Origin of the sequence: Saccharothrix sp. CCNWYY140, assembly GCF_037401995.1 — a bacterium.
In the GTDB taxonomy this organism is placed as follows: Bacteria; Actinomycetota; Actinomycetes; order Mycobacteriales; family Pseudonocardiaceae; genus Actinosynnema.
The window spans coordinates 1-57,196 of record NZ_JBBEGC010000028.1; the positions used below are offsets into that span (position 1 = coordinate 1).

Sequence of the window (57,196 nt, forward strand, 5' to 3'; positions counted from 1 at the left end):
TGGCTGCACCCGACCCAAAGCGTGGTAGCCCTTCGGGCAGGCCATACGGTGGGGGAACCGAGGCCCTCCACTTGTAGCTAGGGCTACCGCGCGCTGCGCGCGCCGAAGGTGGGGGTGGGGTGGTTGGGGGTGGTGCGGCTGCCTCGTGAGGGGTGGTCCGGGGTGAGAACTGCTCGGTCCTGTTACGGCGAGGCGCGTTGCCGGTGGCACTTGGTGTGCTTAGGCTGCGCCCAGGCAGAGGACTAAGGATCGGGAAGGCGATGTCGACACCGGAGCACGCGGGCCAGGCGTGGGGTTCCCCACCGCCGCCGCCCACGCCGAAGTCCGGTGTGCCGCGCGCGTCCGTGGAGTTGAGCCTCGCGCCGCATGCCGCGCCGGCGGACGAGGATGCCGCCGAGCAGGCGGTGGGTGACATAGGGCCCACGGGACGGCCGTTGCGGTACGTGCCCGAGCCGCCGTTGATCGCGCACCACGGGCCGGCGAAGATCCTGGCCATCTGCAACCAGAAGGGTGGGGTCGGCAAGACGACCTCCACGATCAACCTCGGGGCCGCGTTGACCGAGTACGGGCGGCGGGTGCTGCTCGTGGACTTCGACCCGCAGGGGGCGTTGTCGGTCGGGCTCGGCGTGCACCCGCACCAGCTCGACCAGACCATCTACAACGTGATCATGGAACGGGACGTGACCGTCCGGGACGTGATCATGCGGACGCCGGTCGAGGGCATGGACCTGTTGCCCTCCAACATCGACCTGTCGGCGGCGGAGATCCAGTTGGTGTCCGAGGTCGGGCGCGAGCACACCCTGGTGCGGACGTTGCGGCCCGTGATCGACCACTACGACTACGTGCTGGTGGACTGCCAGCCCTCGCTCGGCTTGCTCACGGTCAACGCCCTCGCGGCGGCGGACGGCGTCCTCATCCCGCTGGAGTGCGAGTTCTTCAGCCTGCGCGGGGTCGCCCTGTTGATAGACACGATCGAGAAGGTCAGGGAGCGGTTGAACCCGAAGCTGGAGATCACCGGCATACTCGCCACCATGTACGACCCGCGCACCCTGCACTCCCGCGAGGTGATGGCGCGCGTGGTGGAGGCGTTCGGCGACGTTGTGTTCGACACGGTGATCAACCGCACGGTCCGGTTCCCCGAGACGACCGTCGCCGGCGAGCCGATCACCAGGTGGGCACCCCGCTCGGCGGGCGCCAAGGCCTACCGCGCGCTGGCGCGCGAGGTGATCGCCCGGTGACCCGACGCCCATCACTGCCGGGCGCGTCCGAGCTGTTCCGCCTGACCACCCCCGCGGTGGACGTGCCGGAGCAGTCCGCCGCACCCGAGCCCGCGCCGCGCCGGGGCACCGGTCGGCAGAAGCACTCGACCAAGATCACCGTCTACGTGTCCGACGAGGAGCTCCTGGCGTTGGAGCACGCGCGGCTGGCGCTGCGCGGCGAGCACGGCCTGGCCGTGGACCGGGGTCGGGTGGTGCGCGAGGCCATCGCGATAGTGCTGGACGACCTCGAGGAGCACGGCGGCGACTCGCTGCTGGTGCGCAGGTTGCGCGAGCGGTGACCGGGGACGTTTCCGCCGAGGAGGTCCCCGATGGTCGTTTCAAGGTCAGGCTGACGAACTTCGAGGGGCCGTTCGACCTGCTCCTCCAGCTGATCTCGCAGCACACGCTCGACGTCACCGAGGTGGCGTTGCACCAGGTCACCGACGACTTCATCGCCCACATCCGGGCCTTGGGCGACCAGTGGGACCTGGATGAGACGACCGAGTTCCTGGTCATCGCGGCGACCCTGCTCGACCTGAAGGCCGCCCGCCTGCTGCCGCAGGGCGACGTCGAGGACGAAGAGGACCTGGCGCTGCTGGAGGCGCGGGACCTGCTGTTCGCGCGGCTGTTGCAGTACCGGGCGTACAAGCAGGTCGCGGCCCTGTTCGCCGAGCTGGAGCAGGGCGCGTACCGGCGCTACCCGCGGTCGGTGGCGCTGGAGGTGCGGTACGAGGGGCTGCTGCCCGAGGTCATGCTGGGCGTGGACGCGCGCCGGTTCGCCGAGATCGCCGCCGTGGTGTTCCGGCCGAAGCCGCCGCGCACGGTGTCCACCTCGCACGTCCACCAGCACCGGATCTCGGTGCGCGAGCACGCGTCCCTGCTGCGCGAGTTCCTGGCCGCGCGGGGGACGGCGACGTTCGCCGAGATCGTGGCGGAGTGCACGGAGACCATCGAGGTGGTGGCGCGGTTCCTGGCGCTGCTGGAGCTGTACCGGGAGAAGGCCCTGGCGTTCGAACAGCCCGACCCGCTCGGTGAGCTGCGCGTCACGTGGGTCGGGGGGACCATCGAACAAGCCGCGGCGCAAGCCCGTGACGAGGACGAGGACGAGGAGTACGGGTGACCGAGCCCGAACTTGACCAACCCGAGCCTGAGCAGCAGGAACTCGCCGCCGAGCCGATCGAGGACTCCGGGTTGCCGGACCTGTCCGACGACCGGGAGTTCGAGGGCGCGTTGGAGTCGGTGTTGTTGGTGGTGGACACGCCGATCGACGAGAAGCAGCTCGCCGGGGTGTTCGAGCAGCCCGTGAAGCGCGTCACCCTGGCCCTCAAAACCCTCTCCGCGCGGTACACCGAGCAGGGCAGTGGCATCGACCTGCGTAGAATCGGGGACGGCTGGCGGTTCTACACCAGGGACCGCTTCGCGCCATTCGTGGAGAAGTTGCTGCTGGACGGCCAGCGGGCCAAGTTGACCCGGGCCGCCCTGGAGACGCTCGCCGTCATCGCCTACCGGCAGCCGGTCACCCGGGCCAGGATCGCGGCGGTGCGCGGGGTCAACGTCGACGGCGTCATCCGCACGCTGGTCGCGCGCGGGCTCATCGCCGAGACCGGCACGGACTCCGACACGGGTGGCATCCTTTACCGCACGACCGAACTGTTCCTGGAGCGGTTGGGGCTGTCGTCGCTGGACGACCTGCCGCCGATCGCTCCCCTCCTGCCCGAAGTGGATGCGATCGACGATGTCTGACCAGGGACCCGAAGGGATTCGGCTCCAGAAGGTGCTCGCCAAGGCGGGTATCGCCTCGCGACGGGTGGCCGAGGAGCTCATCGAGCTGGGCCGCGTCCAGGTGGACGGCGAGGTCGTGCGCGAGCAGGGCCGCCGCATCGACCCGGAGACGGCCATCGTGCACGTGGACGGGGTGCGCGTGGTCCTCAAGGACGACGTGATCACGCTCGTGCTGAACAAGCCGCGCGGCGTGCTGTCGACCATGCACGACGAGCAGCACCGCCCGTGCGTCGGCGACTACCTCGCCAACCGCAAGGAGCGGCTGTTCCACGTCGGCCGGCTCGACGCCGACACCGAGGGCCTGCTGCTGCTGACCAACGACGGCGACCTGGCCCACCGGCTGATGCACCCCTCCTACGGCGTGCCCAAGACCTACCTGGCCGAGGTGCCGGGCCCGGTGGCCAAGGACGTCGGCAAGCGGTTGCGCGCGGGCATCGAGCTGGAGGACGGGCCGGTCAAGGTCGACTCGTTCAAGCTGGTGTCGTCCGCGCCGGGGCGTGCCCTGGTGCAGGTGGTCCTGCACGAAGGGCGCAAGCACATCGTGCGCCGGCTGCTGGAAGCGGTCGGCTACCCGGTGCAGAGCCTGGTGCGCACGGCGGTCGGCGAGGTCCAGCTGGGCAACCAGCGGCCCGGGTCGATGCGCGTGCTCAACCGGCAAGAGGTCGGCTCCCTGTACAAGGCGGTCGGCCTGTAGGAGGGGCGCTCGACGGTCCTCCCCCCTGAAGTCCCGTCGAACGCCCCGGCCCCCACAACTACGGCACCCGGGTTGTTCAGTGTCAGGACGTGGACGCTGAACAGCGTTCTCTGAACAATCGGCCCCCTGGCGGAGGGGGAGCGATGGCCAGAGCGGAGAGCCCGTTACCGGCGGGCGAACTGGGGGCGTTCGCGGCGGACCTGCGTGCGCTGCGGCTCAAGGCGGGCAACCCGACCTACCGGCGGCTGGCGCGGGACGCGCACTACTCGGCGGCGGCGTTGTCCGAGGCGGCCAACGGGCGGCGGCTGCCCAGCCTCGCGGTGGCGGTGGCCTACGTGCGGGCGTGCGGGGGAGACGTCGTCGAGTGGGAGGCGCGCTGGCGCGCCCTGGCCGAGCGGCGACCGGCCGAGGTCGACGACGGGACGCCGCCCTACGCGGGGCTGGCGCCGTTCCAGGTCGGTGACGCGGACCGGTTCTTCGGCCGGGACGACCTGGTCCGCGAGCTGACCGGGCTGGTGGCGCGGCGGCGGTTCGTCGGGGTGTTCGGCGCGTCCGGGTCGGGCAAGTCGTCGGTGCTGCGCGCCGGGCTGGTGGCCCGCTCGGAGGGACCCGCCGTGGTGTTCACGCCCGGCGCGCGGCCGGTGCAGGAGCTGGCCGTGCGGCTCGCGGCGGTGACCGGCAAGTCCGCGCCCGCGTTGGCCCGCGAGTTCGCGGCCTACCCGGAGAACCTGCACCTTCGGGTCCGGCAGACCCTGATCGGCGGGGACGACGACCTGCTGCTGGTCGTGGACCAGTTCGAAGAAGTCTTCACGCTGTGCGCGGACGACGTCGAGCGGTCCGCGTTCCTCGCCGCCCTCACCACCGCCGCGACCACCGGGTCCAGCCGGACCCGGGTCGTGCTGGGCGTCCGCGCCGACTTCCTCGGCCACTGCGGGCGGCACCCCGAGCTGGTGGACGCGTTGCGCGGCGGGCACGTGCTGGTCGGGCCGATGACCGCCGACCAGCTGCGGGAAGCCATCGTCGCGCCGGCGCTGGCCGTGGGCTGCAAGGCGGAGACCGCGCTGGTCACGAGGTTGGTCGCGGACGCCGCGGGCCAGCCCGCCGCGCTGCCGCTGGTGTCGCACGCCCTGCTGGAGACGTGGCGGCGGCGGCGCGGGGTGGCGTTGACGCTGTCCGGCTACGAGGAGGCGGGCGGCGTCGAGCACTCGATCGCGCGCAGCGCCGAGCACGTCTACCTCGGCATGTCCGACGCGGACCGCGCGGTGGCCAAGCGGGTGTTCCTGCGGCTGATCGCCGTGGGCGACGACACCGCCGACACCAAGCGCCGGGTGGCGCGCGACGAGGTCGACCACCCGGAGGTGCTGTCCGCGCTGGCCGACGCCCGGCTGGTCGTGCTCGACCGGGACACCGTGGAGGTGGCCCACGAAGCCCTGATCCGCCGCTGGCCCCGGCTGCGCGACTGGATCGCCGAGGACCGCGCCGGCCTGCGCGTGCAGCGGATGCTCACCGAGGCGGCGCGCGGCTGGGAGTCGCTGGACCGCGACCCCGGCGCGCTGTTCCGGGGGACGCGCCTGGCCCTGGCCCGGGAGTGGGCCGCCGGCGGGGCGGAGCTGACCGCCGCCGAACGCGGGTTCCTGGACGCGAGCACCGCCGCGCAGGAGGCGTCGACCGCCGCCGAGGCCCGCCGGACGCGTCGGCTGCGGCGGTTGGTGGCCGTGCTGGGCGTGCTGCTGGTGCTGGCCGGGGTGTCGACCGTCCGGGCGGTTCGGGCGGAGCTGTCGGCGACCGAGCAGCGCAACATCGCGCTGGCCCGCAAGGTCGTCAACGAGGCCGAGGCGCTGCGCGACGCGAACCCGGCGCTGGCGTTGCGGCTGACCCTGGCGGCGCACCGCCTGGCGCCGCTGCCCGAGACGCGCGACGCGCTGCTCCAGGCGTTCGGCACGCCCTACTCGACGCGGCTGGACGGGGTGCGGGACATCGCGGTCAGCCCGCACCGGCCCGTCGTGGCCGTCGTGGACGGGGCCACCCGGCGGGACGCCCACCTGTACGACGTGTCCGATCCCCGACGCCCGGTGTGGCGGGGCGTGGTGGACCGGCAGCCGGGCGGGGTGGACGCGCTGGCGTTCAGCACGAACGGGAAAGCCCTGGCCACGGTCGGTGCGACCAGCGCCGTGGTGTGGGACACCGAGGACGAGTCCCGCCCCCGGCCGGCGGTGACGCTGGACGTGGGACCTTCGCCGGTCGCCGTCGCGCTGTCCCCCGACGGCCGCTACCTCGCCGTCGGGTACCCGCAGCGGGGGCCGCGCGTGTGGGACCTGTCCGACCCCGCGCACCCGCCGCTCGTGGCGGACCTGGAAGGGAGCGCGTCGCGGTCCCTGGCCTTCCTGACCGACCAGGTGCTGGTGGTGGCCGAAGGGTCCGGGGCGCGGGCGTGGTCGGTGCCCGGCGGCAGCCCGGTCGACTTCGCCGGCCGCGACGGCCGGGTGAACGCGGTCGCCGTCGCCGACGACGGGCGGCTGGTCGCCGTGGCGGGCACGGACCGCGTGGTCGACCTGTGGGACCTGGCCGACCCGGCGCGACCGGTCCGGTTGGCGGCGGTCGAGCACGCGGACTCCGTGACCGCGGTGGCGTTGGGCACGGGCGGCCGGCTGCTGGCGACCACCGGGGCCGACCGCGTGGCGCGGCTGTGGGACCTCGCGGACCGGGCTGCCCCGGTCGAGGTGGCGGTGCCGGCGGGACAGGCGGGGCACGCGGTCGGCCTGCCCGGCGGCGGTCGGGCGGTGGTCACCGGCGCGGCCGACGGCACCGCCCGGCTGGTCGACCTGACCGACCTGCCCGTCGTGCAGCCGACCCAGATCCGGGCACTGCACCTGGGCCGCGACCGCGACCTGGCCGCGACGGTGGACGTCGCCGGCGTGCTGCGCCTGGTGGACATCGCGCCGCCGCGCGGCACCCGCACGGCGTGGCCGCTGACCCGCCACCCCGGCCGGGTGCGGGCGGCGGCGTTGAGCGCCGACGGGGAGCACGTCCTCACCCTGGGCGAGGACCGGCGGCTGCGGTTGTGGCGCACCGCCAACCCGGCGGACCCCGAGCCGGCCGGCGAGGTCACCGGGAACGTGTCGGTCAAGTCCGGGCACCTGGCCGTGCGGAGCACGGGCGGCGCGACCGCGCTGTTCGACCCGGAGTCCTCGGGAGTGGTGTTCACGCCGTCGGTGGTCCACGGCCGGACCGGGGGAGAAGGGGTCTCGCTGACGGCGTTCAGCCCGGACGGCAAGCGCGTGGCCATCACGCCGGCCGGCGGGAACCCCCGCGAGTGGGAGACCGCCGACCCGTCCCGCCTGCCGGTGGAGTGGTCGGAGGTCTACCAGCTCCGGCCGGCGCCCCAATCGGCGGTCGTCGGCACCGAGGGCAACCGGGTCGCCGTCGAGGCCAACGGCGACGCGGTGCTGTGGCGGCCGGGCCGCGGCCCGGTGGAGTTGGCGTCGGACGCGCGGTCGGTGGCGGCGAGCGGCGACCTGGTGGCGGTGGCCGGCGCGGACGGGAAGGTGCGGCTGTTCGACGTGTCCGACCGTGACGCGCCACGGGCGGTGGGGGTGCTGCGCGCGCACGTGGGGGCGGTGGCGGAGGTGCGGTTCGCGCGGGACGGGCGCACGCTGGTGACGGCGGGCGGGGCGGAGGTCCGGTTCTGGGAGACCGACCCGGAGCGGGTGGTCGAGCGGATCTGCGCCGCCGGGGAACCGGTGGGCGAGCAGGAGTGGGCGCGGTACTTCCCGGGCGTGCCCTATTCGCCACCGTGCCCTTAGCAGGTGTCTTCCCCGCCGCGTGGCATGGGTGGCCGCCCGTGGCGCCGGGTGGTTCGTGACAGTGATTTCCCGTGCACTCATTGTCGCGACGGGGGAGGAGTCTCTAGATTGAGCCGGGTTGGCTGGGGTTGATCAACTGCAAGCAACTGGAAGTAGGCGTTGCGCGTGCGTGCGCTCTCCCGAGGGCTGCTCGGTGTGGCCGGGCTCCTCGTCGTCTGGGAGCTGTTCGGCCGGTCGCGGCTGGTTCCCGCGGAATACCTCCCACCGCCGTCCGTGGTGGGAGTGGAGTTAATCAAGCTGTTGGGGGACGAGGGTTTCCTGCGCGACGTCATCGCGACCGTCCTCGCCCTGCTCATCGCGGTGGGACTGTCCATCGCGATCGCCGTCCCCCTGGGACTCGTGCTGGGCAGCGTCCCGGCCGTGCGGCACGCCACGCGGGCCGTCATCGAGTTCCTCCGGCCGATCCCGTCGGTGGCGCTGATCCCGCTGGCGATCCTGCTGCTGGGCATCGGGCCGGAAATGAAGATCACGCTCGCCGTGTACGCGGCGGTGTGGCCGATCCTGTTCAACACCATCTACGCGCTCGACGAACTGGACCCCCTGCTCGTCGAAACCGCCAAGGTGTTCGGGACCGGGCGCGTGCGGGTGTTGTTCTCCGTGGCGCTGCCCAGCGCGTTGCCGTTCGTGCTCACCGGCATCCGGTTGGCCGCGACGACCAGCCTCGTCGTGCTGGTCAGCGTGGAGTTGCTGGCGGGCGGTTCGGGCGGGCTCGGGCAGTTCATCATGGAGGCGCGCAGCGGTTCCGGGCGCATGGACCTGGTGCTCGCCGGCACCGTGGTCGCGGGTGTGATCGGGTTCCTGCTCAACGAGGGGCTGGAACGCGCGCAGCGCCGGTGGGTCTCCTGGAGCACGGTCACCGGAGGACGGTCATGACCCGGTTCTTGCAGCGGTGGGCCGTGTTCATCGGGCTGGTCCTGGTGTGGGAGCTGGCGACCTGGTTCGCCGACGACCCGTTCTTCCCGCGTCCCACCCGGATCGCGGAAGCGGCGCACACCCTGTGGTTCTCGGGGCCGGTGCTGTTCACCGACGCCGTGTACGAGCACGTGCTCCCGAGCATCGGCAGGTTGCTGGCCGGTTGGGGTATCGCCGCCCTGATCGGCATCGCGCTCGGCGTCGCGCTCGGCCGCTCCGACGCGGCCATGCAGTTCGCCGGTCCGCTGCTGACGTTCATGCGCTCGATCCCGCCGCCCGCGCTGGTGCCGGTGTTCCTGCTCGTGTTCAACGTCGGCACCCAGATGCAGTTGGCCACGATCGTGTTCGGCGTGCTGTGGCCGATCCTGCTCAACAGCGTCGACGGCGCCCGCAGCGTCGACGCGACCAAGTACGAGACCTCGGCGGTGTTCCGCATCCCCAAGGCGCAGTGGATCCTCGGTGTCGTCCTGCCGGCCGCCGCACCGAAGATCTTCGCCGGTCTCCGGGTCAGCCTGTCGCTGTCCCTGGTGCTCATGGTCGTCTCCGAACTGGTCGGCACCGACAACGGGATCGGGTCGCAACTCCTCGTCGCACAACGGGAGTTCGACTTCCCCGACATGTGGGCCGGGATCGTCCTCTTGGGAGTCCTCGGCTACGCCCTCAACACCGTGCTCCTCGCCTTCGAACGCCGGGCCCTGGCCTGGCAGCCCAAGGCTTCCGAGGGGCGCACCCCCGCGACGGTGGAGGAATGACATGACCGCGATGCTCTCCGTGGCCGAACTCGGCCACACCTACCAGGCCAAGGACGGCGCGCACACCGCGATCGACGACCTGACGTTCACCGTCGGCGCCGGTGAGCTGGTGTGCGTGGTCGGTCCGTCCGGCTGCGGCAAGTCCACGCTGCTGCGCACCATCTCCGGCCTGATCCGCCCCTCCCGCGGCGAGATCAGCCTGCACGGCGACGAGGTCCGCGGCGTGCCCGACGACCTGGCCGTGGTGTTCCAGGACTACAGCCGCTCGCTGTTCCCGTGGCTGTCGGTGCAGAAGAACGTGGAGTTCCCGCTGAAGCGGTCCTTGGGGCGCGCGGAACGGCGTGCGCGGGCGGCGGAGGCGTTGGAGTGGGTCGGGTTGTCCGGTGCTTTGCGGAAGTACCCGTGGCAGCTGTCGGGCGGCATGCAGCAGCGGGTGGCGATCGCGCGGGCGCTGGCCTACCGGCCGGCGTTGCTGCTGATGGACGAGCCGTTCGCGTCGGTGGACGCGCAGACCCGGTTCGAGCTGGAGGACCTGCTGCTGAAGGTGAAGGCCGAGCACGACACGACCGTGCTGGTGGTCACCCACGACATCGACGAGAGCGTGTACCTCGGGGACCGGATCCTCGTGCTGTCGTCCTCGCCTGCGTCCGTGGTGGCGGATCTGCGGGTGGACTTGCCTGCGGTGCGGGACCAGATCACCACGCGCGAGTCCGAGGCGTTCGTCGCGTTGCGGGCGGAGGTGGCGCGGTTGCTCAACGTCGGGAAGACGTCGGAGGAGGTGCGTGCGCGGCGGGCGGCGAACGAGGAGCAGGCTGCCAAGTGGGCGGAGGCGGAGCGGGCGGAGGCTTCCCGCGTGGACGCTTCCGACCGCGCGTCGGCCAACTGACGGCGCTTCCCGGGGCTGGGCTTGCGTGGCCTGGCTGTGGTGGCTGGCTGTGGTGGCTGGCTTGTGGTGGCTGGCTTGTGGTGGCCGGCCGCTGGCGGCTGCGCTGGCTGCGGTGGCCTGTGAGCGGCTAGCTGTGGGCGGCTGGCGACTGCGCTGGCCGGCTTTTGGTGGCCTGTGGGCGGCTGCGGTGGCGTGCGCGTAGTGGTTCGTGAGAGGGAGATCGGGCGGTTCCCATTGGGGCCGGCAGCGTCGCCGGCCCGCTGGGGATCGCCCGTTCGTCGTCGCGTAGGCGAATTGTCCGGTGGGGCAACGGGAATTCCGCGACGGGCGATTCGACGTCGGCCGGCCGTGGTGCCGCGTGGGTCGAGGGTCGCCCGTCTTTCGGCGTGCGGTGGGGCCGTCTTTCGGCGTGCGGTGGGGCCGTCTTTCCGCGTGCGATCGGGCCGTCTTTCGGCGTGTGGTGGGCCGGCCGCCGGCCCCCGATTTCCATTGTCCCACGGGGGTACGACATTCCGGCCCGCGCGCCCCCTGGGGATCATTCTCCCACCGCGGACCGACACATCACCCCGGAATCACGGGCCGACGTAGTTTTGCGCGAAATAACCCGCCGACGAGCCCGAAGCGATGAGGTGCTCCAACCTGGCCTGCCCCAACCGGCTCAGGAAGGGTTCCGGCGAGCGGTGGATCATGAAGACCATCCACTGCGAGAACTCCTGTGCACGCCACACCCGGCGCAGGCACACTTCGGAGTACGACCGCAGCCCCGTGTCGTCCCCCGTTCGGGTGTACTCCATCAGTGCACCCGCCAGGACCTCCGCGTCGTGCAGCGCCAGGTTCATGCCCTTGGCCCCGACTGGGGTGATGATGTGCGCCGCGTCGCCCAGCAGGTACAGGTTGCCGTGGTTCATCGGTTCGACCACGTAGCTGCGCATGTCCAGGATGCGCTTCTCGGTGATGCGACCTTCCGTCAACTTCCAGTCCGAGTCGCGCAACGCCAACCGCTTGTGCAACTCCGCCCACACGCGCTCGTCGGGCCAGTTGTCCACGGTGTCGTCGACCGGGACCTGGAGGTAGTAGCGGGAAACCGTCGAACTGCGCAGCATGTGCCCGGCGAAACCGTCGGGGTGCAGGGCGTAAATCACCTTGTGCGTCGACGGCGGCGCCTCGGCCAGGATGGACAGCCACTCGATGCCGTGCTGGTGCGAGAACTCCTGGACCGCGCCCTGCGGGATGCTGCGCCGCGTCACGCCGTGGAAGCCGTCCGCGCCGGCGATGAACGAGCAGTCCAGGCGCTCGACGGCGCCATCGGCCGAGGTCCAGGTCAGGTGCGGCTCGGACGTCTCGATGTCGTGCAGCTCCACGTCGGTCACCGAGAACCGGACGTCGCCGCCGCTGTCGAGGAACGCGCCCAGGAGGTCCTTCACGACCTCCTGCTGCGGGTAGACGTAGTGGGTCTGCCCGTCGTAGAGCGCGGCGTAGTCCACCTCGTGGGCTTGCCCGTTGACGCGGAATTCGCACGCCCCGTGGCGATCCGCCTCTCGGAGCAACCTGTCGGCCAACCCGTGCTCGTCCAGCATCCGGACCGCCCGGTGCTCGATGACGCCCGCGCGCGGCCTGGTTTCGATGTGCTCGCGGGTGCCCCTTTCCAGCACCACGCAGGGGATTCCGCCCTGGCGCAGCAAGTTGGCCAAGGTCAGGCCGGCCGGCCCGGCGCCCACGATTCCCACCGGACGGAGGTTGCTCTGTCCGGCCCATTCCCGATCAAGCTCACTCACCGAGCACTCCAACCTCTGGACAGCCTGTGCAAAGATGCTCACCGAAGGTAGTGGATCAGCCTTCGAGTGTCGGTCGACTGGGGTCTTGCCGAACCACCAAAGTCACTTTGAGTGGTTCCGCGAGGGCCACGGTCGCCCGTGCATCCTGCCCCCGCAATGTCGCCACTCCAACAGGAGATGCCCCCCATGACTCGAAGAGTCGGCCTCTCGGCACGAAGGATCATCGCCGGTCTGTCCGCGCTTGCGATGCTCGCGGTGGTCTCCGGCTGTGGTCTGCTCGGCGGTTCCGAGGAGAAACCCGCCGACGCCGCACCGGGCAAGGTCGAAAAGACCAAGATCAAGCTTGGTCTGCTCCCGATCCTCGACGTCGCGTCGGTCCACGTCGCGATGAAGAGGGGTTACTTCGCGGAGGAAGGCCTCGAGGTCGAGCCGGTCACGATCCAGGGTGGCGCCGCGGCCATCCCGGGTCTGATCAGCGGTGACCTCGACATCACCTTCGGCAACTGGGTCTCGTTCTTCACCGCGCAGAGCAAGGACGCGGCCAAGGCCGTCGACGGCCTGAAGCTGATCAACGACGGCTACCAGGCCAAGCCCGAGATGTTCCTGATCCTGACCGGACCGGACTCGGCCATCAAGTCGCCGAAGGACCTCGCGGGCAAGACCATCGCGATCAACACGTTCAAGAACATCGCCGAGCTGACCGCGAAGGCGACCCTGGAGGCCAACGACGTCGACCCCAAGTCGGTGACCTTCAAGGAGTTCGCGTTCCCGGACATGCAGGCCGCGCTCCAGAACAAGACCGTGGACGCCGCGTTCATGGTCGAGCCGTTCATCAGCAAGGCGCAGCGCTCGATCGGCGCGATCACCGTCCTGGACGCCGCGTCCGGCCCGACCGACAACATCCCGGTCGCGGGCTACGGCACCACGGGCAAGTTCGCCAAGGAGAACCCCAACACCGTCGCCGCCTTCCAGCGCGCGATGGCCAAGGGGCAGCGCGACGCCGCCGACCGCCCCACGGTGGAGCCGCTGCTGGTGGAGTACGCCAAGGTCGACAAGGAGACCGCCAGCCTGGTCCACTTCGGCGAGTTCCCGACCACCCTGGACGCCACGCGCCTCCAGCGGGTCGCGACCCTGATGAAGACCTACGGCTTGCTGGAGAACGACTTCGACGTCAAGCCGATGCTGGTCACTTCGGGCTCGGGTAGTTGATCCACCGGGAGGGGGAGCCCGACCGCGCGAACGGCTCCCCCTCCCGGTGTTTCCCGGTCGGGTCCATGCGGTGAAAAAACCGTGAACCCGGGTTAGCGTTCGTTTAGTCCGTCTCGCATGGGTCTGCGGGACAATGGTTGATTTGCAAAATACCGCGTTCCTCGTCCGAACGGCGGTATGACTCCCGGCGGTTTTCCACCAAGATCCACCGGGTTTGTAGGGATGTGTAGACAACTGGCTGGGGGGCTGGGGAGTGTGCTGACGGTGCGCGGTCACGACGACCACGCCTCCGGGAGAGAACCGGAGCGGATCCAACTCGACGAGGGCGCCGCGACAGCCGGCCCGCCCGATTCGGGGCCGAGCACAGGTACCGCGCCGTCCGCCGACCGGGGCATCTCCCGGTGGCGCCTGCGCAACTGGAGGCTGCGCAGCAAGCTCGCCGTGGTGCTCCTGGTGCCCGCGCTGAGCACGCTCGCCCTCGCGGGCCTGCGGCTCAACACCCAGCTCGACGACGTCGAGCTGTACGGCAAGGCCCAGCGGGAACTCCAACTGTCCGCGCAGGCCGCCGCGGTGGCCGACGCGTTGCAGCTGGAACGCGACGCCGCGGTGTGGTTCGTCGCGGGCGGCCGGGCCGACAACAGCGCCGAGCTGGTCACGCGATCGGCCAAGGTGGACACCGAGGTCGGCAAGTACCGCGAGGTCGCGGCGGCCACCACGGGCATCGAGGACAGCGTGCGGGAGGCGTTCCAGAAGTCCCTCCAGGCGCTGGACGGCCTGCCCTCGCTGCGCAACACCACGCTGACCACCCGGTACCCCGACATCTCGGTGGCCAGCGCCTACACGCAGGTGCTCAGCGCGCTCGCCCAGGTCCACCGCGCGACCGCGAGCAGCCTGAGCAACGAGACCATCACGCCGCTGTCCGGCGCGAACCAGGCGCTCTACGCCGCCAAGGAACAGCTGTTCCAGCAGAACGCGATCCTGCTGTCCACCGCGAAGCGCACGGAGTTCGCGCCCGGCCAGGTCAACGCGCTGCGCGCGGCCCAGTCCCGGTTGGACGCCGCGCTCACCGACTTCGCCGTCACCGCGAGCCAGCCCAACCGCCAGCGGTACTCCGACGTCGTGTCCGGCGCCGCGGTGGACGCCCGCAGCCGGCTGGTCCAGCTCGCGCTGGTGCAGCAGGAGGAAGCGGGCGAGGTGTCCATCTCGGACGCCGAGGTCATGCGCGTCGGCGAGGAGACCGCCGCGCTGATCCGGGCGGTCGCGCTGGACATCGAGCAGCAGGCCGACGCGGAGGCCGTCCGGCTCACCGAGGCCGCCCGTGCCGCCGCATGGCGCGACGCGGCCCTGGTCGCCGTCGCCCTGCTGGTCGCGTTCGCCCTCATGGCCTTCGTCGCCCGCTCGATGCTGACGCCGCTGCGCATGCTGCGCCGCTCCGCGATGGACGTGGCCCGCAACCGGCTGCCCGAGGCGATCAAGCGCATCCGCTCGCACCGCGACCCGGAGCGCGCCGCCGAGGAAGCCCTGGTGCCGGTGCCGATCCACACCACCGAGGAGGTCGGCCAGGTGGCGCGGGCGTTCGACGCGGTGCAGCGCGAGGCGATCCGCCTCGCCGTCGAGCAGGTGGCGCTGCGCGCGAACGTCAACGACATGTTCATCAACCTGTCCCGCCGCTCGCAGGCGCTGGTGGAACGCCAGATCACCGTCATCGACCGGCTGGAGCAGGACGAGCAGGACCCCGACCAGCTGGCCTCGCTGTTCGAGCTGGACCACCTGGCCACCCAGATGCGCCGCAACAGCGAGAACCTCCTGGTGCTCTCCGGCACCACGGTCAACCGCCGGGTCACCCGGCCGGTCCCGATCTCCGAGGTGCTCGGCGCGGCCGTGTCCGAGGTCGAGAAGTACGCCCGCATCCAGATCGCGCCCGCGCCGGAGCTCAAGGTGCAGGGCCGCGTGGTCAACGACCTCGCGCACCTCATCGCCGAGCTGCTGGACAACGCGACCGCGTTCTCCAAGCCCAGCACCAAGGTGACCGTGCGGGCCATAGAGACCCGGCGCGGCGAAGTGTCCATCCGCATCCACGACCGCGGTGTCGGCATGCAGGAGCAGGACATCATCGAGGCCAACACCAAGCTCGCCGACCCGCCCGAGGTCGACGTGTCGGTGGCCCGCGAGATGGGCCTGTACGTGGTCGGCCAGCTGGCCAAGCGGCACGAGATCCGGGTGACGCTGAGCAACAACGACGACATAGAGGGTGGTGTCACCGCGCAGGTCGTCCTGCCGGTGTCGTTGCTGCACCGCGGCCCCGAGCCGGTCGCGCCGCGGCCCGCTCTGCCGCCGCGCCAGGCCGACCTGTCCGCCGAGGACAGCGGTGTCGGCGTGCTGGCGGGCGTGCCGAAGTGGACGCCCGACCAGTTCGGCGCCGACCGGCCCACCCCCGACCGGCACGCGCAGCCCACCGAGGTGACGCCCGCGCCGTTCCCGCAGCCGGTGGCCACCCCCGCCGCCGACGACAGCTTCTTCCAGGTCGAGCAGTCACCCGCGACGGACCTGTTCACCTCCACCGTCGCCGAGACGCAGCCGCCCAAGCCCGGCGCGCCCGACTACACCTACCCCGGTGTGTCGAGCCCGCCCAAGTCGCTGCCGCCCGCGGTCGAGGAGGAGGACGACGCCTCCACCCAGCGGCTGCCGATCTACGAGGACGTGCTGTCCCGCTGGTTCCAGGGCACCGAGGCGTCGGAGGCGCACGTGCGCGGTGAGCTGCCGCCGGAGACCGAGTCCGAGAAGACGATGTTCGCCGACCGCGTCGACCTGGTCGGCTCGGACGAGAGCCCTTCCGAGCGCACGATGTTCGCCGACCGCGCGGACCTGGTCGGCGACGACAAGCCGGAGAAGGTGGAGCGGGTCAGCCCGCAGCCCACCGCCGCCGGCCTGCCCAAGCGCGCGCCCGCGCCGTCCCCCGTGCCCGCGGCGAGCACCCCCGCCGACGGCTGGGGACCCGCCGACAACGGCTGGTCGGCGGCGAGCAACGTGCTCAAGTCCAGCGTCGAGGACACCACCAGCGCCGGGCTGCCCAAGCGCACCCCGAAGGCGCGCCTCATGCCCGGCTCGCTCAGCGCGCCGTCGTCGCGGGGCACCGCCCCCGCGGCCACCACCAACGGCAACGGCGCCGCGCCCTCCGCCACCGCGACCGCCGTCGTCACCGCGCCGCCGCGCCGGTCCGCCGACCGGCTGCGGCAGCGGTTCGCCACCTACCAGCGCGGTGTGCAGATGGGCCGCGAGTCCGCTGACGACAACGGCATGCCCTGGGAGGGCTTGTCGTTCGACAACGCAGACAACAAGGAGCAGAAGTGACCACCGCAGCCGAAGAACTGGACAACTTCAGTTGGCTGGTCGACGACTTCGTGAACCGGGTCGCGGGCGTGGCGCACGCGATCGTGGTGTCCGCGGACGGCCTGCTGCTCGCGTCCTCGGAGCGCCTGCCGCTGGACCGGGCCGAGCAGTTGGCCGCCGTCGCCTCCGGCCTGGTCAGCCTCAACCTCGGGGCGGCGCGCTGCTTCGAGGCCGGTGACGTCAAGCAGACCGTGGTGGAGATGGAGCGGGGCTACCTGTTCCTGATGTCGATCAGCGACGGTTCGTGCCTGGCCGTGCTGGCCGCGCCCAACTGCGACATCGGCCTCATCGGCTACGCGATGACCCGCCTGGTCGAGCGGGTGGGCGTCCAGCTCACCCCGGAGATCCGGTCCCAGCTGCACGTCGCCATGCGTGGTTAGTCACCCTCCGGTCCTAGGGAAAGTGGAAGCAACATGAGCGGCGGACGTAGCCTGTCGGTCACGTCGACCAAGATCGTGGTCGCCGGCGGGTTCGGCGTCGGGAAGACGACGTTCGTCGGTTCGGTGTCGGAGATCGTCCCGCTCACCACCGAAGCGGTGATGACCGAGGCGAGCGTCGGCGTGGACGACCTGACGAACACGCCGAACAAGATGACCACCACGGTGGCGATGGACTTCGGCCGCGTGTCCCTGGACCAGGACCTGATCCTGTACCTGTTCGGCACGCCCGGTCAGCACCGGTTCTGGTTCATGTGGGACGACCTGGTGCGCGGCGCGATCGGGGCGGTGGTCCTGGTGGACACCCGCCGGCTGTCCGACGCGTTCGCCTCGATCGACTTCTTCGAGGACCGGGAACTGCCGTACGTGGTGGGGGTGAACTGCTTCGACGGCCTCCTGCACCACCGCATCGAGGACATCCGCGAGGCGCTCACGATCGACCCGTCGATCCCGATCGTGCCCTGCGACGCCCGCAACCGGCAGTCGACCAAGCAGACCTTGATCACGCTGGTGCAGCACGCGATGCGCCAGCCGACCTTCGCCTGACCCACTCCGCACACTGTGAAGGCCTCGCCCCACTCGGGCGGGGCCTTCACGTTGTCGGGGCGACTGCTCGTCGGGGTGTGCGCGACATCCGCGGGATGCCCGCTGCCTGCGAAGACACGTGCTCGACGGGTTCCGGGACCGATCGGCGTTCAGAGGACAGTCGGAGATCATCACGGTCGCACGGCCGCGTCCGCGCCCGGCAGATCGCTGATCACCAGCGCGCCCGTCGCCCGGACCAGCGGCACCACCAGCTCCACCGCCCGCCGGGCCAGCGGCTCGTCCGGCGGCGCGGGCAGCTCCACGCCGTGCAGGACGTGCCGCTCCACCAACGCCAGTTCCGGCAGGCCGCACGAGAAACCGTGCAGCAGGCGGCGGACGCCCATGTCGGCCAACGTGGTCAGGTTGTCCTCCACCACGTCCAGCCCGCCGGGCAGCGCACGGCAGTCCAGGCTCAGCCACAACCGTTGCGGGGCAAGGGAAGAGCGGTCCAGCGCGGTGCGCACGACGGCCGCCAGGTCCGGGTCGCGGGACTGGTCCGAGGACAGCCGCACGACCACCGGCGCGCCCTCGACCGCCGCGAACGCGCACGCCTCCTCCAGCAGCCACTCGCCCAGGTGCCCGCTCAACCCCAGCGCGTCGGCGAACTCCAGGCACTCCTCGTGCCCCACCACGCCGAACTCCGCCTCGTCCCAGCGCAACCGGGCCGCGTGCGCGATCGGGTCGCCCGAGGGCCGGGCCACCGGCCGGTAGTCGATCGCGATCTCGCCGAATTCCAACGCGCCTGGCATCGTCGCGATCAGCGAAAGGCGCTTGCGGTCGCGTGCGTCCTCACCGGCGTCGTAGATGCCCCACTGGCCCTTGCCGCCGCTTTCCGCGCGCCGCAACGTGCTGTGCGCCTGGCGCAGCAACGCCATCGCGTCCACGCCCCGGGCGCTGGTCCGCACGAAACCCATGCCCGCCGTCACCGCGACCCCGTGGCCGGACAGCTGCACCGGCTCGGCCAACGCCTCGTCGATGGCCGCCGCGAGCGCGGAAATGCTTGGTGTGTCAGGGGAATCTTCGATGAGCACGACGAACTCGTCACCGCCGATGCGTGCCACCGTCGCCTTCTCGTCCGCCACGACGGTGGTCAGCCGGCCCGCGACGACCTTGAGCAGCTCGTCACCCGCCTCGTAGCCGATGCCGTCGTTGACGATCGCGACGCTGTCGACGTCGAGGTAGCACAGGGTGATCGAGCCCGGCTTGCCCAGCACCTCCTCCAGCTTGGGCAGGAAGCTCTGCCGGTTGGGCAGCCCGGTCAGCACGTCGTGCAACGCCTGGTGGCGCAGGTAGTCGCGCAGCACGCGCTGTTCGGTGACGTCCTCGATCACGGCGACCCGGTACCGGGGCTGCCCGTCCGCGTCGCGCACGGTCGACAGGGCGACGTTCGTCCACATCGGATCGCCGTTGGGGCCGGTGAACTGCTGCTCGAACCGGACCTCGTCGATGGCCGTCCACGCCGCCCGCAGCGCCGCGAGGTCACCCGGCGCGAACACGTGCTCCGCGTCGGCGCCCGACGCGCCGGTGGCCTCGTCGGCGGTGTCGGGGGCGTGCCGCAGCATCCGCACCAGCGCGGGGTTCACCTCCACCACCGCGCCGTCCCCGTCGAAGATCGCGATGCCCACGGCGGAGGAGACGAACACCTGGCGGAACCGGGCCTCGCTGTCGTGCAGGTCGTGCTGCGCCTGCTCCAGCGCGGCCAGCAGCGAGGTGCGGACCTCCTCCTGCTCGGTGAAGACCTGCCGGCGCAGGGCGTTCGCGTACCCGGCGGCGACGCCGGCCAGCGCGGTCGCGGCCCGGTCCGGGTCGCCGGTCAGCGCGGGCAGGGCTCCGGCGAGCACCTCGACGGTGCGGCGCAGGCTGTCCTGGCCGGTGAACCGCGCTCGGACCAGCCACTCGCCGACCTCGTCGGCGCGCGTGCCGTCGGCCAGGACGTCGAGCCAGTCGGTGAGGTGCGCTCGGATCTGCTTGCGGGACAACGGGGCGTAGGCGCTGTCGATCAGGACCTGCGTCCACCGCGCCACGACGTCCGCGCGCGTCGGTGCCGCCCCGGAGGGCGGATCCGGGGCGTCGTCGTGTCGTGGGTTGTCGCTCATGGTGGGGGTGGCGGCTGCGGCGGGCGATCGCGAAGATCAGGTCGGCAAATCTTGCGGACCGCGACCGCGCCGCGTCAAGGCTTGCGGCCGACGACCGCGTACAGGTTGGCGCGACCCGGGTCCTCGGGCACGTCCTCGGGGGATTCCGGCCGCCACTCCGGGGTGAAGACCAGGCCCGGTTCGACGACGTCGAAGCCGTCCACCATCGCCAGCACCTGCTCGCGGGTGCGCGGCGTGATCGGTTCGGCGGTGTGCTGGAAGATGTCCGCGCCCGCCGCCATCTCCCGCGGCATCCGGTCGGGCGTGAAGTGCGAGAGCGCGAGGTAGCTGCCCGGCGCGAGGGCGTCGCGGTAGCGGGCGATGATGCCCCACGGGTCGTCTTCGTCGGGGATGAACTGCATGACGCCCACGGCGAGCAGGCCGACGGGGGCGGAGAAGTCGAGCAGTTCCCGGGCCGCGTCGATCACGGCTTCGGGCTCGCGCAGGTCTGCCTGGACGGCGAGGGCGCGCGGGTTGTCGGCCAGCAGCAGCTCGGAGTGCTTGATGGCGACGGGTTCGATGTCGACGTAGACGACCCGGCAGTCCGGGTCGGCTTGCTGCGCGACCTCGTGGACGTTGCCGACGGTCGGGATGCCCGAGCCGAGGTCGAGGAACTGCGTGATGCCCGCGTCGACCAGGGCGAGGACGGCGCGGCGCAGGTAGGAGCGGTTGAGCCGGGCCATGTCCCGGACCGGCAGCACCCGGATGAGCGCCTCGGCGGTGTACCGGTCGGCCTCGAAGTTGTGGCCGCCACCCAGCAGGTAGTCGTAGATGCGAGCCGAGCTCGGGAGCTCGACGTCGATCCCTTCCGGTGTCCAGCTCACCCGGTCGACCACCGCGCACCTCTTTCACCGTGAGGAGATCGAAGACCGCACGAGCTTAGCGACGAGCCGCACAGGACCGAACAGTTCCCCAGTCCGGATTCACTCGGACGTGGCACGCCGCGCCCGTTCGGGTGATCTTGGGGTGGTGGTCCGGTGACGATCTCGTGGTTGCCCCGCCGCGCGATCGGACGCCGCACGGCGGGGCTAGACGCAGACCCAATCGGTCACCACGGACGTGCCGTCGGCCTCGATGCGCAACCGCACCGGGCCGGGCGGCGGCGGACCGAGCAGGAAGAACCCCAACTCGTCCAACTCGGCCTCCTCCACGGGCCCGCGGGCGGTCAGCAGCTCGACCCGACCGGGCCGCGCCGGCAGGACCTGCCCCGCCACCCCGGCCTCGGTGACCTCCACCTGCACCGAGATCCCCTCGGCGTCGAACACCAGCTGCCGAGCGGTGACCGCCGCCCGTGCGCGTTCCGCGAGCTGCCCGTCGAGGATGGAGTCGTAGCTGGTCAACAGCATCAGCTCGGCGTCGACCGTGCGCCACGTGTAGGCCGCCCGCGCCGCCTCGGCGAACCCGTCCGGCACGTCCCGCGCCTCCGCGAGGGCCTCCCGGAGCTCCGCCAACAGAACCTCGTCGCTCTCCCACCCGAAACCCCCACCCGTCACCACGCACACCTCCTCCGACAACTCACCAGCCACCACTCAGTCCTGCCCCCACCCGACCCCGCCCGCGCCCGCAGACCCACACGATCCGCTCGCGCCAGCCGCGCCAGGTGATCCACTCCTGCCCGCCGGCCCGAAAGCCTCAGGCACCCCCGCGAACACCGCCGATCCCGCGACCCCGGGCCGCCCCGGCGACTCCGGAGTCGGCCGCCCGCATCCCCGCCGTCCCCGACCCCGACCCCGACCCCGACCCCGCCGAGCCTCCCGCGCCTCGGCCCGTCGAGCCCGCCGAGCTGCCCGATCGCGCCGGGTTTGCCGAGCCCGCCGAAGTGCCCGAACCCGCCGAAGTGCCCGATCGCGCCGGGTTGCCGGAGCCTGCCGAACCACCCGATCTCGCCGGGTTGCCGGAGCGCGCCGAGGTGTCCGAGCCGGTCGGGCGGGGGTCCAGGAAGCGGACGACCGCCGGGGTCTTGCGGAGCTTGTCGAGGCAGCGGATGCGGGTGGGGCCGATGCTGCCGACCGGCATCGCGAGTTGTTCGCTGACCTTCGCGTAGCTGGGGGGTGGGTCGGTCATGAGCCTCGCCAGGAGTTCGCGGCACTGCTCGGACAGCAGGCGGAAGCCGTCGCGCAGGGCTTGGCGGCGTTGGGCCGCCTCGATCTCCTCGTCCAGGTCCGCCACGACGTCCACCGAGCCCGCCTGCTCCTCGTCGGCCACGGGGTCGAAGGGCTGGGTGCGCTGCTGGAGGCGCAGCATCCGCAGGCACTCGTTGCGCGTGGTCGTGGAAATCCAGCCGGGGAGTGCTTCCGGGTCCCGCAGCCTGCCGATCTGCTCCACCAGGCGCAGCCAGAGGGTCTGGTTGACGTCCGCCGCATCCGCCGGGCGCAGCCGGTGCTTGTAGATCACCGCCAGCACCAGCGGCGTGTACCGGTCGACGATCTCGTTCCAGGCACGCTGGTCGCCCTCGGCCGCCGCGTCCACCAGCGCGGCGATCGGGGATGCAGGGGTCACGTCCCCTCCCGGGCTCGGGTCTCCTCGTCGCTTCCACACACTACGGAGTGCGCAAGCCCCCGGCAGATACGCCGAACCCCGGTCGGGTCCGAACCCAGCCCCCTCCCGGCGCCCGCGCTCCTCATCCTTCCGGGACGCGCGAGTCGGCGATTGGTCGCGGATCCTGTATGTCACCTGGTCGAGTGATTCCGGGAAACCGCTCTGACCAGGTCATACAGGCCACCCTAGTCGACCAGGACGCCGTAGCCGGGGAAGAACTCGGCACCTGTGAGCAACTTGTCCCGGGCCGCCACGGCCGACAAACCGGAGGCCGTCATCGTCTCGGCGATCCGGCCGGCCACGTGCGGAGCCGCGAAGGACGTGCCCAGCCAGTACGCGAAGCGGTCGTAGACGTCCACGACCGGGTCGCCGGGCAGCGCCCACCTGCCCTTGAGGTACGTGCTGGTCCGGTTGCCCACCGCGCAGCAGTCGATCCAGTGCCCGAAGTTCGAGTAGCACGCCGGCGCGCGCGTGCCGTCCCGCTCCTGGGCCACCGCCGCCACCGCCGTCACCCGGCTCAGCGCCGCCGGCCACGACGGCCGGTTCGTGCCCTGGTTCCCGGCCGACGCGACCACGACCACCGACGACGGCAGCTTCGCGATCGCCCGGCGGACCGGCTCGGAGGCCACGTCGTCCTGCGTGAAGCACCCCATCGAGATGTTCACGACGTGCACCCGCTCGTCGAACGACCCCAGCGCCGCGAAGAACTGCTCCTCGGTGCCCAGGCCGGACGGGTCCAGCGCCCGCTCCGGGTCGAACCGCACGCCGGGTGCGGCCTGCCGCAGCACGCCCGCCACGAACGTCCCGTGCCCACCCTCCAGGGCGAACACGTCCTCGTGCGAGTAAGCGGCGTCTACCTCGTCGGCCCGGGGCAGGAACGCGTCGGCCAGCCACAGCGGGTGGTCGGTCGCGGCGGAGGCCGAGATGCCCGTGTCCACGACACCGACGACGACGCCCTTGCCGCGGCCCTCGCTGCCCTTCGGCGGGTCGGCCAGCGGCGGCGCGACCTTCGGGGGCTGGCCGGGGTTGCCGTGCATGTTGCCGCCGTGGCCCACCAGCACGTGGTGCGGCTGCACGAACGGCACCCGCTCGCCGGGCCACTGCGCCGGGTCGCGCAGCAGGCGCACGATGTCGGGGATGTCGTCGGGGTTGCGCGGCAGCACGAGCCGCGACATGCCGGCGAAGTCCTTGCCGCGATCGACGGCGAAGTTGTTGCGCTGGAGCTTCTCGATCACCCGGACGACGTCCTCGGGGATCGTGAGCAGCTCCCGCGCGACGAAGACGAACTCGCGCCCGCGCTCGGCGTGCACCCGGAAGTCCTTGTGCTGCCTGATCGATTCTGCGAAAGCCCGTTGGTACAGCTCGGGTCTGTTCGACGGCTCGGACACGGCGGCCTCACAACACGGCGACGGGCTTGATCAAGGCTTGATCAAGCTACCACAGCGTTCCGGGTAATAAGGTGGCTTCCGTGGCCGGGGTTTCCGCCGCCGCTGCGCTGGAAGCCCGGCAACGGGACCCGCACGCGGCACTCGCGATGGGCCGTTCGGCGTTGCGCGCCGCGCGTGCCGTCGGCGACGCCGAGGAGGCGTCCACGGCCGAACGCGCGATCGGGTTGTCGCTGCGCGAGCTGCACGACTTCGATGCCGCACTGCGGCACCTGCGGCGGTCGGTGCGCATCGCCGAGGACGCCGGGTTGGCGCGGTCGGCCGCGCTGGCCCGCATGAGCCTGGCGTTCGTGCTGTCCAACCTCGGCCGCCACGCGCAGGCGCTGCGCACGATCAACCAGGCCCTGCCGGACCTGCGCGGCGTGGACGCGGGCAGCGGCCGGATGCAACGCGGTCTGGTGCTGCACTTCCTGTGCCGCTACGACGAAGCCCTGCGCGACTACAACGGCGCCATCGAGGTGGTGCGGCGGTTCGGCGAACGGCTGGTGGAGGCGCGGGCGCTGAACAACCGGGGCCTGCTGCGCGCCTACACCGGCGGCCTGAAGGCGGCCGACGAGGACTTCGACCGCGCCGCCGAGCTGTACCGGGAGCTGGACCAGGAGCTGGCGGTGGCGGACGTGCGGTGGAACGCGGGCATCTCCGCGTCCCGCGCCGGGGACGTCCCGCGCGCGCTGACCATGTTCGCCGAGGCCGAGCGGGAGTACCGGCGGCTGGAGGTGCCGCGGCCCAACCTGCTGATCAACCGGCTGGAGCTGCTGGTGTCGGTGCCGCTGCTGGAGGAGGCGCGGGCGGCGGCGGACCGGGCGCTGGCCGAGCTGGGCAAGGGCTTGGTGCTGGCCCGGTCGGAGGCGATGTTCTACCGGGCGCGGATCGCGTTGTTGGAAGGCGACCTGGAGTCGGCCGTGCGGATGGCGGCCTCCGCGCGGGAGGGGTTCCGGCGGGAGAAGCGCGAGGTGTGGGAGGTCAGCGCCCGACACGTCGAGCTGCGCGCGGCCTACCTCAGCGGTGAGCGGTCCCGGAAGCTGGGCACGGCGATGGCGCGCGTGGCGTCCCGGTTGGACGCGCTGGGCTGGCGGATGGCCGCCCTGGAGGCCCGGGTGGACGCGGCCCTGATCGCCCGGGACCTCGGTGACCGGCGACGGGCGTTGACCGAGCTGTCCACGGCGGGCGCGGCGCGGCGGGGCGGTCCGGCGGCGCACCGCGTGCAGGGCTGGTACGCCGAGGCGTTGCGGCGCGACCTGGAAGGCAACCGGCGGGGCGCGCAGAGCGCGTTGCGGCGCGGGTTGCGGCTGCTGGACGAGTACCGGGTGTCGTTGGGCGCGGCGGAGCTGCGGGCGTTGAGCGGCGCGCAGGGCAAGGCGCTGGCGCTGGAGGGGCTGCGGTCGGCGGTGGCGTCCGGGCACGCCGGGCGCGTGCTGACGTGGGCGGAGAGCTGGCGGGCGGGCGCGCTGCGGATGACCCGGGCCCGGCCGCCCGAGGACTCGGGCCTGGCCGACGCGCTGGCCGAGCTGCGCGCGGTGACCTCGGACCTGGAGCTGGCGCTGCTGGACGGCAAGCCCACGGCGACGTTGAAGCAGCGGCAGTTGCGCGGCGAGCAGCGGGTGCGCGAGCTGACCCGGCAGGCCAGCGGCGGGGGAGCGGTGGACCGGCCGCCCGCCGTGCCGGACCTGGCGTGGGCGCTGGGCGACGCGGCGCTGGTGGAGTACGTGGACTTCGAGGGCACGCTGCTCGCCGTGGTCGTCGCGGGTGGGCGGGCGAGCCTGCACCGGCTGGGGCCGGTGGACGGTGCGGTGCGCGAGATCCGGTTGCTGCGCTTCGCGTTGCACCGGCTGGTCACGCTGCCCGAGCACATGGACCGCGTGGCCGTGCGGGCGGGCGCGGAGCACGCGGCGTCGTCTTTGGAGCGTCGGCTGTTGGCGCCGCTGGTGCGTCGGGTGGACGGGCGTCCGTTGGTGCTTGCGCCGACTGGGGTGTTGGGTGGTTTGCCGTGGTCGGCGTTGCCGGGGTGCCGGGAGCGGTCGGTGACCGTGGCGCCGTCGGCGACTGTGTGGTTCCGGGCGGCGTCGTCTTCGCGGGTGCCGCATGACCGCGCTGTGCTCGCGGCTGGGCCGCGGCTGCCCGCTGCGCCTACCGAGATCGCTGCTGTCTCCCGGTTGGCTGGGAAGGCGTCGGTGCTGGTCGGGGCGGACGCGACGGTGGATGCGGTGGCTTCGGCGATGGATGGTGCGCCGCTGGCGCATGTCGCCGCGCATGGCTCGTTTCGTGCGGACAACCCGTTGTTCTCGGCGTTGGAGTTGGCCGATGGGCCGTTGACCGTTTATGACCTGGAACGCTTGCGCACCCCGCCTGCGCGGGTTGTGTTGTCGGCGTGCGACTCGGGGTTGTCGGCGGTGCGGCCTGGGGATGAGCTGATGGGGTTCACGGCGGCGTTGTTGGGGTTGGGGACGCGCACGTTGGTCGCGCCTGTGGTGCCGGTGCCGGCGGAGGTGACCACGCCGTTGATGGTGGATCTGCATCGGCGGTTGGGTGAGGGGCAGGCGCCTGCGGTGGCCTTGGCCGGGGCGCGGGCCGCGCACCTGGACGCCGGCGACGCGGAGTTCGCCGCCGGCGTTGGGTTCCTGTGTTTTGGTGCGTGATCAGGACAGCGGGGCGTGGTCGGGCAGCGCGGAGAAAGTGACCTCGGCGCGGTCGCGCTGGGAGTAGAGGTTCCAGGCGGCGTCGGCGAGGTCGTCTGGGTTCAGGGTGCTGACCCCGTCGATTTGCCCGCTGAGTGCTCGGTGGATGTCGCCGCGCTCGATCAGCCCGCCGATGGTCAGGCTGCCGGCGTAGATCCCTTGAGTTGCGAGGGCGGCGTTGAGGGTGAGCGCGTAGTTGCGCAGGGCGGCTGACGACAGCGCGAGGGCACCCAGCGGTGGCATCGGCACCACCGCGCTCAACCCGCCGGCGAACAGCAGGCCGCCGGTACCCCGTTCGACCATCCCCGGCAGCACGTGACCGACGACGTCGACTGCTGGGAGCACCCAGGACATCGCGTCGGTGACGTCGGCGGATGTGGTCTCGGTGATCGGCTGGGGTCGCGTGCCCAGGTCGGCCGGGCCGTAATAGACCACCTCGACCGGGCCTAGCCGGTCGACGATCGTGTCCACTGTGGACAGGAGTTGGTCCCGGTCGCGTACGTCCGCCGTGAACGCCTCAGCCTCCACTTCGGCGGCCTTCAATGCGGCGACGTAGCCGGGGTGGCGTTCGGCGCTGCGTGAGACCAACGCGACCTTGCGGCCCTCCTGGCCGAAACGGTGCGCGATCGACATACCGAGCCCTGGCCCGGCCCCGAGCACGACGACTGTGGACATTGCTACCCCCAATGGCGTCAAAGTCGAGGCCACCCTCGACTTGTCTCCGACGCTAGCACAAACCTGAGGGTGCCCTCGACTTTGTAGGATGGGGTCGTGCCCGCCCCCTCCAAGCCGCTCCGCGCCGACGCCGCCCGCAACCGGGCGAAGCTGCTGGCTGCGGCGGTGGAGGTGTTCGCTGGTCGAGGTCTGGACGCGCCGCTGGAGCACATCGCGCGGCAGGCGGGGGTCAGCATCGGGACGCTGTACGCGCACTTCCCGACGCGTGATGATTTGGTCGACGCGATTTTTCCGGAGCGTCTGGCCGCTCTTGACCATGTCGCTGCGGAGGCGCTGGCCGACCCTGACCCGTGGCTGGGGTTTGTGACGTTCTTGGAGGGTGTCTTCGCGTTGCAGGCGCAGGATCGTGGGTTGAACGACGCACTGTCTCGCCGGGTTCCGTTGTCGGGTCAGGTGGAAGAGGTGTGCGCGCGGGGTGTTGGGCACGCGGAGGCGCTCATCGCTCGTGCGCGGGACGCTGGGCAGTTGCGGGAGGACTTCACCGTGGCGGATCTGGCGGTGCTCACATCGGCGGTGTCGCAGGTGATCCGCACTGCTCCTGGGGACTGGCGGCGCTTCTTGTGCCTTTATCTCGACGGGCTGCGGGCTTAGTACGGTAAAACTTTGCTCGTTCCTCGTAAAAACTTTCGGCTGCAACCCACGGAAAATGTGGTAGCCCTTCGGGCGGGCCATACGGGGATGACACAAGCAAGAAGCCCAAGTTGAGTTGTGTCATCCCCGGCGGACTGCCGCTCGGTAGGCTCTTTGGCATGGCTTATGACGAGACGCTTGCCGAGCGGATCCGGGAGGAAGTTGAGGGGCTGCCCGGTGTTTCGGCCAAGCGGATGTTTGGTGGGATTGCGTTCCTGCTCAACGGGAACATGCTGGTCGGTGTGCATGGTGACGACATGATCGTCCGGGTTGGGGTCGAGGCTCAGGACGACTGTCTGGCGTTGCCTGGCGTTCGGCCGTTCGACGTCACCGGCAAGCCGATGCGGGGGTGGTTGCTGGTGGATGGGGCCGTGTTGGACGAGGACTCCGGGTTGTCGGACTGGGTTGGGCGGGCGCGGGAGTTCGTTGGGGGGTTGCCGCCGAAGTAGCGTGGGCGGGGTGGATGTACGGGACATGCTTGCGGTGGCGGTGGAAGAGGCTCGGGCTGGGTTGGCCGAGGGTGGGATTCCTATTGGGGCTGCCCTGTTCGATCGAGGTGGCAACCTGCTTGGGCGTGGGCACAACCGGCGGGTGCAGGATGGGGATGCGTCTACGCACGCTGAGACGGCTGCCTTTCGGGCTGCTGGTCGTCGGCGTGGCTACCGGGACACGATCATGGTTACCACCCTGTCGCCCTGTTGGTATTGCAGTGGGCTGGTTCGGCAGTTCGGGATTGGGCGGGTGGTGATCGGGGAGGCCCGGACCTTCCACGGTGGGCATGACTGGCTTGCCGAGCACGGGGTGGAGATCACGCTGGTGGATGACCCCGAGTGTGTGGCGATGATGACCGACTTCATCGCTGAGCGGCCCGAACTGTGGTTCGAGGACATCGGGCAGGATTAACGCGGGGCGTTGTGGTCCGACACATTCCCGACATGCGTCCGGCCCAAGATCATCGGGCATGTGGCACGTGGACGACACCCTGGTCCTGGATGAGCGCACGGTGGCTGTGGAGGTGCCCGCCAGTTGGGGCGCGGAGGTCAGCCACGAGCTGCGCGCGGCTGGGGCGTTGGGGCCGATCCTGGCGATTCCCGGTCCCCGGCTGCGCTGGCTGTTCCTGGCTCGGCCCGAACCCGATCCACGTGAACGGGTGCCGCCGCCGCAGGTCCGGGTGTGGTTGGGGCCGCGGACCGTGCCCGCGGCGCGGTCGCGGTGGGTTGTCGAGCCGGCCAGCGCACTGCCCCGGGAAGGGGCTGTGCGCTGTGCCATCCGTGTGGTTCGCCGGCGGTTCTAGGCGCTGCCGACCTTCGTCAGGGCGTCCTCGACCGTGTCCACGATGGTGAACACCGAGGTCAGGCCGGTTGCCTCGATGGGCCGCAGCACGGCCCGGCCGGCCGCGACCAGCACCAGCGGGACGTCCAACTCGGTCGCCCGCTTGCTGCCGGTGACGAGCGCCTCCAGGCCCGCGGACCCGAGGAAGCGCACCTCCAACAGGTCCACCACCACGGCCTGCACCCCCGTCACGAGGGTGTCCCGCAGCGGCTTGGCCAGCTCGTCCGCGCTGCTGGTGTCCAATTCGCCGGACACGCGCAGCACCACCACCCCGTCCGCCGGCCGGTCGGTCCGCACGGACGCCAGCGTTGCCCCGGGTTCTGGCACCCCGGTCTCCTCTCTCATCGCGCACCGCCGGTGCGGTGCGTGCTCCACGGTAGTCCGGAACGCATGTCGTCGACCGTCGCGGCCAGCAGCTGGTCGACCAGCTCACGGCCGTCGGGCGAGGCGCCGAACGCCCTGCGCTGCCGGGCCGCGCCGCTGCCGTTGGTGCGCAGCCACTCCAGGTGGCCCTCCACGAGGGTCAGGCTGTCCGCGTCGCGCAGCGCGTCGGCGCTGAACTCCACCATCTCGGCGGCCAGCCGCCGGGCCTGGACCAAGGCGCCGGTGCGCGGGTCGACGCCCAGCCCGTCGTAGCCGTCGCGGGCGGCGCGCCAGTAGGCGGCGCGCAGCAGCACGTCGTCGACGTGCGCGGCGTCGGGCGACTCGGCGGCGGTGCGGGCGAAGGCCCGGATGAGTTCGGCGATGACCACGGTCTCGTGGGCGGTCTGCGGGATGTCCGCGACCCGCACCTCGACCGTCGGGACGTGGGAGGAGGGCCGGACGTCCCAGTAGACCATGTTGACGTCCAGCAGCACCTCGGTCTGGAGCAGCGTGTGGACGAGGTGGTCGTAGTGCTCGCCGGAGCGCAGGTGCGGTGGCGGTCCGCCGACCGGCCAGCGGGACCACACGATCGAGCGCCAGCTCGCGTAGCCGCTGTCCTCGGCGGCGACGATCGGCGAGTTGGCGCTGAGCGCGAGCAGTGTCGGGAGCCAGGGTCTGAGCGCGTTGGACACGCGGACGGCGGTGTCCCGGTCGGGCACGCCGACGTGGACGTGCAGCCCGCACACGCCCTGGCCGCCCAGCAGCTTGCGGTGCGAGCCCTCCATCAGCCGGTAGCGCGGGTCGTCGGTGCCCGGCGGCGGTCCGGCGGTCCCGACCGGCGGGACGGCGGAGGCCAGCAGGCGGCACCCGGCGGCGTGCGCGGCCTTGGCCAGGTGCGCGCGACCGAGCACGACCTGGTCGGCCAGCTCCTCGGCGGTGTGGCAGACCGGCGTGGCGACCTCGATCTGGAAGGGCGTCAACTCCCGCTGCACGTCCAAGCGCGCACCGGCGTGCGACGCGACCGCCTCCGCCGCGGGCACCGGCCGGCGCGACTCGGGGTCGACCAGCAGGAACTCCTGCTCGACGCCCACGGTCCAGGTCTGGGTCATGGGCGTCCCATACCCACTCCGGCGGCACCTCAACCCTCCTAGTTTCACTTCCCGGTCGCGCGGGCACCTCGACGAGGTGAGACTGCGCCGAAGCGATCCCCACGGCCCGGGCTGGCGCCGCGTGCGCCACGGCCGGGGTTTCCGGTACGTGGACGCCGACGGCGCGACCCCGACCCCCGACGAGCTGGCCCGCATCAAATCCCTGGTCATCCCGCCCGCGTGGCAGGACGTGTGGGTGTGCCCGCACGAGAACGGCCACCTCCAGGCGGTCGGCACGGACTCGGCGGGCCGCCGCCAGTACCTCTACCACGAGCGCTGGCGCCAGGCGCGCGACGAGGAGAAGCACTCCCGGGTCCTGGACCTGGCCCCGTCCCTGCCCGGCTTCCGGTCCCGGGTGCTGACCGAGCTGCGCGGCCGGGGCCGGGGCTTCTCCCGGGTGGTGGCGGTGGCCCTGGCCATGCTGGACCGGGGGGTGTTCCGGGTGGGCGGCGAGTCCTACGCCGAGGACAACGGGACGTACGGGGTGGCGACCCTGCTGTGCTCGCACGTCACGGTGCGCGGGTCCACTGTGGACTTCTGCTACCCGGCGAAGGGCGGCATCGAGTTAGGCACCCAGGTCGTGGACGCGGACCTGGCCCGAGCGGTGAAGTCCCTGCTGCGCGGCCGGTCGGGGGACGAGCGGCTGCTGACCGACCGGAGCGGGCGCGGGGTGACGGCGGAGGACGTGAACGAGCGGTTCAAGGAGCTGGTGGGGGAGGAGTACTCGGTGAAGGACCTGCGCACGTGGCACGCGACCGTCCTGGCGGCGGTGGCGTTCGCGGAGCAGGGGCGGCCGGAGTCCAAGCGGGGGCGCAAGCGGGTGGAGGCGGCCGTGATGCGCGAGGTGTCGGAGCACCTGGGCAACACGCCGGCGGTCGCGCGGAAGTCCTATGTGGACCCGAGGGTCGTGGACCTGTTCGAGAAGGGGACGGTCCTCGGCTCCGTGTCGGACGACCGGGAGGTCAACGAGAAGGCCGTGATCGACCTGTTGACCCCCCGCTCCCGCCGCTCGAAGCGCTAGTCCGGCAGCAGGATCGCTCCCACGTCTTCGTGCAGTCGAACCGCGCCACCGACCAGGACGATCTCCGCGCCACCCGCCACCGCGAGCAGCGGCAGCACCTCGTCGGCCCGCCCGCCGTCGGCCATTCGAGACCCGACCACCGCGTCGGTCAACAACAACGTCTCGACGCGTCCCTCGGCCAACGCCTCGCTCACCGGCTCCAACCCGTGCACGGCCCGACCGGTCAACCCGGTCACCTCGTCGCGGAACCGCTGGACCACCAGACGCCGCGCGTCCTGGTTGGCCCGGCCCGCCAAGTGCAGCACCGCGCGGTCCGGGGCGCCCTCCACCTCGACGACCAGGCGGTGGTACCGGCCCGGCAGCGCCACCCGCACCGATCGGCGGGCGGACAGCGGTCCCGCCAGCACCAGCAGTGGCGCGCTCAGCCGGTCGACCAGTGCGGTCGCCTCCAGGGCCACGTCGGCCAACTCGGAGGCGTCCAACCGGCGTTCGCGGGCGCCGACCGACGCCACCGCCACCGGTCGACCACCGGCGTCGACACCGCGCAGTTCGGCCCCGTGCTCGTCGACCCGCACGACCACGTGCGGCAGCAAGGGCTCGGCCAGGTCGACCATCGGCAGTACATAAGGCAGCGAGGAGAACCGTGCCACGAAACCGGAAGGCGCCATCGGCAACGGCTCGTCCACCAGCACGCGCCCGTCGCCGACCACCAACCCCCGCCCCACGGAACCCAACTGCTCGCTCAGGGCCTGGTCGACCAGGTCCAGCAGGTCGCCGAACGCACCCTCCGCCTCCAACTGGTCCCGCATGGCGCGCCATCGCAACGCAACGTGCTCGCCCACGTCCAGGCACACGGACACGAACGGGCCCTCGGCTCCGACGACGTCCTGGAAATGCGTCGTGCGCATCGCGGTCCTCCCGGCGTGTTCAGCTCACCCCGATGAGGTACCCGCCGGCGACTCAGCGCAACCGCCGCCCAGCCGACCGCAACCCGCCGATTCAGCTCGACCGCAGCCGAGCCCGACTCGACTCAACCGACTCAGGCCGGCCGCCGCCGGGCCTGTCGGGCGTCCGCCCGCCGTCGCGCCCGCTGCTCGCACCACACGCAGCTCTCCGCGATGGCCACCGAGGTAAACCCGAGCAGCAGGTGCACGCCGTTGCCCACCACGCCCGCGTCCAACGCCCCGCCCGGTTGACCCGCGCCGAACACGAACACGACCAGGAACACCACGCCCATGAGGGTGCCGACCAGCCGCTCCGCCCGGACCCGGAAGGCCGCCACGGACATCACCGCGCCCGTCACCACGTGCAGCACACCGAGGGCCGCCCGCCCGGCCACGAGGTCGACCGCCCCCCACACGAGGAGGGCGACGCCGACTGCCAGCGCGGCGCGTTGCGGCCAGGACAGGTTCCGGACTGCGACCACGGCGACCACCCCTCTCGCTCGTCACACATCATCGAGCAGAGAGCGCAACCGGGCCAGTGAACGGCTCAACAGCCTGGACACGTGCATCTGGGACACCCCGACCGAGTCCGCGATCTGGCTCTGCGTCATCCCCCGGAAGAACCGCAGCACCACGATCCGCCGCTCGCGCCGGGGCAGGCCGCGCAGCATCGGGTCCAGGGCGTGCTGCAACTCGACGACCTCCAGGGCGGGGTCGTCGGAGCTGAGCCGGTCGGCGTCGAGTTCCTCGTCGTCCAGGGCGTCCAGGGACAGCAGGTGGTGGGCGGAGGTGGCGTGCAGGCCCTCGTAGACCTCGTCCACGCTGATGCCCAGGTGCCGGGCGACCTCCGTGGGCTTGGGGGAGCGGCCGGTGCGGCGGGCCAGTTCCACCCGGGCGGTGTCGATCGAGGTGCACAGCTCCTTGAGCCGCCTCGGCACCCGCACGGCCCATCCTTGATCACGCAAGTACCGGCGGACCTCGCCGGTGATCGTCGGCACGGCGAAGGCCAGGAAGTCGATCCCGCGCGCCACGTCGAACCGGTCCACCGCGTGGATCAACCCCAGGGCCGCGACCTGCCGCAGGTCCTCCACCGACTCGCCGCGCTCGGCGAACCGGTCGGCGATGTGCCGGGCCAGGGGCAGGTGCTCGGTCACCAGCCGGTCGCGCAGCTGGGCATAGCGCGACGCGTCACGCTGCGTGACCGCCAGTTCGGCGAACAGCGGCTGGTAGTCGACGGCGTTCATGCCCGGCACCTCAGTTCGACGTGCAACTGGCCGTCACCGTCCACCCACGTCGCCACCGTGTCGGCCATAGCGGAGACGACCCGCCAGTACAACGACCGGTGATCGGGCACGGTCACGGCCGATGAGCGGACCTGTGCCCGGAAGCGGACACAATCACCGTCTCGGACGAACCGGCAGGCCAGGACGGCGTGGTCGTGCGCGCGGGTGATCAGCGTCGAACAGGCCTCGTCGACCGCGATCACGAGGTCGACCGCCAACGACGGCGTGGACCGGGCCACCGCGCCCGCGACGGCGCGGATGGTGGACAGACTGGCCGGTCGCGCCGCCATTCGAAGCTCGACCGCCCTGTTCATGGCTCCCGCATACCCGGGCCGTGACCCGCCTACACCCCCGTCCACACAGGACTGCGCAACAGAATCGTGAAAGCCGAACAGGGACGAACCCCCCGAATGTCACGGTTTGCGAACGGTGGTAGGAAACAAGTGACCGGCGTCATACTGTTCGCCTCCCCGACACCCACCCGGAGGCGCCGGTGCTGGAGGCGAACAACCTTGAGGTGGTCTACGACGACGTGATGCTCGTGTTGCGCGGCGTGAGCCTGCGCATCCCCGAAGGGCGGATCGTCGCGTTGCTCGGCGCCAACGGCGCCGGGAAGACCACCTTGCTGCGGGCCTTCTCTGGCCTGCTCGACGTGCACGACGGGAAGGTGACCCGAGGCTCCGTCACGTTGGACGGCAAGCCGATCCACCGGTCCTCACCGGCCCGGATCGCGAGCCTGGGCGTGAAGCAGGCGCTGGAGGGACGCCGCATCCTGGCCGAACTGACCGTGGAGGAGAACCTGCGCATCGGCGGGCACGCCCGACCGCGCTCGCTCAAGCAGAACCTGGAGCGGATGTACGAGCTGTTCCCCCGGCTCAAGGAGCGGCGCAGGCAGAGCGCGGGCTACCTGTCCGGCGGCGAGCAGCAGATGCTGTCCATCGGCCGGGCGCTGATGTCCGAGCCGCGCTACCTGCTGCTGGACGAGCCGAGCCTGGGGCTGGCGCCGCTGATGGTGCAGCAGATCCGGGACCTCATCGTCAAGATCAACGAGCAGGGGACCACGGTGCTGCTGGTGGAGCAGAACGCCACGATGGCGCTGTCCATCGCCGACCACGGCTACGTCCTGGAGACCGGCAAGGTCGTCATGGACAAGCCCGCGGTCGCGCTGCTGGCCGACGAGGACGTGCGCGAGTTCTACCTGGGCCTGCGCGCCGAGGGCACGACGTCGTCGTTCCGCGACGTCAAGCACTACAAGCGGCGGAAGCGGTGGCTGTCGTGACCGGGGACAACGTGCTGGAAGTCCAGGACATCGCCCTCTCCTTCAGCGGGGTCAAGGCGGTCGACGGCGTGTCGTTCAGCGTCGCCGCGGGCGAGCTGTTCGCGATCATCGGGCCCAACGGCGCGGGCAAGACGTCGATCTTCAACGTCCTGTCCGGGGTGTACCGGCCGCAGCAGGGCTCGGTGCGCTTCAAGGGGCAGGAGGTCCTCGGGATGCGCCCGCACCGGATCGCCGCCCTGGGCGTGGCCCGGACCTTCCAGAACATCGAGCTGTTCGCCCACCTCACCGTGGTCGACAACCTCATGCTCGGCCGGCACAACCACATGCGCTACGGGGCGCTGTCCGCGTTCGCGTGGCTGGGCCGGGCCAAGCGCGAGGAGCTGGCCAACCGGCAGGCGGTCGAGGACGTGATCGACTTCCTGGAGTTGGAGCAGTGGCGGCGGCTGCCCGTGGGCCTGCTGCCCTACGGCGTGCAGAAGCGCGTCGAGCTGGGCCGGGCGCTCGCGATGGAGCCCGAGGTGCTGCTGCTGGACGAGCCGGTCGCCGGCATGAACGTCGAGGAGACCGAGGACATGGCCCGGTTCGTGCTCGACGTCCGGGACGAGCTGGGCATCGCGATGGTCATGGTGGAGCACGACATGGGCCTGGTGATGGAGCTGGCCGACCGGGTCATGGTGCTGGACTTCGGCAAGCCCATCCGCACCGGCACGCCGGCCGAGGTGCAGCGCGACCCCGACGTCGTGCGCGCCTACCTGGGTGAGCAGCACAAGACGGTCGGAGGTGTGGCATGACCACCGCGACGACGACCACCGCGAAGACCGTCGCCTCCCGCGTGCGGGACCGCGCCGCCGCCAACCCGGACGCGGTCGCGTTGCGCGCCAAGGACTTCGGCATCTGGCAGGAGGTCACCTGGCGCGAGTACTGGGCGTCGGCCGAACTGGTCGGCCACGCCCTGCTGGCGTTGGGCGTCGACCCCGGCGACCGGGTCGCGATCCACTCCGAGAACCGGCGCGAGTGGCTCTACGCCGACATCGGGATCACCGCCGTCCGCGCGATCACCGTCGGCCTGTACCCGACCAACCCGGCGGGCGAGGTCGCCTACCTGCTGTCCCACTCGGGCGCGCGGGTGCTGGTGGCCGAGGACCAGGAGCAGGTGGACAAGGCGCTGGCCGTGCTGGACGCCCTGCCGGACCTGGAGAAGATCGTCTACCTGGAGCCGCGCGGCATCCGGCACCGCTACGACCACCCGAAGCTGATGGCGTGGGACGAGTTCCTCGCTCTGGGCGCCGAGCACCGCGACGCCCAGCCCGACGCCGTCGAGCACCGGATGCGCCAGGTCGAGCCGGAGGACGTGCTGACCCTGATCTACACCTCCGGCACGACCGGCCCGCCCAAGGGCGCGATGCTGACCGTGGCCAACGTCGAGTTCGCCATCGAGACGCTGGTGGAGGGCGGCGGGTTCACCTCGCCACCGCCGTCGCCGAAGGACGTCACCCTGTCCTACCTGCCGCTGTGCCACGTGGCCGAGCGGATCTTCACGACGTGGTTCAGCGCGTCGGCGGGCATCCAGGTGCACTTCGCCGAGTCGATCGAGACCGTGCAGCCCAACCTGCGCGAGGTGCAGCCGACGATCCTGTTCGGCGTGCCGCGCATCTGGGAGAAGGTGCTGGCGGCGGTGACCATCGGCGCGTCCTCGGCGACCTGGCTCAAGCGCGTGACCACGAAGTTCTGGTTGCGCGTGGCCGACCGGATCGGCGAGGAACTGGTCCGCAACGGCGGGCGGCACACCGCGTCCACGCGGCTGAAGTACGCCGTGGGCTGGCTGTTCTGCTACCGGGCGCTGCGCACGCGGATTGGCATGCGCCGGGTCCGCTACGCCGCCTCCGGCGCGGCGCCGATCGCCCCCGAGGTGTTGAAGTTCTTCATGGGGATCGGCGTGCCCATGCACGAGGTCTACGGCATGACCGAGAACTCCGCCATCGCCACCGCGAACCGGCCCGGCCGGGTCAAGGTCGGTACGGTCGGCGAGCCGCACGACGCCGTGGAGCTGCGGATCACCGAGGACGGCGAGATCCAGACCCGGCACGCGGGCGTGTTCAAGGGCTACTGGCGCGACGAGGAGGCCACGCGGCGCGCGGTCACCGAGGAAGGCTGGCTGCACACCGGGGACGTCGGCGAGTGGGTGGACGGCACGCACGTCCGGATCACCGACCGGATGAAGGACATCATCATCACCGCCGGCGGCAAGAACGTGGCCCCGTCGGAGATCGAGAACGCCCTGAAGACCTCGCCCTACATCAAGGAAGCCGTCGTCGTCGGCGACCAGCGCGCGTACCTGGTCGCGCTGATCGGCATCGAGTACGACACGGTCGGTCACTGGGCGCGCGACCGCAAGATCGCCTACACCACCTACCGGGACCTGTCGGAGAAGGCGGAGGTGAAGGAGCTGGTGCAGGGGATCGTCACCAAGGTCAACGAGAAGTTCGCGTCCGTGGAGCAGGTCAAGAAGTTCCGGATGCTGCCCAAGGAGCTCGACCACGAGGACGGCGAGCTGACCGCGACGCAGAAGGTCAAGCGGTCCGCGCTGGCCAAGGTGTTCGGGGACCTCGTGGACGACATGTACTCGGGAGGCACCCGGTGAGTGAATTCCTCCAGAGCCTGATCCGAGGGCTGGGCACCGGGTCGATCTACTCTTTGCTGGCCCTGGGTTTCGTGATCATCTACAAGTCCACGCGGGTGATCAGCTTCGCGCAGCCGGCGTTCATGCTCGCGGGCGCGGTGCTGGTCAGCTACCTGGCCGCCGAGGTCGGGTTCTTCGTGGCGGTGCCGGTCGCGGCGGTCCTGATCGCCGTGCTGGCGCTGGGCGTGGAGCGGACCGTGCTGCGGCCGATGATCGGCAAGCCGGTGTTCGTGGTCGCGATCATCACCATCGGCGTGGACGTCGTGGTGCGGGTGGTCACCAACGCGTTCATCGGCCTGGACGTGCGGCAGGTCGGCGACCCGTGGGGGCTGTCGACGGTCTCCCTGCTGGGCGTCGAGGTGCAGGAGCGGTACCTGGTGATGTTCGGGACCACCGGGGTCGTGGTGGCCGTGCTGTTCGCGTTCTTCCGGTTCTCCCGGGTCGGGTTGGCCATGCGCGCGGTCGCCTACGACCAGGAGGTGGCGATGGCCCAGGGGATCTCGGTGGGGTCGGTGTTCGCGCTGTCGTGGGCGATCGCGGGCGGGCTGGCGGCGCTGGCCGGCGTGTTCGTCGCGACCGGCGCCGGCGTCGACCAGCAGCTGTGGATCATCGCGCTGAAAGCCCTGCCGGCCATCATCCTCGGTGGCCTGGACTCGCTGGGCGGCGCGGTCGCGGGCGGGTTGGCCGTGGGGGTCGTGGAGTCGCTGGTCGGTACCTACCAAGGAGATGTGGCGCCCTGGCTCGGACCCAACTTCGCCCTCGTGGCGCCGTACGCGCTGATGCTGGTCGTGCTGCTGGTGCGGCCCTACGGGTTGTTCGGCAGCAAGGAGGTGGAGCGGCTGTGAAGGGTCTGAAGGGTCGCCCCGAGCTGTACACCTCTTATGGGCAGGACATGGCGTTCCTCAACACGCGTCCGAAGCGGGCGTGGACCGGGGCGCTGGTGGTGTTCGCGCTGCTGTTGCCGTTCGCCGTGACGGACGACTTGTTGATGTTGCTGGCCACGGGGTTCGTGGCGGCGATCGGGGCCATCGGGCTCAACATCGTGACCGGGTACGCGGGTCAGGTGTCGTTGGGGCACGCGTTCTTCCTGGCGATCGGCGCCTACACGGGTGCGGCGTTGTCCGGCGACCCGGACGGGCGGGTGCTGGGGTTCGGCGTCACGTCGCTGCCGGTGTGGTTGCTGGCCTCGGGGCTGGTGGCGGCGCTGTTCGGCGTGATCGTGGCGCCGCTGGCGGTGCGGTTGCGCGGGCTGTACCTGGCGATCGTGACGCTCGGGCTGGTCTTCCTGGGCGAGCACATCTTCCGGGAGTGGGACGACCTGACCGGCGGGCCGGGCGTCGGTCGACCGGCGGCGGTGCCCGAGGTGTTCGGGGTGCGGCTGGACCGGCCCAGCGAGTTCTTCACCGGTCCGCAGCAGCTGTACCTGCTGATGTTCGTGCTCCTGGTGATCTTCGGCGTGCTGGCGCGCAACCTGGTGCGATCGCGGATCGGGCGGGCGTTCGCCGCGGTGCGGGACCGGGACCTCGCGGCGGCGGTCATCGGCGTGGACCTCACCAGGTACAAGGTGCTGGCGTTCGCGATCTCGTCGTTCTACGCCGGGGTCGCGGGTGCGCTGTTGTTCGTGGTCAACGGGTTCTTCGACCCCGGGTCGTTCAACCTGCTGCTGTCGGTGCAGTACATCGCGATGGTGCTCATCGGCGGTGCGGGCACCATCTCGGGGGCGGTCATGGGCGCCCTGTTCATCACGCTGCTGCCGCGCATCACCCGGGAACTCCCGACGGTGCTGCCGTTCATCAGCACCGATGCGACGGGCGTGATCACGGTGTTCCAGGTCGAGGCGGTCCTGTACGGGCTGCTGATCGTGGTGTTCCTCATCGTCGAGCCACGAGGCCTGTTCGGGATTTGGGTTCGCGTCCGCAACTACTGGCGCACCTGGCCTTTCTCGTACTGAAAGGGTGAAACGGATGTCCGCACGGAGTCACAGAGCGGTGCTCGTGTTGTTCTCGGCGTTGGCGCTCACCGCCGTGGCCTGCCGGGGAGGTGACGGCGCGGCCCCGGCCGAGGGCAAGGGCGGTGTCAAGGTCGACTTCGGCGTGACCAGCGAGGCCTGCCCGCAGACCGGCCACAGCGACCGGGGCTGCATCTACCTCGGCTCGATCTCGGACCTGACCGAAGGGCCGTTCAAGACGCTGGCGGTGCCGATCACCGACGCGCAGAAGGCGTTCTGGAAGCGGGTGAACGACCAGGGCGGCATCGGCGGCTACGACGTCGACGTCACGACCCACGTCAAGGACAACAAGTACAACCCGCAGATCCACAACCAGGTCTACCAGGAGATCAAGGGCAAGATCCTGGCGCTGGCGCAGACCCTCGGCTCGCCCACGACCGCGGCGATCCTGCCCGACCTGGAGAACACGCAGATGGTCAGCGTGCCCGCGTCGTGGACGTCGTTGTGGGGCCACGAGGAGGTCGTGCTGGAGTCCGGCACGAACTACTGCCTGGAGTCGATGAACTCCGTCGACTACGCGGTGGAGAAGCTGGGCACCAAGAGCGTCATGGCCGTGCACCTGCCCGGTGACTACGGCGACGACGCGGCGGCCGGCGCCAAGATCGCGGCGGAGAAGCGCGGCGCCACGTTCTCGTCCGTGGTCACCCAGACCGGCCAGGACAACCAGGGCGGGGCGATCGACGCGATCGTGTCCGGCAAGCCCGACCTGGTGATCCTCACGACGGGTCCGACCGACGCGGCGGTGATCATCGGCCAGACGGCGGCACGCGGGTACAAGGGCAAGTTCATCGGCACGTCCCCGACGTGGAACCCGGGCCTGCTGAAGTCCCCGGCCGCGCCCGCGATCAAGGCCCTGTACTACCAGTCGGCGCCGTGGAAGGCGTGGGCGACCGACACGCCGGGCCACAAGGCCATGCGGGACGCGCTGCCGAGCGTGACGCCCAACGACGGCTACACCGCCGGGTGGGTCTGGTCGTACCCGTTGAAGGCGGCGCTGGAGAAGGCGGTCGCCAACAAGGACCTGACCCGGGCGGGGTTGTTGAACGCCGTGCGGCAGCTGGACCAGGTCGACTACGAGGGGATGCTGCCCTCCGGCGCGGGCAAGTTCTCCGGCAGCCCGAACGACGGCGTGGTGCGGGAGAGCCTGATCTACAAGCCCGACGACGCCGCTCCCACCGGTGTGACGCTGGTGGAGGACTTCTTCGTGGGGTCGACGGCGAAGGACTACAAGTTCGAGAAGCCCTGCTACCAGTGATCGCCCGCTGAACGGCCGGCCTCCCGCTCTTCGGCGAGGCCGGCCGTTTCGCGTGTTCGTGCGTGTCGTGCGTTTCGCGTGTGTCGTGCGTTCAGCGCAGTGGGATCAGGCGTGCTTCGACCCACACGGCGACCCGTTCGGGGCCGGGGCAGCGGGTGGCGTCGCCGTCGGGCGGTTCGACGCCGATCGCCAGGCTCTGGACGCCGGTGAGCGCTATGTCGACCGGTTGCGGAGCTTTCCCGACGTGTTGGAATTCGACGGATCTTGTGCCATCCGTCATCACGTAGAAATCGAGCGGCCTGGTGTCCGGCGAGTCCCCGGCGATGGCGACTTGTGCGGTGAGCCGGGTGAATTGCCTGTCAAGTGTGAAAGCCAACTGCGCCTTTCCGCACCAGGCCCCGCTGACCCTCCACGCTTTCTCCCGCATGTTCCCGCGCACGTTGGCCCGACCCGAAGTCCACGGACCCCGGTCGTTCTCGGTGTCGGGCGTGGTGCCGGCGGTGGGCTCGCGGTCGGAGAGCCAGGTCGTGCCCGGTTCCGGGTCGTACGTGGTGGTCGTGGTGGCGGTGGTGCGGGGAGTGGACAGTGATTCCACAGAGGACGCCACGGGCGTCGGTTCCGGCACCAATTGCGTCCCGAGCACTATTCCGACCGCCAGAACGGCCACTCCGGCGACGGACAATCCCACTAATCGGCCTGCGGCCATGCGCACGCGCCCTCCGGGTCAAGACGTGAGTCGAACTCGCGACCAACCCGTGCCCCCACCACGGATCTCAATTGGAGCGGAAGGTTAGCAGCAATCGCGGAAAACGCAACGACCCCGAAGCTCCGCCGAATTGCGGTGCTTTCACCCGCAATCAAGGATCCGCCAAGCGGGTGACAAACCCACCCCGCCCCCACCCGCTCACGACTCCCACCCTCCACCCCACCACCGCTGCCCGCCGCCGCCCCCCACCACCGCTGCCCGCTGCCGCCCCCCACCACCGCTCCCCGCTGCCGCCCCCCCGCTGCCGCCCCCCGCCGCCGCCCCCCGCCGCTGCCCCCCGCTGCTGCCGCCCGCCGCTGCCGCTGCCCGCCGCCCGGCCTCGCCCCGCCGTGCCCGTCGGCTGCCCGCGCCGGCGGATCCCCTCCTCCGGCCACGTGCGTCGGATTGTCGGTGGCCCGTGGGATGATCGTTCCGGGGGCCGGAGGCCACGCCGCCTCACGCCCAACGCACCGCCGCGCCTGCCGCCGCCGCGCCTGCCGCCGCCGCGCCTGCCGCCGCCGCGCCTGCCGCCGCCGCGCCTGCCGCCGCCCACTGCCCTTCCCCAGCCGTCCCTCCCTCCCCGCAGCCGGCCAACAGCGAGCGAGCGGGTGGGGGTGCCCGTGAGGGCAGGGAGGTCTGCCCCGAGGTCCGGTCGGGTGTCGGTGTCTCGTCGAGGGCTCCGCACGCACAGTGAGGGCGTGATCCACGAGGTAGACGAGGCCCTTCGGCGGCTGGTCCGGGACGACGCGTTGCGCGGGACGGATGTCGAGGTGGCGTTCGACGCGCCGACCAAGGACTGGGCGGCGCGGCGCAACGCGCCCACGGTCAACGTCTACCTCTACGACATCCGGGAGGACCTGCGCCGGCGGCAGCGCGGGCTGTTGAACGACTACGAGAACGGCCAGGTCGTCGCTCGGCGGTTGCCGCCCCGGCACATCAAGCTCTCCTACCTCGTCACCGCCTGGACGCAGCGGTCCGAGGACGAGCACCGCCTGCTGTCCGAGCTGCTGGTCGGGTTCATCCGGCATGAAGCCGTGCCCCCCGAGCTGCTGACCGGGAGCCTGGCCGCCCTCGAGCTCCCCGTGCCGATGACGGTGGCCTTGCCGCCGCCGGAGGACCGGGCCTTCGCCGACGTGTGGACGGCCCTGGGCGGGGAGTTGAAGCCCTCGCTGGACGTCGTCGTGTCGGCGCCGGTCGACTCCGGGCGGGTGTACCCGGCCGGGCCGCCGGTCGAGGACGGGGTTCGGTTGGACATGGGCGGCGACTCGGTTCGGCACCGGCCCGCGATCACCCGCAGGCACTCGTGAACGCGGGCAGCCTGCCGCACCTGTTCGCCCGGCTGGCCGCGCTGGAGCGGCGCATCCGGGACGCGGTCGCGGCTCGGCGGCAGGCCGATCCCAACCCGGACGACCCGTTCCGCGGGCTGTACCTGTCCGACGAGGCCATCGAGGCGTTGTTGGCGTCGCGGCGGGAGCCGTTCGTGCCGTTCCAGGCCACCGGGACGGCCGGTCGGCTCGGGGCGTTGGCCGAGGTCGCGCTTCTGTCCAGTTTGGACGTCGAGTTGTTGTTGGTGGCGTTGGCACCCGATGTCGACAGCCGGTTCGAGCAGTTCTACGGGTACCTGAACGACGACGTGACCCGCCGCCGTGCCACGGCCGGGCTCGCGTTGCGGCTGTGCGGGTTGCCCGAGGCCGCCGCCGCGGGGAGGTCGCGGTTGGACCCGGCCTCGCCGTTGGTCGCCGCCGGGCTGCTGGTGGTGGAGGACCGCGAGCGGCCGTTCCTGTCGCGGTCGTTGCGGGTGCCGGACCGGGTGGTGAACCACCTGCTCGGCGACGACCGGCCGGACGCGGCGTTGACCGGCGTGGCGCGCGTGGTGGAGGAGCCCGCGGTGAACGCCGATGTCGGGCGGCTGGTGCAAGGGCTGCGGGCCGGGATTCGGCTGGTTTACCTGCGGGAACGGCCCGGTGGCGGTGCCGCGGAGCTGGGTGCGGCGGCGTTGCGGCAGGCCGGGTTCGGGGTGCTGGAGGTCGATGCGGCGCGGTTGCGCGCGGAGCCCGACCACCCCGAGCTGGTGAAGGCGGTGTTGCGGGAAGCGGTGTTGCGCGGGGCCGGGGTGGTGCTCGGTGCGGTCGAGGAGGATCCGCCATTGCGGGCGTTGAGCCACCCCTCCGTGCCGTTGGTGGTGTTCGGGTCCGAGTTGTGGAATCCACAGTGGAGCGTTGACCCGCCGTTGGTGCAGGACGCGGTGCCGTTGCCGGTGGCGTCCCGCGCCCAGCTGTGGCGGGACCGGCTGGGTGGCCGGCTCGCCGCCGGGGTTGATCCGGCGTCCGCCACGGCGCACTTCGTGTTGGGACCGCAGCAGATCGCGCGGGCGGCGCAGGCCGCGTCGGTGTCGGCGTTGGTGGACGGCGGTGTGGTCACCGTCGAGCACCTGAGGGCGGGCGCGCGCGGGCAGAACGCGGCCGGGTTGCAGCGGCTGGCGCGGCGCATCGAACCCGCGGTGTCGTGGGACGACCTGGTGCTGCCGGGCACGGTCGTGGGGCTGTTGCGGGAGCTCGCGGCGCGCGCCAAGCACCGGGGACGGGTGATCGACGAGTGGCGGATGAGACCCGGCGGTGGGCGCGGTCGTGGCGTGACCGGGTTGTTCGCGGGGGATTCGGGCACCGGCAAGACGATGTCCGCCGAGGTGATCGCGGCCTCGCTGGGCCTGGACCTGTACACGGTGAACCTGGCGACGGTGGTGGACAAGTACGTCGGCGAGACGGAGAAGAACCTGGAGCGGATCTTCACCGAGGCGGCGGGTGTCAACGGGGTGCTGCTGTTCGACGAGGCCGACGCGATCTTCGGCAAGCGGTCGGAGGTGCGCGACGCGCACGACCGGTACGCCAACATCGAGTCCGCGTACCTGTTGCAGCGCATGGAGACCTTCGACGGGATCGCCGTGCTGGCCACGAACCTGCGGGCCAACCTGGACGAGGCGTTCACCCGCCGGCTGGACGTCGTGGTCGACTTCCCCGTGCCCGACGAGGACCTGCGGCGCGCGCTGTGGGACAAGTGCCTGGGCACGACCGTGCCGCGGACGCGGGTCGACCTGGACTTCCTGGCGGGCGCGTTCGACCTGGCGGGCGGGCACATCCGGTCGGCCGCGGTGACCGCCGCCTACCTGGCAGCCGAGGCCGGGCGCGCGATGGGCATGGCCGAGGTGGTGGGCGCGGTGGCCCGCGAGTACCGCAAGCTCGGCCGGCTTGTCGGCGCGCGCGAGTTCGGCCCGTACCTGGACCTGGTGGTGTCGTGACCGGCCTGTCGTGGCGGAGGCGCGTCGTAGTCGGGGTGCGGCGTGACCGCTGTGTCGTGACTGCCCCTTCGGGCAGCCGAGTCGGCCCCTGCGCGTCTTCCACCGGCCTGCTCGCCGGGTGGATGCTCGAACCCACTTCCGGGGTGTGAGGGGCGAAGGTCATGCGCGGACACGAACACGAGGGCGAGGCCGCGTTCCGCCCGCGGGGCGACCGGCCCGAGCGCGAGGAGCACGACCTGATGGGCAAGGCCGCGGCGGCCGGACGTGCCGACGTGCTCGGCCCGACCGGCATGCTCGGCCTCCAGCGGGCCGTGGGCAACGCGGGCGCGAGCGCGGTGGTGGACGAGGAGTCGCCGGTGCACGGCGTCATCCGCTCCGGCGGCGCGCCCCTGGACGCGGGCGTGCGCGAGGACATGGAAACGCGGTTCGGCACCGACTTCTCCGGCGTCCGCGTGCACACCGACGGCGCGGCCAGCGAGTCCGCCAAATCGGTCAACGCCCAGGCTTACACGGTCGGGGACAACATCGTCTTCCAGAACGGCAAGTACGACCCGTCGACTGACTCGGGCAAGCACATGCTCGCGCACGAGCTGACCCACGTCGTGCAGCAGCGCAGCGGCCCGGTCGACGGGACGGACGCCGGCGGAGGCGTGAAGGTCAGCGACCCGTCGGACCGGTTCGAGCGGGAGGCCAGCGCCAACGCCGACCGGCTCATGTCCGCGCCCGCCGCCCAGCGGCACGAGGGCGGGCACGAGCACGTGCAGCGCGAGGAAGCACCGGTCGAGGAGGAGGCTCCCGAGGAGGAAGCCGCGCCGGTGCAGGGCATGTTCGTGCAGCGCCAGGACGACGAGGCCGTCGAAGAGGAGTGAGTTGCCCGTTGGGGCAGCTTTCCGCTCCCCCCGACACCGTCCGCAGGGCGTTTCGCCGGCGGGGTCACGACCAGCAACATCAACGACACAGCCGGTTCCACACGCGACTTGGGAGGCAACGCAATGCCCACCTATCTCTCTCCGGGGGTGTACGTCGAGGAGGTGGAGGCGGGTGCGCGGCCCATCGAGGGCGTTGGCACCGCCGTCGCCGCCTTCGTGGGTTTCGCCGCGCGCGGCCCGTTCAACACGCCGACGCTGGTGTCCAACTGGGCCCAGTACACGCAGACCTTCGGCGACTTCCTGGAGGACAGCTACCTCGGGCAGTCGGTCTACGGCTTCTTCCTCAACGGCGGCACCAACTGCTACGTCGTGCGCATCGGCGGCGAACGCGGCAACAGCAACGGTTCCTCGCCGTCCGGCCCGCAGGCCGTCCTGGGCAACTACCGCGTGGCCGCGAAGGAACTGGGCGCGGCGGACATCACCGTCGAGGTGGCCGACGCGTCCGGCGAGAACCCGCCCGACGACCGGTTCACGTTGCTGGTCAAGCAGAACGGCAAGGTCGTCGAGACGCACAACGTGTCCACCAAGCGCACCAAGGACAACGTCGTCACGGTCGTGAAGGAGAAGTCCAACCTCATCACGATCGAGGAGACCGCCTCGACCGCGCTGGCCAAGCCGGACAAGGGCAGCGTCACGTTGCAGGACGCGCCCGCCGCGCCCCCCGTGCCGCGCAAGATCGCCGCCGACGACTACGTGGGCGACGTCGCCGACCGCACCGGGTTCGGGGGTCTGGAGGCCCTCGAAGAGGTCACGATGGTCTCGGTGCCCGACCTGATGAGCTCCTACCAGCGCGGGCTGATCACGCTGGAGTCGGTCAAGGCCGTGCAGCTGGCGATGATCGCCCACTGCGAGCTGATGGGCAACCGCATCGCGATCCTCGACCCGCCGCCCGGCCTGAACCCGCAGCAGGTCCGCGACTGGCGGCAGAACGTCGCCGGCTACGACTCCAAGCACGCCGCCCTGTACTACCCGTGGGTCAAGATCTTCGACCCGGCCAGCGATGAGCACGTGTTCGTGCCGCCGAGCGGGCACATGGCGGGCGTGTGGGCGCGCACCGACGGCACGCGCGGCGTGCACAAGGCGCCGGCGAACGAGGTCGTGCGCGGCGCGGTGGCGCTGGAGACCCAGCTGACCAAGGCCGAGCAGGAACTGCTCAACCCGATCGGCGTCAACTGCATCCGGGCGTTCCCCGGGCGCGGCATCCGGGTGTGGGGCGCGCGGACGCTGTCCTCGGACCCGGCGTGGCGGTACCTGAACGTGCGGCGGCTGTTCAACTACCTGGAGGACTCGATCCTCCTGGGCACGCAGTGGGTCGTGTTCGAGCCGAACGACGATGCCCTGTGGGCCCGCATCCGGCGCACCATCAGCGCCTTCCTGGTCACGGAGTGGCGCAAGGGCGCGCTGTTCGGGCTCACCCCGGACGAGGCGTTCTACGTCAAGTGCGACCGGGAGACCAACCCGGCCGAGAGCATCGACCTCGGGCAGGTCGTGTGCGAGGTGGGCATCGCGCCGGTCAAGCCGGCCGAGTTCGTGATCTTCCGCCTGGCGCAGGTCTCCGGCGGCACCAGCCTGGTCAACGAGTAAAGGCGGTAACCAGTCATGGCCCTTCCCGACCTCGACACGTCCGTCGGCCACTCGTTCGGGCTCGAAGTCGACGGCGTCGCGATCAAGCAGATCTCGGAGGTGTCCGGCTTGAAGATGGAGCAGGACGTCATCGAGCTCAAGCAGAACACCAACGACGGCAAGTACATGATCAAGAAGCTGCCCGGCCGGCCGAAGGCGGGCGAGGTCACCCTGACCCGTGGGCTCACCGGCGACAACAGCTTCGAGAAGTGGGTCAAGGACGCGCACTTCGGCAAGATGTCCAACGCCCGCAAGGGCGGCGCGATCATCGTCTACGACTACGAGGGCCAGCCGATCAAGCGGTACAAGCTGACCAACGCGTGGCCGAAGTCGTTGGAGATCGGCACGTTGAAGGCCGGCGACACCAGCGTCCTGACCGAGAAGCTCGTGATCACGTACGAGATGATGGAAATCGAGTGACGCCATGCGCAGGGTGATGGCCGCTGTTCCCCCGGTCGCTTCGGACCCCGTGGTGGACGTGGCGCCGATGCGGACGGAGTTCAACTTCGAACTGCCCCGCGGGTACGTCGACGACGCCGGCGTCGTGCACCGCACGGGCGTGATGCGCCTGGCGACCGCACGCGACGAGCTGGTGCCGCTGCGGGACGACCGGGTGCGGGAGAACGCGGCCTACCTCACGGTGGTGCTGCTGGCCAGGGTGATCGTGCGGATCGGCACGGTGACCGACGTGCACGCGGGTGTCGTGGAGAACCTGTTCGCGTCGGACCTGGCGTTCCTCCAGGACATGTACCGGCGGATCAACAGCGAGGGGCACACGCGGGCGGCGGTGGCCTGTCCCGAGTGCGGGCACGGGTTCAGCGTGGACGTCGCGGGCGGGCGCCTGGGGGAATAGCGACGTACGCGGCCGACCGCCTCCACGAGGAGGTCGCGTACGTGGCGTACCACTTCCACTGGTCGTGGGAGTCCATTTTGGACATGGAACACGCGGACCGGTTGCGGTACGTGGCCGAGATCGCGCGCATCAACACGAGGATCAGCCAGGGGCGGTGAGGACGTGAAGTGGCCGTGGCGCAAACAAGAGGCGCCCGAACCGCCGCGCCCCGGGCCGGTGGTGCGGGGCGAGTGGCGATCGGTGCCGCCCATCCGGACGGTCGTTCCCGCGCACCCGTTGGTGAACCCGGTGCAGCGGTTTTCGGCGGGGTTGACGTCGTGGCAGTCGCCGGCTTACCTGGCGCCACTGGTGCACGACGTGGCGCCGACCGAGCCGTCCGGCGTGGTGGACGGCTTGCTCACGCCGGTCGTCCACCCGGACCTGCCGCTGGCCACCCCACCCCGCAAGCCGCGGGGCCCGGTGGTCCAACGCCTGCTGAACCTCTTCCCCACGAGCTCGGAGCCACCCGACCCACCCGCGGCCCTGGTCGAGGCGGAGACACCCTCCGCTCCGATCGCGACTGAGACACCTCTCGCTCCGGCCACCGAGGCTCCTCTCGCACCGACCCCTGCCCCAGCCCGGACCTTGGAAGGCCCTCCACCAGCCGGGACCAAGCCCACACCCACCGCACCCTCGACCCCGAGAACCCCGGTCAGCGTGCAAACCTTGATCACGCCTGCGTTGACCCCCTCGCCGCCCGCCACCCCTTCTCCGCAAGCCGACTTCCCTCCGATGTTCGACTCCTCTCCAGTGGCCGATGCTGGGAGTGTCGAAGCGGCAAGGGACGTACCGGTGGTCGCCACACCGACGGTCCAGACCTTCGCCGACACCGCCCCGACCGCTGGTCTCCACAACGCGCCGCTGACCATCCCCGCCGACCCCATCTCGCCGGCAACACCCACTCCGACGGGCGCGCCAACCCCGCCCCCCGCCCCGCCCTCGGCACCCGCACAGGCCTCGCCGAGTGTCCAGGCCTCGCCGAGTGTCCAGTCGTCGCCGAGTGTCCAGTCGTCGCCGAGTGTTCAGCGATCGCCGGGTGTTCAGACTCCGCCGACTGCCCAACCTCCGCTGGCCGTCCAGACCTTGCCGTCTGCCCACACTCCGCCGGTTACCCCGACCACGCCGGCCGCTGAGACACCACCAGTCGCGCCGATGATGCCGCCTGCGCGGGTCGTGCCGGCCGCCCAGTCCTCACCGCCCGTGCAGGCACCGCTGGTTGCTCAGCTGCCGCCGCCTGTGGAGGACGTGCCGGCCGCCGAAATCCCGCCAGCCGCCCCAACCTTGCCAGCTGTCCAGACCGCCCCAAGTTTGCCAACCGTGCAGACCGCGCCGACTGTGCAGACCTTCCGGGCCTCGCCGATCTTGCCGACCGTGCAAACCACACCGACCTCACAGGCTCTGCCCGCGACCAGGACTCCCTCGACCGCTCCCATCACCTCCGCCGAGCCACTCGCACCGACCGCACCCGCCTCGCTGACCCCGGCAACCGCGCCCGAAGCACCTGCCGCGCCCGATACACCCACCTCGGCCGGATTGCTTGCCGCGCCCGAGCTTCCCACCGCGCCTGAGGTGTTTGCCGCGCCCGAAGTGTTTGCCGCGCCCGAAGTTCGCCCCTCGCTCGGTGCGCCCACTGCGCCCGAGGTGCCTGCGCTTGAGGTGCCCGCATCCATTGCGTCCAGCCCACCGATGGCTGCCAGCGCACCGGTGGTGCCCAGCGCGCCCGTGGCTGCGAGTGCGCCGGTGGTGTCGAGGACGACCGTGGCTGCCAGCGCGCCGGTCGCTACCAGGGCACCGGTCGCTACCAGGGCACCGGTCGCTGCGAGTGCTCCGATCGCTGTGAGTGCGCCGGTCGCTGCGGGTGCGCCGGTCGCTGCAAGTGCGCCGGTGGCTGCCACTGCGCCGGTGGCTGCGAGTGCGCCAATGGCCGCGGGTACGCCGGTGGTTGCGGGTGCGTCGGTGGCTGCCACTGCGCCGGTGGCTGCGAGTGCTGCGGTGGCTGCGAGTGCGCCGGTGGTGTCGAGGGCGGCCGTGGCTGCGAGTGCACCAGTTGTTGCTCGGATGGAAGCTGGGGCGGCTGTGCCCACGTTGGGCGGGTCTGGCTCGGTGCCTGGGAGTGTGCGGCGGGTGGGGTTGGGGGTGCCTCGGGTTGAGGGGGTGTCCACTGGGCCGCCGGTCGCGGTGCAGCGTGCGTCGTCCATGAGGGATGAAGTGGGCGGTGGTGCGGGTGGGCCGGTGCTGGGGATGGCATCGGCCCCTCGCGTGCCGGTTGAGCGGGGTGTGGGCTCGACGCCCGTCGGGCTGGGGGTGCCTGGGTTGCTCATGGGGCATGCGGTGGTGCAGCGGACGGAAGTGGTGACGGCCGAGGAGTCGGGGGCGGGCCAGGCGACGCAGCAGGAGCTGCCGGCGCCGCAAGTCGAGCAGCAACAGCAAGTTCAGCAACAGCAAGTTCAGCAGCAGCAAGCTCCGCAACAACAGCAAGGCGTGGAGCCGGAGGAGTTGCTCAAGAAGCTCTACGACCCGCTCCTCCGCCGCCTCAAAGCCGAACTCTGGCTGGACCGCGAGCGCCGAGGCCTGTTGACCGACCGGTGGCACTGAGAGGAACGGCGCGATGGCTGACGTGGAAGAGGCGGTTGCCGTGTGCTTCGTCGTGCGCATCGACGACGAGAGCCTCGGGTCGTTCAACTCCTGTGACGGGCTCGGGGTGGAGTTCACCATCGAGCAGCGCGAAGAAGGCGGCAACAACGGGATGGTGTGGCAGCTCCCCACCCGGATCAAGTACTCCAACGTCAAGCTCTCCCGCCCCGTCACCAAGGACAGCGCCAAGATCATGAAGTGGATCGCGGGCATGGCGGCGGGTATCGCGCGCAAGACCGCCGTCATCGAGGCCCGGACGCTGGAAGGCACGGTGATCGCGAGCTGGGCGCTGAGTGGCGTGGTTCCGGTGCGGTGGAGTGGACCACAGCTCTCCGCCGACTCGCCCAAAGTGGCCACCGAGACGCTCGAACTGGCCCACCACGGCTTCCTGAGCTCGGCGAGGTGACGACCGATGGCCTCCCCGATCACCTTCACCTCCGCCGGGACCAACGGCGCCACCTCCTACGCCGCCCCCTCGAACCTCCAGAAAGCCACCCTGGCCGTCCACGAACCACCCAAGGCCGGCGGCGCGGCCAAGCCCGGCGGGTTCCTCTTCGACATCACCTTCCAGTTCAACCCCAAGGAACTCACGCTCACCAAGAACGCCAAGTGGGAGCGCAGCCGCCAGCCCAACAACGCCAAGGCCGGCCCGCCGGAGTTCAAGGGGCCGGACCCGTCCAAGCTCGCCCTCGAACTGTTCCTCGACGCCACCGAACGCATGGACGACAGCGTGGTGCGCAAGGTCGAGCAGCTCTTCTCCTGCTGCGTCCCGACCCAGGACAGCCGCCAGCACGGCAAGGGCTCCCCGCCGTGGGTGATCTTCAAGTGGGGCGGCATGACCGGGTTCCCGGCCTACGTCTCCAGCGTCACCGCCAAGTACACCTTGTTCACCCCCGCCGGCACGCCGGTCCGCGCGGTGTGCACGGTCAACCTCGAAGAGATCTCCGGCGAGCCCGGCGGCCAGAACCCGACCTCGGGCGCGCTGGCCGCCCGCGACTCGCACGTCCTGGTGGCGGGCGACACCCTCCAGTCCCTGGCCTACAAGGCCTACGGCAACGCCGAGCTGTGGCGGGAGATCGCGGAGGCCAACGACATCGACGACCCGATGCGCCTGCGCCCCGGCACGCGCCTGCTGGTGCCCGCGTTGGAGGAGATCCGCGATGGCCAATGAGAGCTTCGCCAACACCCTCGTCGTGGAGGTCGAGTCCGCGCCGCTGCCCGAGGACGTCAAACCGCTGCTGACGCACGCCTTCGTGGACGACAGCCGCAACCTGCCGGACGTGTTCGTGCTGCGCTTCCGCGACCCCGGCCACGTGGTGCTGGAGAAGGGGAAGTTCAAGGTCGGCGCCAAGATCGCGCTCAAGGTCCAGACGTCCGACCCGGGCGGCCCGCAGCTGCTGATGAGCGGCGAGATCACGGCCGTGGGCGTCGAGCTGGACAGCGGCGGCACGTTCACCGAGGTCCGCGGCTACGACCTGGCGCACCGGCTGTTCCGGGGCCGCCGCACGGCCGCCTACCCGAACATGACCGTCTCCGACATCGTGCGGAAAGTGGCGCAGCGGGCCAACATCCCGCTCGGTGACGTCGACGACGTGAAGGGCTTCAGCGGCAAGCCGAACACCCAGGTCAGCCAGGACAACCTCAGCGACTGGGAGTTCCTGTCCCGCCTGGCGGGCGCGGTCGGCGCGCAGATCGCCGTGGTGGAGGGCAAGCTGACCTTCCAGCTGCCGGACAAGCCCTCCGGCGCGCCGGAGCGCAACGCCAAGGCCAAGTCCAACCCGCTGGTGCTGGAGATGCACCGCAACCTGCTGTCGCTGCGGGCCGCGGTCACCGCCGCCGAGCAGGTGCCCGAGGTGCAGGTGCGCGGCTGGGACTTCGAGAACAAGAAGGCCGTCACCGCCACCAAGGCGCCGGAGATGCTGGGCACGGAGATCACCGGCGTCGACCCCAAGGCCCTGGCCGGGAAGTTCGGCGCGCCGCCGTTCCTGGCCACCGGACCGTACCGGGGGCAGGGCGAGGTGAACGCGGTCGCCGCCGCGCTGAGCACCCAGCTCGGCAGCGCGTGCGCGGAACTGGCCGGCGTGGCGCGCGGCAACCCCAAGCTCAAGGCGGGCACGGCGGTGGCGCTGACCAACATCGGCGACCCGTTCGCGGGCAAGTACACGCTGACCAGCACCCGGCACCTGTTCGCCGAGCAGGTCGGCTACACCACGGAGTTCACCGTCTCCGGTCGCCAGGAACGCTCCCTCTACGGGCTGGCCAACAGCGGACCCTCCCAAGCCAAGGGCGGCGGCCTGGTGCCCGCCGTGGTCACCGACATCAAGGACCCGGCGAAACTGGGCCGGGTCAAGGTCAAGTTCCCGTGGCTCTCCGAGGACTTCGCCAGCGGCTGGGCGCGGACCGTGCACATGGGCGCGGGCGCGAACCGGGGTTCCCTGGTGCTGCCCGAGGTCGGCGACGAGGTCCTGGTGGGCTTCGAGCACGGCGACTTCGACGCGCCTTACGTCCTGGGCGGCCTCTACAACAGCAAGGACACCGCGCCCAAGCTCACCAAGGACCCGGTGGACGGCGGCAACGGCGAGGTCACCACCCGCGGTTTCGTGTCCCGCAAGGGCCACAAGGTCGAGTTCGTGGAGGACGAGGGGATCGTCGTCTCCAGCGGCGACGGCAAGTTCGTCGTCAAGCTCGACCAGAAGAACCAGGTGGTCGAGGTGACCAGCGGCAAGGCCGTGACCATCAAGGCGCAGAACGGGGTCACCATCGACGCCGGCACCGGGCCGCTGGAGCTCAAGGGCCAGAAGATCACCGCGCAGGCCCAGACCGACGTCGAGGTCAAGGCCGGCGCGCAGCTCAAGCTCAACGGCACGACCGGCGCGAAGGTCGAAGGCGCGACGGTCTCCATTGCCGGACAGGGGCAGACCGAGGTCACGGCCAGCGGCGTGCTCACCGTGCGCGGCAGTCTCGTGAAGATCAACTAGGGGAGGCGGACATGCCACCAGCGGCGAGGGTGGGCGACCCCACGGGGCACCCCGGGGTCGTCGGGCCGCCGGGCGTGCCGACCGTGCTGATCGGCGGGATGCCGGCGGCGGTCGTCGGCAACCCGCACATCTGCTCGTTCCCCGGCCTGCCACCGCACCCGCCGAGCGTGCTGATCCCGCCCGGCTGCCCGACCGTGCTCATCGGCGGCCGGCCCGCGGCGCGCATGGGCGACATGTCCGCGTGCGGCGCGCCGGTCGTCATGGGCTTCCCGACCGTCATGATCGGAGGGTGACGTGGACTTCGTCGGACGGGGCCTGGCCTTCCCGGTGCACACCGACGCCACCGGCTCGGTGGCGCTGGTGGGCGGCGACCGCGAGGTCGTGGAGAGCATCCGGCTGATCCTGGCCACCGCGCCGGGGGAGCGGCCGATGCGCCCGGAGTTCGGCTGCGCGATCCACGACCTGGTGTTCGCGCCGGCCGACGCCGCCACGGCGGGCCGGATCGCCTACGAGGTCCGGGTCTCCCTGGAACGCTGGGAACCGCGCATCACGCTCGCGGACGTGTCGGTCGGCTTCGACGAGGTCGACCAGGGGACGCTGCTCATCGACATCCGTTACGCGCTGCGCGGCACCAACGACCCGCGCAACCTGGTGTTCCCCTTCTACGTCATCCCGCCGCACGAGGCCGACGAGGAGGGCGCATGACGTCGATCCCCGCCCCGAACCTGGACGACCGCCGCTTCCAGGACCTGGTGGACGAGGCCAAGCGCCGCGTCCAGCAGCACTGTCCGGAGTGGACGGACCACAACGTTTCCGACCCCGGTGTCACGCTGATCGAGGCGTTCGCGCACATGGTGGACGAGCTGCTCTACCGGCTCAACCGCGTGCCCGCCCTGCACTACCTGAGGTTCCTGGACCTCATCGGGGTCAAGCTGTTCCCGCCCACGGCCGCCCGCGCCGAGGTCACCTTCTGGCTGTCCGCGCCGCGCGAAGTGCCGGTGGTGGTGCCGTTGGGCGCGCAGGTCGCCACCGAGCGCAGCGAGATCGAGGACCCGGTCGTCTTCACCGTGGACCGCGAGCTGTCGATCGTCCCGTGCGAGCTGAAGCACCTGGTCACGGCCACGGCCGACCCGAACGTGCCGCCCGCCGACCGCACCGACGAGCTGCGCGACGGCAAGTCCCCGGAGTGCTTCAGCGACCCGCCCGCGCCCGGCGACAGCGTCCTGTTCGGACTGTCGGACGCCGTGCCCGGGTGCGCGGTGCTGCTGCGAGTCGAAGCGCACGCCGAGGGCCGGGGCGTCGACCCCCGCCGCCCGCCGTGGGTGTGGGAGGCGTGGAACGGCACGGGCTGGACCGCGTGCGAGATCGACCGCGACTCCACGGGCGGTTTCAACAAGCCCGGTGACGTGGTCCTGCACGTGCCGCGCACGCACACCGCGTCGGTCATCGCCCGCCAACGCGCGGGCTGGCTGCGGTGCCGGGCCGTGGAACCGCCGCCGGAGCTGCCGTTCTACCAGAAGCCGCCGAAGCTGCTGGCCGTCACCGCCGCCACGATCGGCGGCAGCACCGACGCCACGCACGCCGACATCGTGCGCAACGAGACCATCGGCGTGTCGGAAGGCGTTCCGGGACAACGGTTCGCGCTCACCCGCACGCCGGTCGTGGTGGACGACGGCACGCTGGTGGTCGAGGTCGCCACCGCCGACGGCTGGGAGCGGTGGACCGAGGTCCGGTCCTTCGCCGAGTCCGGCCCGCGCGACCGGCACGTGGTGCTGGACCGCGTGGGCGGCGAGGTGATCTTCGGCCCGGCCATCCGGCAGCCCGACGGCAGCGTGCGGTTGTTCGGGGCGGTGCCGGCGAAGTCCGCCGCGATCCGCGTGCCCGAGTACCGCACCGGCGGCGGGTTGCGCGGCAACGTGGCCCGCGGGTTGTTGCAGGTGCAGCGCGACCCGGTGCCGTTCGTCAGCTCGGTCACCAACCGCGAACCCGCGAGCGGCGGTGTGGCGGGGGAGTCGGTGCAGGACGCTTCCCTGCGCGGTCCGCTGGTGCTGCGCACGCGGGACCGGGCCGTCACCGCCGAGGACTACGAGCTGCTGACCCGCGAGGCCGCGCCGGAGATCGCCCGCGTGCGGTGCGTCCCGGCCGGGCAGGGGTCACCGGCCGTGCGGGTGCTCGTGGTGCCCGCGGTCGGGGTGGACGAGGAAGCCGATTTCGGGGCGCTGCAACCGAACGCGGAGGTGCGGCAGCGGATCGAGCGGTTCCTGGACGAACGCCGCTGCATCGGCGCGCGGGTGTCCGTGGAGCCCCCGTACTACCAGGGCGTCACGATCGTCGCCCAGCTCCGGTCCCGCGCCGGCACCCCCGAGGACGTCCTGCGGACGCGCGCGGTGCAGGCGCTGTACGAGTACTTCAACCCGATCAGCGGCGGCCCGGACGGCGACGGCTGGCCGTTCGGGCGGCCCGTGCAGTCCGGCGAGGTGTACGCGGTGCTGCAACGGGTCCCGGGCGTCGAGCTGGTCGAGGACGTGAAGCTGTTCGGCGCGAACCCGGTGACCGGCGAGCGCGGCAACGCCGTGCCCCGGCTGGACCTGCCGCCCAACGGCCTGGCGTTCTCCTACGGCCACCAGGTGCGGGTGACGCGATGAGGATCGGCGGACCCACCCTGCCCACACCGCACCCGCTGGCCGACCGGCTGCCCGCGGTGTACCTGGAGGACGACTTCACGCAGCGGTTCCTGGCCGCGCTGGACGAGGTGCTGGCGCCGGTGTTCACCGCGCTGGACGGGTTCGCGGGCTACCTGGACCCGAAGGTGGCGCCGGAGGACTTCCTGGACTGGCTGGCGCACTGGGTGGCTTTGGACGTGGGCGAGGGCTGGTCGGTGTTGCAGCGCCGGGCGCTGGTGGCCAACGCCGTGCAGCTGCACCGGTGGCGCGGCACGCGGCGCGGGCTGATCGCGCACGTGCGGCTGCTGACCGGCGGACAGGTGGAGGTCGTGGACAGCGGCGGCTGCACGTCCTCGGACCGGCCGGGCGCGCCGCTGCCGGACACGGGTCCGGCGCGGGTGGTCGTGCGGGTGCGGGTGGCC

Annotated in this window: 55 protein-coding genes (1 of these 55 cut by a window edge); 40 read left to right on the plus strand and 15 right to left on the minus strand. The window is 71.3% G+C overall.

Translation table 11 applies throughout. From position 1 onward, the window contains the following. The first annotated feature begins 260 nt into the window (after nt 1-260). From WBN91_RS15560 to WBN91_RS15600, 9 genes are all read left to right on the plus strand, one after another. Nucleotides 261-1,238, plus strand: a complete 978-nt coding sequence (locus WBN91_RS15560; RefSeq protein WP_337723904.1) for a ParA family protein — start codon at nt 261-263, stop codon at nt 1,236-1,238. Further along, a complete protein-coding gene (locus WBN91_RS15565; RefSeq protein WP_337723905.1) occupies nt 1,235-1,558 on the plus strand; it encodes a hypothetical protein in 324 nt (107 codons plus the stop codon). Before WBN91_RS15560 ends, WBN91_RS15565 begins: the two co-directional genes overlap by 4 nt. Continuing rightward, nucleotides 1,555-2,379 (plus strand): segregation and condensation protein A, encoded by an 825-nt coding sequence (locus WBN91_RS15570; RefSeq protein ID WP_337723906.1) that lies wholly within the window; start codon nt 1,555-1,557, stop codon nt 2,377-2,379. Before WBN91_RS15565 ends, WBN91_RS15570 begins: the two co-directional genes overlap by 4 nt. Beyond that, nucleotides 2,376-3,002: an SMC-Scp complex subunit ScpB gene (scpB, locus tag WBN91_RS15575; protein WP_443217735.1), complete on the plus strand. Its 627-nt coding sequence runs from the start codon at nt 2,376-2,378 to the stop codon at nt 3,000-3,002. The genes WBN91_RS15570 and scpB overlap by 4 nt, the downstream gene beginning before the upstream one ends. Beyond that, nucleotides 2,995-3,735, plus strand: coding sequence for a pseudouridine synthase (locus WBN91_RS15580; RefSeq protein WP_337723907.1), 741 nt, complete (start codon nt 2,995-2,997; stop codon nt 3,733-3,735). The genes scpB and WBN91_RS15580 overlap by 8 nt, the downstream gene beginning before the upstream one ends. A 143-nt stretch (nt 3,736-3,878) precedes the next feature. Continuing rightward, on the plus strand, nt 3,879-7,538 hold the full coding sequence (locus tag WBN91_RS15585) for an nSTAND1 domain-containing NTPase (RefSeq protein WP_337723908.1): 3,660 nt from the start codon (nt 3,879-3,881) through the stop codon (nt 7,536-7,538). Nucleotides 7,539-7,703: 165 nt separating this feature from the next. After that, nucleotides 7,704-8,471 (plus strand): ABC transporter permease, encoded by a 768-nt coding sequence (locus tag WBN91_RS15590; RefSeq protein WP_337723909.1) that lies wholly within the window; start codon nt 7,704-7,706, stop codon nt 8,469-8,471. Next, on the plus strand, nt 8,468-9,262 hold the full coding sequence (locus tag WBN91_RS15595; RefSeq protein WP_337723910.1) for an ABC transporter permease: 795 nt from the start codon (nt 8,468-8,470) through the stop codon (nt 9,260-9,262). The genes WBN91_RS15590 and WBN91_RS15595 overlap by 4 nt, the downstream gene beginning before the upstream one ends. Before the next feature lies 1 nt (nt 9,263). Further along, nucleotides 9,264-10,148 (plus strand): ABC transporter ATP-binding protein, encoded by an 885-nt coding sequence (locus WBN91_RS15600; protein WP_337723911.1) that lies wholly within the window; start codon nt 9,264-9,266, stop codon nt 10,146-10,148. 572 nt (nt 10,149-10,720) lie between these two features. On the opposite strand, the gene WBN91_RS15605 is transcribed toward WBN91_RS15600, so the two are convergent. Further along, nucleotides 10,721-11,875, minus strand: a complete 1,155-nt coding sequence (locus WBN91_RS15605) for a 4-hydroxybenzoate 3-monooxygenase (RefSeq protein ID WP_337723912.1) — start codon at nt 11,873-11,875, stop codon at nt 10,721-10,723. A gap of 234 nt (nt 11,876-12,109) precedes the next feature. On the opposite strand from WBN91_RS15605, the gene WBN91_RS15610 reads away from it, so the two are divergent. The 4 genes from WBN91_RS15610 (at nt 12,110) to WBN91_RS15625 (ending at nt 17,505) form a co-directional block, all read left to right on the plus strand. Next, nucleotides 12,110-13,132 (plus strand): ABC transporter substrate-binding protein, encoded by a 1,023-nt coding sequence (locus WBN91_RS15610; protein WP_337723913.1) that lies wholly within the window; start codon nt 12,110-12,112, stop codon nt 13,130-13,132. Between the two features lie 264 nt (nt 13,133-13,396). Further along, nucleotides 13,397-16,483, plus strand: coding sequence for a sensor histidine kinase (locus WBN91_RS15615; RefSeq protein ID WP_337723914.1), 3,087 nt, complete (start codon nt 13,397-13,399; stop codon nt 16,481-16,483). Then, nucleotides 16,480-16,902 carry a roadblock/LC7 domain-containing protein gene (locus WBN91_RS15620; RefSeq protein ID WP_121227397.1) on the plus strand — a complete coding sequence of 141 codons (423 nt, stop codon included), beginning with the start codon at nt 16,480-16,482 and terminating at the stop codon, nt 16,900-16,902. Before WBN91_RS15615 ends, WBN91_RS15620 begins: the two co-directional genes overlap by 4 nt. A gap of 33 nt (nt 16,903-16,935) precedes the next feature. Next, on the plus strand, nt 16,936-17,505 hold the full coding sequence (locus WBN91_RS15625; RefSeq protein ID WP_121227400.1) for a GTP-binding protein: 570 nt from the start codon (nt 16,936-16,938) through the stop codon (nt 17,503-17,505). Between the two features lie 170 nt (nt 17,506-17,675). Here WBN91_RS15625 and WBN91_RS15630 read toward each other — a convergent pair whose 3' ends face one another. From WBN91_RS15630 to WBN91_RS15650, 5 genes are all read right to left on the minus strand, one after another. Next, on the minus strand, nt 17,676-19,640 hold the full coding sequence (locus tag WBN91_RS15630; RefSeq protein ID WP_337723915.1) for a diguanylate cyclase domain-containing protein: 1,965 nt from the start codon (nt 19,638-19,640) through the stop codon (nt 17,676-17,678). A gap of 74 nt (nt 19,641-19,714) precedes the next feature. Further along, on the minus strand, nt 19,715-20,515 hold the full coding sequence (locus tag WBN91_RS15635) for an SAM-dependent methyltransferase (protein ID WP_337723916.1): 801 nt from the start codon (nt 20,513-20,515) through the stop codon (nt 19,715-19,717). Nucleotides 20,516-20,707: 192 nt separating this feature from the next. Further along, nucleotides 20,708-21,205, minus strand: a complete 498-nt coding sequence (locus WBN91_RS15640; protein ID WP_337723917.1) for a hypothetical protein — start codon at nt 21,203-21,205, stop codon at nt 20,708-20,710. Between the two features lie 106 nt (nt 21,206-21,311). Then, entirely contained in the window at nt 21,312-22,178 is an 867-nt protein-coding gene (locus tag WBN91_RS15645; protein ID WP_337723918.1) for an RNA polymerase sigma factor, read from the minus strand. A 224-nt stretch (nt 22,179-22,402) separates the two neighbouring features. Next, the gene (locus WBN91_RS15650; protein WP_337723919.1) at nt 22,403-23,527 is read right to left on the minus strand and encodes a S8 family peptidase; all 1,125 of its coding nucleotides are present in this window, start codon (nt 23,525-23,527) and stop codon (nt 22,403-22,405) included. Nucleotides 23,528-23,685: 158 nt separating this feature from the next. Here WBN91_RS15650 and WBN91_RS15655 point away from each other — a divergent pair, with 158 nt between their 5' ends. Continuing rightward, entirely contained in the window at nt 23,686-26,298 is a 2,613-nt protein-coding gene (locus WBN91_RS15655) for a CHAT domain-containing protein (RefSeq protein WP_337723920.1), read from the plus strand. Here the strand turns inward: WBN91_RS15655 and WBN91_RS15660 are convergent, their stop codons facing one another. Next, nucleotides 26,299-27,012 (minus strand): SDR family NAD(P)-dependent oxidoreductase, encoded by a 714-nt coding sequence (locus tag WBN91_RS15660; protein WP_337723921.1) that lies wholly within the window; start codon nt 27,010-27,012, stop codon nt 26,299-26,301. A 96-nt stretch (nt 27,013-27,108) separates the two neighbouring features. Between WBN91_RS15660 and WBN91_RS15665 the strand changes: the two genes are divergently transcribed. The 4 genes from WBN91_RS15665 to WBN91_RS15680 all read left to right on the plus strand — a co-directional run bounded on the left by WBN91_RS15665 (nt 27,109) and on the right by WBN91_RS15680 (nt 28,996). Continuing rightward, the gene (locus WBN91_RS15665; protein ID WP_337723922.1) at nt 27,109-27,663 is read left to right on the plus strand and encodes a TetR/AcrR family transcriptional regulator; all 555 of its coding nucleotides are present in this window, start codon (nt 27,109-27,111) and stop codon (nt 27,661-27,663) included. Between the two features lie 158 nt (nt 27,664-27,821). Further along, nucleotides 27,822-28,151 carry a TfoX/Sxy family protein gene (locus WBN91_RS15670; RefSeq protein WP_337723923.1) on the plus strand — a complete coding sequence of 110 codons (330 nt, stop codon included), beginning with the start codon at nt 27,822-27,824 and terminating at the stop codon, nt 28,149-28,151. Between the two features lie 25 nt (nt 28,152-28,176). After that, nucleotides 28,177-28,605: a nucleoside deaminase gene (locus WBN91_RS15675; protein WP_337723969.1), complete on the plus strand. Its 429-nt coding sequence runs from the start codon at nt 28,177-28,179 to the stop codon at nt 28,603-28,605. A 58-nt stretch (nt 28,606-28,663) separates the two neighbouring features. Next, the gene (locus WBN91_RS15680; RefSeq protein ID WP_337723924.1) at nt 28,664-28,996 is read left to right on the plus strand and encodes a hypothetical protein; all 333 of its coding nucleotides are present in this window, start codon (nt 28,664-28,666) and stop codon (nt 28,994-28,996) included. On the opposite strand, the gene WBN91_RS15685 is transcribed toward WBN91_RS15680, so the two are convergent. Both WBN91_RS15685 and WBN91_RS15690 read right to left on the minus strand, forming a co-directional pair. Next, complete coding sequence (locus WBN91_RS15685; protein WP_337723925.1) at nt 28,993-29,361, minus strand: STAS domain-containing protein; 369 nt, start codon at nt 29,359-29,361, stop codon at nt 28,993-28,995. The genes WBN91_RS15680 and WBN91_RS15685 overlap by 4 nt on opposite strands. Nucleotides 29,362-29,375: 14 nt before the next feature. Further along, nucleotides 29,376-30,506 (minus strand): carboxylate-amine ligase, encoded by a 1,131-nt coding sequence (locus tag WBN91_RS15690; RefSeq protein WP_337723926.1) that lies wholly within the window; start codon nt 30,504-30,506, stop codon nt 29,376-29,378. Nucleotides 30,507-30,582: 76 nt separating this feature from the next. On the opposite strand from WBN91_RS15690, the gene WBN91_RS15695 reads away from it, so the two are divergent. Continuing rightward, nucleotides 30,583-31,566, plus strand: a complete 984-nt coding sequence (locus WBN91_RS15695; RefSeq protein WP_337723927.1) for a DNA topoisomerase IB — start codon at nt 30,583-30,585, stop codon at nt 31,564-31,566. On the opposite strand, the gene WBN91_RS15700 is transcribed toward WBN91_RS15695, so the two are convergent. The 4 genes from WBN91_RS15700 to WBN91_RS15715 form a co-directional block, all read right to left on the minus strand. Continuing rightward, the gene (locus WBN91_RS15700) at nt 31,563-32,474 is read right to left on the minus strand and encodes a hypothetical protein (RefSeq protein WP_337723928.1); all 912 of its coding nucleotides are present in this window, start codon (nt 32,472-32,474) and stop codon (nt 31,563-31,565) included. The two genes, WBN91_RS15695 and WBN91_RS15700, sit on opposite strands and share 4 nt — an antisense overlap. A gap of 131 nt (nt 32,475-32,605) precedes the next feature. Beyond that, nucleotides 32,606-32,992: a hypothetical protein gene (locus tag WBN91_RS15705; protein ID WP_337723929.1), complete on the minus strand. Its 387-nt coding sequence runs from the start codon at nt 32,990-32,992 to the stop codon at nt 32,606-32,608. A 21-nt stretch (nt 32,993-33,013) separates the two neighbouring features. After that, nucleotides 33,014-33,754, minus strand: a complete 741-nt coding sequence (locus tag WBN91_RS15710; protein WP_337723930.1) for a SigB/SigF/SigG family RNA polymerase sigma factor — start codon at nt 33,752-33,754, stop codon at nt 33,014-33,016. Continuing rightward, on the minus strand, nt 33,751-34,083 hold the full coding sequence (locus tag WBN91_RS15715; protein ID WP_337723931.1) for an ATP-binding protein: 333 nt from the start codon (nt 34,081-34,083) through the stop codon (nt 33,751-33,753). Before WBN91_RS15715 ends, WBN91_RS15710 begins: the two co-directional genes overlap by 4 nt. Before the next feature lie 203 nt (nt 34,084-34,286). On the opposite strand from WBN91_RS15715, the gene WBN91_RS15720 reads away from it, so the two are divergent. Genes WBN91_RS15720 through WBN91_RS15745 form a run of 6 tightly spaced genes read left to right on the plus strand, consistent with a single transcriptional unit; the run spans nt 34,287 to nt 41,015 of the window. Continuing rightward, nucleotides 34,287-35,072 carry an ABC transporter ATP-binding protein gene (locus tag WBN91_RS15720; RefSeq protein ID WP_337723932.1) on the plus strand — a complete coding sequence of 262 codons (786 nt, stop codon included), beginning with the start codon at nt 34,287-34,289 and terminating at the stop codon, nt 35,070-35,072. Further along, the gene (locus tag WBN91_RS15725) at nt 35,069-35,863 is read left to right on the plus strand and encodes an ABC transporter ATP-binding protein (protein ID WP_337723933.1); all 795 of its coding nucleotides are present in this window, start codon (nt 35,069-35,071) and stop codon (nt 35,861-35,863) included. Before WBN91_RS15720 ends, WBN91_RS15725 begins: the two co-directional genes overlap by 4 nt. Continuing rightward, a complete protein-coding gene (locus tag WBN91_RS15730) occupies nt 35,860-37,713 on the plus strand; it encodes an AMP-dependent synthetase/ligase (RefSeq protein WP_337723934.1) in 1,854 nt (617 codons plus the stop codon). The genes WBN91_RS15725 and WBN91_RS15730 overlap by 4 nt, the downstream gene beginning before the upstream one ends. Then, entirely contained in the window at nt 37,710-38,597 is an 888-nt protein-coding gene (locus WBN91_RS15735) for a branched-chain amino acid ABC transporter permease (RefSeq protein ID WP_337723935.1), read from the plus strand. The genes WBN91_RS15730 and WBN91_RS15735 overlap by 4 nt, the downstream gene beginning before the upstream one ends. Beyond that, nucleotides 38,594-39,703, plus strand: coding sequence for a branched-chain amino acid ABC transporter permease (locus WBN91_RS15740; protein WP_337723936.1), 1,110 nt, complete (start codon nt 38,594-38,596; stop codon nt 39,701-39,703). Before WBN91_RS15735 ends, WBN91_RS15740 begins: the two co-directional genes overlap by 4 nt. A gap of 13 nt (nt 39,704-39,716) precedes the next feature. Further along, nucleotides 39,717-41,015 (plus strand): ABC transporter substrate-binding protein, encoded by a 1,299-nt coding sequence (locus tag WBN91_RS15745; RefSeq protein WP_337723937.1) that lies wholly within the window; start codon nt 39,717-39,719, stop codon nt 41,013-41,015. A gap of 91 nt (nt 41,016-41,106) precedes the next feature. Here WBN91_RS15745 and WBN91_RS15750 read toward each other — a convergent pair whose 3' ends face one another. Next, a complete protein-coding gene (locus WBN91_RS15750) occupies nt 41,107-41,640 on the minus strand; it encodes an NPCBM/NEW2 domain-containing protein (RefSeq protein ID WP_337723938.1) in 534 nt (177 codons plus the stop codon). A gap of 818 nt (nt 41,641-42,458) precedes the next feature. On the opposite strand from WBN91_RS15750, the gene WBN91_RS15755 reads away from it, so the two are divergent. From WBN91_RS15755 to WBN91_RS15785, 7 genes are all read left to right on the plus strand, one after another. Further along, nucleotides 42,459-43,067, plus strand: coding sequence for a DUF4255 domain-containing protein (locus tag WBN91_RS15755; protein WP_337723939.1), 609 nt, complete (start codon nt 42,459-42,461; stop codon nt 43,065-43,067). Then, entirely contained in the window at nt 43,064-45,055 is a 1,992-nt protein-coding gene (locus WBN91_RS15760) for an ATP-binding protein (RefSeq protein ID WP_337723940.1), read from the plus strand. The genes WBN91_RS15755 and WBN91_RS15760 overlap by 4 nt, the downstream gene beginning before the upstream one ends. A 161-nt stretch (nt 45,056-45,216) precedes the next feature. Then, a complete protein-coding gene (locus WBN91_RS15765) occupies nt 45,217-45,924 on the plus strand; it encodes an eCIS core domain-containing protein (protein ID WP_337723941.1) in 708 nt (235 codons plus the stop codon). 123 nt (nt 45,925-46,047) lie between these two features. After that, a complete protein-coding gene (locus tag WBN91_RS15770; protein ID WP_337723942.1) occupies nt 46,048-47,568 on the plus strand; it encodes a phage tail sheath family protein in 1,521 nt (506 codons plus the stop codon). Nucleotides 47,569-47,583: 15 nt separating this feature from the next. Next, a complete protein-coding gene (locus WBN91_RS15775) occupies nt 47,584-48,027 on the plus strand; it encodes a phage tail protein (RefSeq protein WP_337723943.1) in 444 nt (147 codons plus the stop codon). A gap of 4 nt (nt 48,028-48,031) precedes the next feature. Beyond that, complete coding sequence (locus WBN91_RS15780) at nt 48,032-48,460, plus strand: hypothetical protein (protein WP_337723944.1); 429 nt, start codon at nt 48,032-48,034, stop codon at nt 48,458-48,460. Next, nucleotides 48,457-48,618, plus strand: a complete 162-nt coding sequence (locus WBN91_RS15785; protein ID WP_337723970.1) for a DUF6760 family protein — start codon at nt 48,457-48,459, stop codon at nt 48,616-48,618. The genes WBN91_RS15780 and WBN91_RS15785 overlap by 4 nt, the downstream gene beginning before the upstream one ends. A 1,101-nt stretch (nt 48,619-49,719) precedes the next feature. Here the strand turns inward: WBN91_RS15785 and WBN91_RS15790 are convergent. Further along, nucleotides 49,720-50,466, minus strand: a complete 747-nt coding sequence (locus WBN91_RS15790; RefSeq protein ID WP_337723945.1) for a hypothetical protein — start codon at nt 50,464-50,466, stop codon at nt 49,720-49,722. 364 nt (nt 50,467-50,830) lie between these two features. On the opposite strand from WBN91_RS15790, the gene WBN91_RS15795 reads away from it, so the two are divergent. The 8 genes in view from WBN91_RS15795 to WBN91_RS15830 are tightly spaced (at most 13 nt apart) and all read left to right on the plus strand, a layout consistent with a single transcriptional unit that may run on beyond the window. Further along, entirely contained in the window at nt 50,831-51,094 is a 264-nt protein-coding gene (locus WBN91_RS15795; protein ID WP_337723946.1) for a hypothetical protein, read from the plus strand. A gap of 13 nt (nt 51,095-51,107) precedes the next feature. Beyond that, nucleotides 51,108-51,539, plus strand: coding sequence for a phage tail protein (locus tag WBN91_RS15800; RefSeq protein ID WP_337723947.1), 432 nt, complete (start codon nt 51,108-51,110; stop codon nt 51,537-51,539). Between the two features lie 6 nt (nt 51,540-51,545). After that, nucleotides 51,546-52,304 carry a CIS tube protein gene (locus tag WBN91_RS15805; protein ID WP_337723948.1) on the plus strand — a complete coding sequence of 253 codons (759 nt, stop codon included), beginning with the start codon at nt 51,546-51,548 and terminating at the stop codon, nt 52,302-52,304. Next, entirely contained in the window at nt 52,294-54,111 is a 1,818-nt protein-coding gene (locus WBN91_RS15810) for a VgrG-related protein (RefSeq protein WP_337723949.1), read from the plus strand. Before WBN91_RS15805 ends, WBN91_RS15810 begins: the two co-directional genes overlap by 11 nt. An 11-nt stretch (nt 54,112-54,122) precedes the next feature. Next, nucleotides 54,123-54,404: a PAAR domain-containing protein gene (locus WBN91_RS15815; RefSeq protein ID WP_337723950.1), complete on the plus strand. Its 282-nt coding sequence runs from the start codon at nt 54,123-54,125 to the stop codon at nt 54,402-54,404. A 1-nt stretch (nt 54,405) separates the two neighbouring features. Beyond that, nucleotides 54,406-54,816, plus strand: a complete 411-nt coding sequence (locus tag WBN91_RS15820) for a GPW/gp25 family protein (protein ID WP_337723951.1) — start codon at nt 54,406-54,408, stop codon at nt 54,814-54,816. Further along, complete coding sequence (locus tag WBN91_RS15825) at nt 54,813-56,756, plus strand: putative baseplate assembly protein (RefSeq protein WP_337723952.1); 1,944 nt, start codon at nt 54,813-54,815, stop codon at nt 56,754-56,756. The genes WBN91_RS15820 and WBN91_RS15825 overlap by 4 nt, the downstream gene beginning before the upstream one ends. Next, on the plus strand, nt 56,753-57,196 hold the 5' portion of the coding sequence (locus WBN91_RS15830; protein WP_337723953.1) for a phage tail protein. The gene runs 96 nt beyond the window's last position; only the first 444 of its 540 coding nucleotides appear in the window; it begins with the start codon at nt 56,753-56,755; the stop codon falls past the right edge of the window. Before WBN91_RS15825 ends, WBN91_RS15830 begins: the two co-directional genes overlap by 4 nt.

Bases quoted from the DNA above. Each gene is read 5' to 3' on its own strand.
- WBN91_RS15560 (WP_337723904.1), top strand. From the start codon at position 261: ATGTCGACACCGGAGCACGCGGGCCAGGCGTGGGGTTCCCCACCGCCG.
- WBN91_RS15580 (WP_337723907.1), top strand. From the start codon at position 2,995: ATGTCTGACCAGGGACCCGAAGGGATTCGGCTCCAGAAGGTGCTCGCC.
- WBN91_RS15585 (WP_337723908.1), top strand. From the start codon at position 3,879: ATGGCCAGAGCGGAGAGCCCGTTACCGGCGGGCGAACTGGGGGCGTTC.
- WBN91_RS15595 (WP_337723910.1), top strand. From the start codon at position 8,468: ATGACCCGGTTCTTGCAGCGGTGGGCCGTGTTCATCGGGCTGGTCCTG.
- WBN91_RS15600 (WP_337723911.1), top strand. From the start codon at position 9,264: ATGACCGCGATGCTCTCCGTGGCCGAACTCGGCCACACCTACCAGGCC.
- WBN91_RS15610 (WP_337723913.1), top strand. From the start codon at position 12,110: ATGACTCGAAGAGTCGGCCTCTCGGCACGAAGGATCATCGCCGGTCTG.
- WBN91_RS15625 (WP_121227400.1), top strand. From the start codon at position 16,936: ATGAGCGGCGGACGTAGCCTGTCGGTCACGTCGACCAAGATCGTGGTC.
- WBN91_RS15630 (WP_337723915.1), bottom strand. From the start codon at position 19,640: ATGAGCGACAACCCACGACACGACGACGCCCCGGATCCGCCCTCCGGG.
- WBN91_RS15660 (WP_337723921.1), bottom strand. From the start codon at position 27,012: ATGTCCACAGTCGTCGTGCTCGGGGCCGGGCCAGGGCTCGGTATGTCG.
- WBN91_RS15670 (WP_337723923.1), top strand. From the start codon at position 27,822: ATGGCTTATGACGAGACGCTTGCCGAGCGGATCCGGGAGGAAGTTGAG.
- WBN91_RS15675 (WP_337723969.1), top strand. From the start codon at position 28,177: ATGCTTGCGGTGGCGGTGGAAGAGGCTCGGGCTGGGTTGGCCGAGGGT.
- WBN91_RS15680 (WP_337723924.1), top strand. From the start codon at position 28,664: ATGTGGCACGTGGACGACACCCTGGTCCTGGATGAGCGCACGGTGGCT.
- WBN91_RS15690 (WP_337723926.1), bottom strand. From the start codon at position 30,506: ATGACCCAGACCTGGACCGTGGGCGTCGAGCAGGAGTTCCTGCTGGTC.
- WBN91_RS15700 (WP_337723928.1), bottom strand. From the start codon at position 32,474: ATGCGCACGACGCATTTCCAGGACGTCGTCGGAGCCGAGGGCCCGTTC.
- WBN91_RS15710 (WP_337723930.1), bottom strand. From the start codon at position 33,754: ATGAACGCCGTCGACTACCAGCCGCTGTTCGCCGAACTGGCGGTCACG.
- WBN91_RS15715 (WP_337723931.1), bottom strand. From the start codon at position 34,083: ATGGCGGCGCGACCGGCCAGTCTGTCCACCATCCGCGCCGTCGCGGGC.
- WBN91_RS15730 (WP_337723934.1), top strand. From the start codon at position 35,860: ATGACCACCGCGACGACGACCACCGCGAAGACCGTCGCCTCCCGCGTG.
- WBN91_RS15745 (WP_337723937.1), top strand. From the start codon at position 39,717: ATGTCCGCACGGAGTCACAGAGCGGTGCTCGTGTTGTTCTCGGCGTTG.
- WBN91_RS15765 (WP_337723941.1), top strand. From the start codon at position 45,217: ATGCGCGGACACGAACACGAGGGCGAGGCCGCGTTCCGCCCGCGGGGC.
- WBN91_RS15770 (WP_337723942.1), top strand. From the start codon at position 46,048: ATGCCCACCTATCTCTCTCCGGGGGTGTACGTCGAGGAGGTGGAGGCG.
- WBN91_RS15775 (WP_337723943.1), top strand. From the start codon at position 47,584: ATGGCCCTTCCCGACCTCGACACGTCCGTCGGCCACTCGTTCGGGCTC.
- WBN91_RS15780 (WP_337723944.1), top strand. From the start codon at position 48,032: ATGCGCAGGGTGATGGCCGCTGTTCCCCCGGTCGCTTCGGACCCCGTG.
- WBN91_RS15800 (WP_337723947.1), top strand. From the start codon at position 51,108: ATGGCTGACGTGGAAGAGGCGGTTGCCGTGTGCTTCGTCGTGCGCATC.
- WBN91_RS15805 (WP_337723948.1), top strand. From the start codon at position 51,546: ATGGCCTCCCCGATCACCTTCACCTCCGCCGGGACCAACGGCGCCACC.
- WBN91_RS15810 (WP_337723949.1), top strand. From the start codon at position 52,294: ATGGCCAATGAGAGCTTCGCCAACACCCTCGTCGTGGAGGTCGAGTCC.
- WBN91_RS15815 (WP_337723950.1), top strand. From the start codon at position 54,123: ATGCCACCAGCGGCGAGGGTGGGCGACCCCACGGGGCACCCCGGGGTC.
- WBN91_RS15825 (WP_337723952.1), top strand. From the start codon at position 54,813: ATGACGTCGATCCCCGCCCCGAACCTGGACGACCGCCGCTTCCAGGAC.